The organism is Streptomyces guryensis, from assembly GCF_021261325.1.
Lineage (GTDB): Bacteria > Actinomycetota > Actinomycetes > Streptomycetales > Streptomycetaceae > Streptomyces > Streptomyces guryensis.
In genome coordinates this window covers 1-57,671 of the sequence record NZ_JAJSBI010000009.1, presented here as the reverse complement: position 1 = coordinate 57,671, position 57,671 = coordinate 1, and the positions used below count along the sequence as shown (strand labels likewise).

Here is a 57,671-nt window from a genome sequence, read left to right as displayed (position 1 = left end):
GATCGGCCCGGTCTTCGGCGCGTTCATGTTCGGCATGGTCCAGCAGGGCATCGTCTACGCCGGCTGGAACCCCGACTGGTTCAAGGCCTTCCTCGGCGTGATGCTCCTCGGCGCCACCCTCATCAATCTGTGGGTCAGCCGCGCGGCGACCCGGAGGTGACGACACCCATGACACCCACCAACGGAACCGGCACACACGGCGCTGTCCTCCAGGACACCGAGCCCGAGGACGGTAGCGCCGTCGTCGAACTGCGTAATGCCGGCAAGGCATACGGCAACATCCGCGCCCTGCACGGCGTGAACCTGACGGTCCGTCCCGGCCAGGTCACCTGCGTGCTGGGCGACAACGGCGCCGGCAAGTCCACCCTGATAAAGATCATCTCCGGGCTGCACCAGCACACCGAGGGCGAGTTCCTCGTCGACAACACTCCCGTGCGCTTCACCACCCCGCGTGACGCGCTGGACAAGGGCATCGCCACCGTCTACCAGGACCTCGCGACCGTCCCGCTCATGCCCGTGTGGCGCAACTTCTTCCTCGGCTCCGAGATGACGCGCGGTCCGTGGCCGCTCCGCCGCCTGGACATCGAGAAGATGAAGAAGACCGCTGACCACGAGCTGCGCGAGATGGGCATCGTCCTCGACGACCTGGAGCAACCCATCGGCACCCTGTCCGGCGGCCAGCGCCAGTGCGTCGCGATCGCCCGCGCCGTCTACTTCGGCGCCCGCGTGCTCATCCTGGACGAGCCCACCGCCGCGCTCGGCGTCAAGCAGTCGGGTGTGGTGCTCAAGTACATCGCCGCAGCGCGTGACCGCGGCCTGGGCGTCATCTTCATCACCCACAACCCGCACCACGCCTACATGGTCGGCGACCACTTCAGCGTCCTGCGCCTGGGCACCATGGAACTGTCCGCCTCCCGTGAGCAGGTCAGCCTCGAGGAGCTCACCAACCACATGGCCGGCGGCACCGAACTCGCCGCGCTCAAACACGAGTTGGCCCAGGTCCGCGGCGTCGACGTCGAGGAACTCCCCGAAGAGGAAGACCTCACCGCACCCGTGGCCACCGCTCCCGAGGGCTCCGCCTGACCACCGCCCACGATCCCCCTTTCCTACTGACCCGAAGGCATTCCGCCATGAAGATCGCCCTCGACCCGTACATGATCCGCAACGTTCCGTTGCTCGAACTCCCCGCCGTGGTGGCCGAGTTGGGCTACGAGTGGATCGAGCTGTCCCCCCGGGAGGACTTCATCCCGTTCTTCCGCCACCCGCGCGTCGACGACGCGACGGTCCGGAAGTTCCGTAAGGCACTGGACTCGGCGGGTGTCGGGATCTCCTCGCTGCTGCCGCTGTTCCGCTGGTCCGGGCCGGACGAGGACGCCCGACAGGCCGCCGTACGGTACTGGAAGCGCTCGATCCAGATCGCCGCGGACCTCGGCGTGGACAGCATGATCTCCGAGTTCAACGGCCGGCCGGAGGACTCCGACCGCAGCGAGGCGCAGTTCTGGAAGTCGCTGGACGAGCTGCTGCCGGTGTTCGAGCGGGAGGGCATCAAGCTCGCGCTGGAACCGCACCCGGACGACTTCATCGAGAACGGCTACGACGCGATCAATCTGATCCGGGGCATCAACAACCCCAACATCACCTTCCTCTACTGCGCCCCGCACACCTTCCACATCGGCAATGACGCCCCCGGCATCATCAAGTACGCGGGCGACCTGCTCACCCATGTCCACCTGGCCGACGCCCTCGACCACACCGCCTCGTCCGGCAACCGCTACATCCTCAACCCGCCCGGCACCGCGGCCCGTATCCACCAGCACCTGGACATCGGCCAGGGCGAGGTGGACTTCGACGAGCTCTTCCGCGAACTGCGCTCGAACGGCTTCGACGGGACCCTGACCGCCTGCGTCTTCGCCTGGGAGGAGCGGGCCAAGGAGTCGTCCCTCTTCATGCGAGAGAAGATCGCCGAGTACCTGGCGCGCTGGCCCTGACGGCACGCGGTCTCTCGTCGGCAACCACTCGAGACACCTCATCGCAACAATCCATTGACATGACATTTGAGTGGAAGGCATCGTTCTCCGCGAGGCGCTTTTAAAGCGCTTTAACCCCACCCCACCCCACCCCACCCCACCCCACCCCACTCCACACCCCCCGGAATCTCCGGAGCGAAGGGAAACCAGCGTTATGCCGTTCGAAGTGTTGACCATCGGCCGTGTGGGAGTGGACGTGTATCCGCTCCAGACGGGGGTGGGGCTGGCGGAGGTCACCTCGTTCGGCAAGTACCTGGGCGGCAGCCCCACGAACGTCGCCGTCGCCGCCGCCCGTTACGGCCGCTCCGCCGCCGTGATCACCAAGACGGGCCTCGATCCGTTCGGCGAATTCGTCCGTACCGCCCTGGAGGGCTACGGCGTCGACGTCCGCTTCGTCGGTACGTCGGACATCGCGCCGACCCCGGTGACGTTCTGCGAGATCTTCCCGCCGGACGACTTCCCGCTGTACTTCTACCGCCTGCCGAAGGCACCCGACCTGGACATCGCCGCCGACGAACTGGACCTGGACGCGGTCCGGGACGCGGCGGTCTTCTGGATCACCGGCACGGGCCTGAGCGAGGAGCCCAGCCGCTCGGCCACCCTCGCCGCCGTCGCCCACCGCGCCAAGGCGGGCACGACGATCTTCGACCTCGACTGGCGGCCGATGTTCTGGGCCGACCCAGCCCAGGCGCGCTCGTACTACGCCGAGGTCCTGCGTCACACCACCGTCGCCGTGGGCAACCTCGACGAGTGCGAGGTTGCGACCGGCGAACGTGAGCCCTACGCCGCCGCCAAGGCGCTGCTCGCCGCGGGCGTGGAGCTGGCCGTGGTGAAACAGGGCCCCAAGGGTGTCCTGGCGATGGACCGCGACGGCTCGGTCGCCGAGATTCCGCCGGTGCCTGTGGACGTCGTCAATGGGCTGGGCGCCGGTGACGCCTTCGGCGGGGCGCTGTGCCACGGCCTGCTGTCCGGCTGGGACACCCGCCGCACGGTGTCCTTCGCCAACGCCGCCGGCGCCCTAGTCGCGGGCCGACTGGCCTGCTCCGACGCAATGCCCACTCAGGCCGAGGTCGAAGAGAAGCTCCGCTCCGCGGCCCCTGCCGCCCTCGACGCTGCCCAGCGAAAGGTATGACGACGTGCTGACCGATCACGTGAGCCGGATCGTGGACGCCCGGGTCAACGACCCCGGCGCCATCGCGGCAGCGGCCGCGCGCCGCAGCAAGGCCACCTCGCTCATCGGCGAGCACGGCAAGGCTATGATCATCGCCGCCGACCACCCGGCGCGCGGCGCCAACGGCGTCGGCGCCGACCCCAACGCCATGGCCGACCGCGCCCGGCTCCTGGACCGGCTGTGCATCGCCCTGGACCGGCCCGGCGTGACCGGTGTGCTGGCCACCGCCGACATCCTCGAAGACCTGCTGCTGCTCGGCGTCCTGGACGGCAAGAGCGTCTTCGGCTCCATGAACCGGGCCGGCCTCGCGGGGTCGGTCTTCGAGATCGACGACCGGTTCACCGGATACGACGCCGAAACCATCGCCGCGATGGGCTTCGACGGCGGGAAGATGCTCACCCGCATCGCCCTGGGCGACGCTGCCACGCCGTCCGTCCTGGAGAACACCGCCCGGGCCGTGGACGAGCTCAACGACCGTCACCTGATCGCCATGGTCGAGCCGTTCATGTCGACCTGGCAGGACGGGAAGATCCGCAACGACCTGTCGACGGATGCCGTCACCAAGTCGATCACCATTGCCTCCGGGCTGGGCCGCCGCACCGCCTACACCTGGCTGAAGCTGCCGGTCGTCGAGGACATGGAGCGCGTCCTGGCCTCCTCCACCCTGCCCGCGCTGCTGCTGGGCGGCGAGGTCAAGGACGCCGACACGGCCTTCGCCTCCTGGGGCAAGGCCCTCAAGCAGCCCACCGCACGCGGCCTGGTCGTCGGCCGCTCCCTGCTCTACCCCGCAGGCGGCGACGTCGCCGGTGCCGTGGACCGGGCGGTGAGCCTGCTGTGACGTCCAAGTATCACCTTCCCAAGGGGACTTCGGCCGACGGCCCCTACGACCTCCTGGTCACGCCCGAGTCGGCGGGCTGGGGATACTCCGGGCTCAGGATCCTGACCCTGCAGCCCGGTGAGGCACACGCCCTGTCCACCGCCGACTCCGAGTTCCTGGTCCTGCCGCTGACGGGCTCCTGCACCGTCACCACGGACGGCACTGCCTTCGAACTCACCGGCCGGACAGGCGTGTTCGCCTCAGCCACCGACTTCGCCTACCTCCCCCGCGAGTCGGAGGCCCTGATCAGCAGCGCGACCGGCGGACGGTTCGCGCTGCCCTCCGCCCGTACCGAGCAGGGAGGTCACTCGGCTCGGTACGGGCGCAAGGAGGACGTCCCGGTGGAGCTCCGTGGCGCCGGCGCATGTTCTCGGCAGGTCAACAACTACTGCCTGCCCGGCACCTTCGACGCAGAGCAACTGCTCGTGTGCGAGGTACTGACACCCGGCGGCAACTGGTCGTCGTACCCGCCGCACAAGCACGACGAAGCCCGCCCCGGCCAGGAGTCGGAGCTGGAGGAGATCTACTACTTCGAGGTCTCCGGCGACGGCAACGGCTTCGGCTACCAGCGGGTCTACGGCACTCCCGAGCGCCCGATCGACGTCCTCGCCGAGATCCGCTCCGGCGACACGGTGCTGATCCCGCACGGCTGGCACGGCCCGTCCATCGCCGCGCCCGGCTACGACCTGTACTACCTCAACGTCATGGCCGGTCCCGGCCAGGACCGCGCCTGGCTCATCTGCGACGACCCCGCCCACGGCTGGGTCCGCACCACCTGGGACACGCAAGACACCGATGACCGGCTGCCGTTCGGCGCCGAGGAGAACCACTCATGACCGAGACGATCCGGCTGACCACCGCCCAGGCCCTGGTGCGCTTCCTGGCCGCCCAGTACAGCGAGCGCGACGGCCACGAGCACCGGCTCATCCCCGGGGTGTGGGGCATCTTCGGCCACGGCAACGTCGCCGGCATCGGTCAGGCGCTGCTCCAGGCGGCAGTGACACGCGAGGCCGACCTGCCCTACTACCTGGCGCGTAACGAACAGGGCATGGTCCACGCATCGGTGGCGTACGCGAAAATGCGAGACCGGCTTGCGACCTTCGCCTGCACCGCGTCCACCGGCCCCGGCTCCACCAACATGATCACCGGCGCCGCGCTGGCCACCACCAACCGGCTCCCGGTCCTCCTTCTGCCCAGCGACATGTTCGCCACCCGCGCCGCCGACCCGGTGCTGCAGCAACTGGAGGACACCCGGGGCGGGGACGTCACCGTCAACGACGCCTTCCGGGCCGTGTCGAAGTACTTCGACCGCATCTCCCGTCCCGAGCAGCTGATCCCGGCCGCGCTGGCCGCGATGCGGGTGCTGACCGACCCGGTGGAGACCGGGGCCGTCACCCTCGCGTTGCCGCAGGACGTGCAGGCCGAGGCGTACGACTGGCCGGTGTCGTTCTTCCGCAGGCGGGTGTGGCACGTGGGCCGCCCGGTGCCGGAACAGGCCGCCGTCGAGCGGGCCGCCCACCTGCTGCGCGGCGCGAAGAAGCCCCTGATCGTCGCCGGAGGCGGCGCCGTCTACTCGGGTGCGGAGACCGAGCTGCGGGCGTTCGCGGAGGCCACCGGCATCCCGGTGGCGGACACGCACGCCGGCAAGGGCGCCGTGTCCTGGGACCACTCCTGCGCCGTGGGTGGCATCGGCTCCACCGGCTCCTATGCGGCCAACGAGCTGGCGCGCGAGGCGGATGTGGTGCTCGGCATCGGCACCCGCTACTCCGACTTCACCACCGCCAGCCACACCGTCTTCGGCAATCCGGACGTCACCTTCGTCAACCTCAACGTGGCCCGCCTGGACGCCGTCAAGCACTCCGCGGAGCCGCTGGTGGCCGACGCGCGGCTGGGCATCCAGGCCCTCGCGGGGGCATTGACGGACTGGGAGGTCGAGCCCGGGTACCGCTCGCACACCCGCCAACTGATCGCCCGTACGCGGGAGATCGAGGAGGAGTGCTTCGCCCCGGACCGCAACACCGGTGACCTGCCCGCGCAGACACAGATCCTCGGCGCCCTCAACGACGTCCTCGACGATCGCGCCGTCGTCATCAACGCGGCCGGTTCCATGCCCGGCGACCTGCAGCAACTGTGGCGGGCCCGCGACCCCAAGGCCTACCACGTCGAATACGCCTACTCCTGCATGGGCTACGAGGTCGCCGCCGGTGTCGGCGCCAAGATGGCCGACCCGACGCGGGAGGTCGTCGTCCTCGTCGGCGACGGGTCCTACCTGATGATGGCTCAGGAGATCGTCACCATGGTCTCCGAGGGCCTGAAGGTCATCATCGTCCTGGTCCAGAACCACGGCTTCGCCTCCATCGGCGCCCTCTCCGAATCACTCGGCTCGCAGCGCTTCGGCACCAAGTACCGCTACCGCGACGGCGATTCCGGGCAGCTGGACGGCGACGTCCTCCCGGTTGATCTCGCCGCGAACGCCTCTTCGCTGGGTGCGGACGTCCTGCACGCCGCATCGGTGGAGGAGTTCCGCTCGGCGATGGAGAAGGCGAAGGCGGCGTCCCGGACCACGGTCGTGCACGTCGAGACCGACCTGTACGGGCCCAACCCGCCCGGCCACGGCTGGTGGGACGTCCCCGTCAGCCAGGCCTCCGCCCTCGACACGACCCAGGCCGCCTACGACACGTACGCCGCCCACAAGCAGTCCCAGCGCCACTACCTGTAAGACCCCGTCCCCGCAAAGGAAACGTCACCGTGACAACCATCGAGCACTGGATCAACGGCTCCCTCACCCAGGGGGCCGCCACCGCCACCCAGCCGGTGTTCAACCCGGCTACCGGCGCCGAGCAGGCCCAGGTCGTCCTCGGCGGCGGCGCGGACGTGGACGCCGCGGTCCAGGCCGCGTCCGCCGCGTTCGAGACGTGGTCGGAATCCTCACTCACCCAGCGCACCCAGGTCATGTTCAACTTCCGCCAGCTGCTCATGGAGCACGAGGAGGAGCTCGGCCGGATCATCTCCGCCGAACACGGCAAGACCGTCGACGACGCCCGCGGCGAAATCACCCGCGGCCGCGAGGTCGTGGAGTTCGCCTGCGGTCTCGGTGACGTCCTCAAGGGCAGCTTCTCCGACCAGGTCTCGCGTGGCGTGGACGTACACGACTTCCGCCAGCCCCTCGGCGTCGTCGCGGGCATCACGCCGTTCAACTTCCCGGCGATGGTGCCGCTATGGATGCACCCGATCGCCATCGCGACCGGCAACACCTTCATCCTCAAGCCGTCCGAACGCGACCCGTCGGCCGCGAACTTCGTCGCCGACCTGTACCAGAAGGCCGGTCTGCCCGACGGTGTGTTCAACGTCGTCCACGGCGGCAAGCCGGCCGTCGACGCCATCCTCACCCACCCCGGCATCCAGGCGGTCTCCTTCGTCGGCTCCACCCCGATCGCCAAGTACGTCCACGAGCAGGCCACCGCCCACGGCAAGCGGGTCCAGGCCCTGGGCGGCGCCAAGAACCACGCCGTCGTCCTGCCCGACGCCGACCTCGAGTTCGCCGCCAACCACATCACCGCCGGCGCCTACGGCTCTGCCGGCGAACGCTGCATGGCCGTCTCGGTCGCCGTCGCCGTCGGCGACGCCGCCGACGGGCTCGTCGAGATCCTCGAACGCAAGGCCCGCGAAGTGAAGGTCGGCCCCGGCGACCAGCCCGGCACCGAGATGGGCCCCCTGATCACCAAGGCAGCCCAGGAGCGCGTGGAGAACGCCGTGGGTACGGCCGCCGCCCAGGGCGCCACCGTCGTCGTCGACGGCCGCGACCTGAAGATCGAGGGCCACGAGGAGGGCTTCTTCACCGGCCCCTCCCTCCTGGACCACGTCACCACCGAGATGCAGGCGTACAAGGAAGAGCTGTTCGGCCCGGTCCTCGCCATCGTCCGCACCGACACTCTCGATGAGGCCATCGACCTCATCAACGCCAACCCCTACGGCAACGGCACCGCCCTGTTCACCGCCTCCGGCGAAGCCGCCCGCCGCTTCCAGCGCAACATCCACATCGGCATGATCGGCATCAACGTCCCCGTCCCGGTCCCGATGTCGTACTACTCCTTCGGCGGCTGGAAGGACTCCCTCATCGGCGACTCTCCCATCCACGGCCCCGAAGGCATCCGCTTCTACACCCGCCCCAAGGTCGTCACCACCCGCTGGCCCCAGCAGAGCCAGCAGGTCAGCGCCGGCTTCAACTTCCCGACCTCCAACTGACATCCCCCCACCCCCACCAACCGCTAGGAGGTGGCCATGGACGTCAGGGACGACGCCCTCCAGGCCTCCACACCGAGCACTGTCGCCACAGGCCTTTCCTCCCCGCACGTCTACCGGCGGCTACGAACCATCACGGTCATCGCGACGTTCGGTGGACTGCTCTTCGGCTATGACACCGGCGTCATCTCCGGTGCGCTGCCCTTCATGTCACTCTCGCCCGAGGAGGGCGGGCTGGGTCTGACCCCGCTGACCGAGGGGATCGTCGCGTCGTCGCTCGTGCTCGGTGCGGCGTTCGGGGCCCTGTTCGGTGGCCGGCTCTGTGACCGCTTCGGGCGCAAGCGGACCATCCTCGGGCTCGCCGTGCTGTTCTTCGTCGGGGCACTGGGCACCGCTATGGCGCCGGAGCTTGCGGTGATGGTGCTCTTCCGTGTGCTGCTGGGTCTCGCCGTGGGCGGTGCGTCCGCGACGGTGCCGGTCTTCATCGCCGAACTGGCTCCGGCCGACCGCCGCGGGCGGCTGGTGACACAGAACGAACTGATGATCGTGGCAGGCCAGTTGCTGGCGTACACCTCGAACGCGGTCATCGCCAAGACCGTGGGCGAGGGTGGCGTGTGGCGATGGATGCTCGCGATCGCCACGGTCCCCGCCGTGCTGCTGTGGGTCGGGATGCTCTTCGTGCCTGAGTCGCCGCGCTGGCTGGCCTCCCGTGGCCGGTTCGACGACGCCCTCGGCACCCTGGGCCGGATTCGCGACCCACAGGACGTCGACGCCGAGTTCGCCGAGATCAAGCAGCGTGTCACCGCCGACGCCGCCCAGCCGCGGGCAGGCTGGCTGGACTTGGGCACACCGTGGGTCCGGCGCATCGTGATGTTCGGGTTCGGGCTGGCGTCCCTGACTCAGCTCACCGGCGTCAACTCGATCATGTACTTCGCGCCGACGATCCTGCTGGACACCGGGCTGGGCAGGCAGGCGGCGCTGACCGCCACCATTGCAAACGGCGTCGTGGCCGTGCTCGCCGTGTCGACGGGCATGTGGCTGCTGGGGCGGTACGGCCGACGCCCGATGCTGCTGACCGGTCAGGTCGGCGTCACCGTCTCCCTGTTGCTGATCGCGCTCTGCTTCCTGGTCCTGCCCGAATCGACGGCCCGCAGTTACCTGGTGCTCGCCTCGATGCTGACCTTCCTGCTGTTCATGCAGGGATGCATCGCGACCGTGTTCTGGCTGATGCTCTCGGAGATCTTCCCGCTCCGGCTGCGCGGCTTCGCCATGGGCACAGCCGTCTTCGGCACCTGGATGGCCAACTTCGTGGTCACGCTGGTGTTCCCGCCGCTGATCAACGCGGTCGGCGGGATCACGTTCCTGCTGTTCGCCGTGGTCAACGCCGCCACATTCCTCTACTACCTCCGCACCGTCCCCGAGACCCGCGGCCGTTCGATGGAAGACATCGAGTCCCATTTCCGACGGCAGTTCGCCGCCTGATCACTCGCTTATTTGAAAGGCACCCGCCATGACCACCTCTGCCAAACCACTGTCCGTCGCGGTGATCGGAGCCGGTATGGCCGGCCGCAGCCACGCGGCCGGATACCGCAACGTCAACACGGTCTTCGGGGCCGGCCTGCCGCCGGTCCGGCTGGCCGCGATCGCCGACGCCAACACCGCGCTCGGCGAGGACGCCGCGCGTCGCTACGGCTTCGAGAAGGCGCTCCCGAGCTGGGAGGCCGTGGTCGAGGACCCGACGATCGACGCCGTCAGCATCGTCGCCGGCAATGCGCTGCACCGCCCGATCGCCGAGGCGCTGGTCGCGGCGGGCAAGCATGTGCTGTGCGAGAAGCCGCTGGCCGGGTCGATGGAAGACGCCCGCGCGATGGCCGAGCTGGAGCGCACCGCCGAGGTCGTGACCGCGGTCGGCTACACCTTCCGTCGTGCCCCCGGCATCGCCGCGATCCGCGAGCATGTGCGGGCCGGTGAGCTGGGTGACCTGACGCTGTTCAGCGGCCGCTACTGGTGTGACTACGCGACCGACCCGAACGGTCCGCTCAGCTGGCGGTTCAAGGGCGGCCCGGGTTCGGGTGCGCTCGGGGACGTCGGCTCGCACGTCATCGACGCCGCCGAGTACGTGGCCGGTCCGATCGCCTCGGTCTCGGGTGCCTCGCTGTCGACGCAGATCACCAAGCGGCCGCTGCCGCTGGGCGCGGTCGTCGGGCACAACGCGGCTCCCGTTTCAGAGGAGTTCGGCGAGGTCGAGAACGAGGACACCGCGACCTTCACGGCCCGCTTCGAGTCCGGTCTCGTCGGCACCTTCTCGGTGACGCGCACCGGCTTCGGCCTGCCCAACGGGCTCTTCTTCGACGTCCTGGGCGTGGGCGGGCGGGCCGCGTTCGACCAGCACCGGCCCGCCGAGTACCTCTTCGACGACGCGCAGCCCGACGCCCGTACGCGCGGTGCCCGGCAGATCATCGCCGGTCCGAACCTGCCGTACTTCGCGGGCGGTGTCCCGATGGAGGCGCCGGGTGTGGGCGCCAGCAACGCCGACAACTTCACCTACCAGGCCCGGGCCTTCCTGGACCAGGTCGCTGGGGTCGCCGAGCCGCTGCCGGCCTGCGCCACCTTCGCCGACGCGCTGCGCACGATGGAGATCATCCAGGCCGTCGTCGAGTCCTCCCACAACGACGGTGCCGCCGTCGCCGTTCCGCCCGTCGCCTGATTCTCACGTATCGAAGGAGATACCCGATGGCCCTCAAGCTCGGCGCCTACACCGCCTGTCTGCACGACCGCACCCTCACCGAGGCCCTCGACATCCTCAAGGAGAACGGTCTGACCTCGGTCGAGGTCAACACCGGCGGCTTCATACCCTCCCCGCACTGCCCGGTCGACCTGCTGCTGTCCTCGGCCAAGGCGCGCGAGGAGTACCTGGCGACGTTCGCCGACCGCGGGATGGAGCTGACCGGCCTCAACTGCAACGGCAACCCGCTCAACCCGCTCCCCGGCGTCGGCCCCAAGCACGCGGACGACCTGCGCCGCACGATCCGCCTCGCGGGCCTGCTGGGCGTCAGGCACGTGGTCACCATGTCCGGTACGCCGGGCTCGGACCCGGACGCCAAGTACCCCTCCTGGGTGGTGAATCCGTGGGACGGCGTCTACATGGACGTCCTGGACTACCAGTGGGGCGTGGCCGTCGAGTTCTGGAAGGAGATCGACGCGCTCGCCCGGGAGAACGACGTCCGGGTCGCGATCGAGATGCACCCGCACAACCTCGTCTTCTCCCCCGTCACCCTCAAGCGGCTCGTCGACACGGGCGGCCTGACGAACGTCGGCGCCGAGATGGACCCTTCCCATCTGATGTGGCAGGGCATGGACGTCATCGCCTCCATCAAGTGGCTCGGGCCGCTGGTCTTCCACGCCGCCGCGAAGGACGCGACGCTCTGCCCGGGCGCCGACATCCGCGGCGTACTGGACACGTCGTTCACCCGCGTGCCGGCCGACGCCGACGGCAAGGTCCCCACCGGCTACGGCTTCTGGTGCAACGCCTGGCCGGAAAACCCGGCCTGGAAGTTCGTCGCCGTAGGCCTCGGCAACGACGTCCCCTTCTGGACCGAGTTCCTGCGCGCCCTCGCCGAGATCGACCCCGACATCGCGGTGAACATCGAGCACGAGGACGCCGCCTACTCCCAGACCGAGGGGCTCGCCCTGGCCGCCAAGAACCTCCACAGCGCCGCCGCAGCCCTGTAACCCACATCCTGCGCGGGCCCGTTCTCGTGAGCTGCGAGAACGGGCCCGCGCCCAGCCGGAGTATCGGGGCGCGGCGAGGGAGCCGAGACGGGCGGCAAGGCCAAGCAAGATGGCCGCCTTCGCCCCGAAGCAAGACCCAGCACACCACAAGGGACGGCTACTTTGAATTCGTCGTAGACAACGGCCATGGCTGGAGGCCATCTCTCGGTCGACTCCCGGCGGTTCCATAACAACAACAGCAATCGCATCTGTCGGTGTGAGGTCTCAGGAGATGCTTGACCGTTTGTGCTCTGGACATGATTGACACCTTCGGCTGAACGTCCGCCATCCCTCGACCAACGAAGCTGCAGGGCTGCTTCCGTCGGTGACGTGGATGTTCAGCAGCTGGCCGAGTACCGCTACCGGGCTGTCCGCGAGGTGCTCGGTGGGTCCCCGATCGGTGAGGTCGCGGCCCGGTACGGCACTTCGCGTCAGACGTTGCACAGCTGGCGGCGGCGGTTCGAGCAGGAGGGCATGCCCGGTCTGCTGGATCGCTCCCGGCGCCCGCGGAACAGTCCCACGCGTCTTTCTGCGGAGGTTGAAGCCGAGATCTGCGAACTGCGTCGCCTGCACCCCCGCTGGGGTGCCCGCCGGATCTCCCACGAACTGGCTGCCCGCGGGCTGGAGTCGGCGCCTTCGCGGGCCACGGTCCACCGGGTGCTTTCCCGCAACGGCCTGGTCCGCACCCAGGAACAGCAGCATCCGCGCAAGTACCGCCGGTGGCAGCGTGAGGCGCCCATGCACCTGTGGCAGATGGACCTGGTCGGCGGGGTGCCGCTGGCCGACGGGCGGGAGTGCAAGATGGTCACCGGCATCGACGACCACTCCCGGTTCGTCGTGATCGCCTCCGTCGTGGCCGTGCCCAGTGCCCGCGCGGTGTGCTCGGCCTTCACCGCCGCGATGCGCCGTTACGGGGTGCCCTTCGAGGTCCTGACCGACAACGGCAAGCAGTTCACCGGCCGTCATACCCGCCCCCAGCCGGTGGAGGTGCTCTTCGAGCGCATCTGCCGGGAGAACGGCATCACCCAGAGACTGACCAAGCCACGTTCACCCACCACCACGGGCAAGATCGAACGTTTTCACCGCACCCTGCGCGAGGAGTTCCTCGACCACGTGGCGCCGTTCGAGTCGCTGGCCGCGGCCCAGGAAGCGATCGACGGCTGGGTGCACGCCTACAACCACCAGCGCCCGCACCAGGCCCTGAGCATGGCCACCCCGGTCAGTCTCTTCCGTCCCCATGCTGCCGTCCACGGCGGTGATCTGCATCCCGAACAGACCGTCGCCGAGCCGGAGTTGGCCATTGACGTAGTCGAGCCGCCCATCCTTCCCCCGCAGGGCACCGCGATCGAGTTCGGCGTGCGGGTGCCTCCCAGCGGCGAGATCACCCTGGTGACGGGCAGGCAGCGGGTCGGCATCCACCAGGCACTGGCCGGCCGGACACTGACGGTCTGGGCGAACCACCGCAGCGTCCACTTCCTCCTCGACGGGCATCTCGTCACCACGGTCCCGTCCCGGCTGCGACCGGAGGACCTCGCCTAGCTGACCATGCGCTACGGAGCCCGTCCGGCTGGTCCCGAGCCCGCACCCCCGGCTCTACCCAGGGCCCGCAGCGGCACGGCCATCCTCGCCGCCGGCGAACCCGTCGAGGTCGACCGCAAGGTCCATCGCCACGGGATCGTCTGCCTGGCCGGCGGCCGCTATCAGGTCGGATTCGCCCTCGCAGGTCGCACGATCACTCTCCGTCTCGACGGACACCTCATGCACGTCATCGCCGACAACGCCCTAATGGGAACGTGGCCTTGCCCTGTTCCGGCCAACCGTCTGGGGCAGATCGACGGGGCACGGACGGCGGCGTCCCCGCTGCCGCCTCCGCCTCTGCCGGCCGGGGCAATCCGGGCCCAGCGAAAGGTGCATGCCAGCGGCCGCTTCATGATCAACGGCCAGTTCATCAAGCTCGGCCCGCGGCATGCGGGAAAGATCGTCACCGTCGTCATCGAGGACACCCACTACCGGATCCTGCATGGGGAGGACGAACTCGCTGTCAGGCCCCGCAAGAACCTCGGGCCGATCACCAGGCTCTACGTCAAAGGCATGGGCACCCAGAAGGACCGTCAAGGATCTCCTGACGACAAACCGTCAAGGAAGTCCTGAGACCTCACACCGACACGCATCGCCGTCCTGACCAGCCCAGCCTTCCTCAACAAGTCCGACGTCGACACCGGGATCCGACCTTGCGGCCAATGGCACCGCTGACGCCAATGAAAGCTGCTCGGCCGGTGAGGTCGATCAGTTGAGTCTCTCGTCCGCGGGACGCGGGCGCGGCAGGGCTGCGTGCTTCACTCAGCCAGCCCTGCCGGACCAGCCCATCTCGTCCCGTTGTCCTGCCCCGAACTCGTTCGATTCCTCTGGGCGTTCGTCCTCACACCACCAGTCCGGGACGCGAGACACATCCTGCACCGGATGGCCTGGCGCCGCCGCAATCAAGCCATCGCAGGAGCCTGCCACCAGCGCCGACACGCTCTTCAGGACCAGCCACGACCAGAACTCCAGCTGCCGTGACTGATCACGACTCAAAACGCTCCCTAGGCGAGCCGCTCGATCAGCATGGCCATGCCCTGCCCGCCGCCGACGCACATCGTCTCCAGGCCGATCTGTTTGTCATGGGCCTGAAGGTTGTTGATGAGCGATCCGGTGATCCGCGCTCCGGTCATCCCATAGGGGTGGCCCAACGCGATGGCCCCGCCCGAGACGTTGAGTTTGTCCTCGTCGATCTGCAGCGCCTGTGCAGAGCCGAGCACCTGCACGGCGAATGCTTCGTTGATCTCGACGAGATCGACGTCGCTCATGGTCAGGCCCGCGTGGTCGAGTGCCTGACGGGTGGCCTCGATGGGGCCGAGGCCCATGATCTCCGGCGAGAGAGCGGTCACGCCGGTGGAGATGATGCGGGCCAGCGGCTGCAGGCCGAGTTCACACGCCCTGACATCGGACATGATGACGAGGGCCGCCGCTCCGTCGTTGAGCGGGCACGAGTTGCCGGCGGTGACGGAGCCCTTCTCACGGAAGACCGGCTTGAGCGCGGAAACCGCATCGAGCGTCGTCCCGGGCCGCGGGCAGTCGTCCTCGGCCACGATCGACCCGTCGGGCAGGGTGATCGGAGTGATCTCCTTGCGGAAGTGGCCGCGCGCGATGGCCTCCTCGGCTCGGTGCTGCGAACGAACCGCCCACCGGTCCTGCTCTTCGCGACCGATGCCCGTGAGGGAGGCGACGTTCTCCGCGGTTTCACCCATGCTGATGTACACGTCGGGCACCAGTCCCGACTCGCGAGGGTCGGTCCAGGCCTCGTGGCTCGCCTGCCTGGCGGCCGAGCGTGCCTGAGCGACGCCGAACGCGGGGTTCTGCGTGTCCGGCCAGGAGTCCGAGTTGCCGTTGAGATACCGGGACACGGCCTCTGTGCCCGCCGAGATGTAGGCCGAGCCTTCGCCTGCCTTGATCGCGTGGAAGGCCATCCGCGTCGTCTGCAGCGACGATGAGCAGTAGCGGGTCACCGTGGTGCCCGGCAGGTTGTCGTAGCCCAGTTGGACCGCGACGTTGCGCGCCAGGTTGAAGCCTTGTTCGCCACCGGGCAGACCGCAGCCGAGGATCAGGTCTCCGATCTCGTCGGGGTCGAGTCCCGGGACCTTGGCGAGCGCCGCAGCGATCACCTGGGTGGCGAGATCGTCGCTGCGCATCTCCTTCAGCGACCCCTTGAACGCCCGACCGATCGGCGAGCGGGCGTAGGACACAATCACGGCTTCGGGCATCTGAGTGCTCTTCTCGGAGATCTGGCGGTGGGTTCTGTCCGGAGGAGCGGCTCTCAAGCTCCGGCAGAACAGGGATGACGTCAGCAAGGTAGCCACCCGAAACAGGTGCCCCATAGGACGATCGCGCCTCGCCGTGGTACGTCCGCGCAAGACGGCACCTGCCCGTTTCGTCTTGGTTCGGGTACCTCGGTGAGCGGCACTGCGGAGCGAGCACGCCACCGATCCGCGCCTGCCTGCGGGCATGGCCGCCCGTCACCCGCTCAACCGGACCCGCCAACACGGTTGATGTGCGGGGAGTTGATGGGGGAACCGCCGGCGTACTCCACTGCACGCGATGGAGGACCCCGTGGCGTACGTCATGTCCACCTACCTCGCAGACGGGGTTGACGGAATCGACCCGCCTAAGAAAACTAAGCACTCGCATAGTTACTATGCACTCGCTTACTTCCTGCTCCTGCTTCTTACTTCCTCTTTCCGGCGAGCGACGAGGAGCTCCTGTGCGCCGTACTGTCTTCGATGCCGACCACGAGGCCTTCCGGACCTCCGTCCGGGCGTTCGTGGAGCGTGAGCTGCGGCCGCGCCAGGAGGAGTTCATCCAGCAGCGGGCGATCGACCGCGCCGCGTGGAAGGCCGCTGGGCAGCAAGGACTGCTCGGGCTGCTGGTACCGGAGCAGTACGGCGGCAGCGAGGCGGGCGACTATCGCTTCACCGCGGTCATCCACGAGGAATTCGCCAGGCTGTCGGTGGCATTCGCCTCCTCGTTCACCATCCACTGCGAGGTCGTCGCCCCCTACCTGGTCGAGCTGACCACCGAGGAGCAGCGTGAGCGCTGGCTGCCGCGGTTCTGCGCGGGCGAGCTGGTCACCGCGATCGGTATGACGGAGCCCTCGGCAGGTTCCGATCTCGCGGCCCTGCGGACCACGGCCGTGCGCGACGGCGAGAACTGGACCCTCAACGGCTCCAAGACCTTCATCACCAACGGCTTCGGCGCCGACCTCGTGGTCGTCGCCGCTCGCACCAGCCCGGAGAAGGGCGCCAAGGGCATCACGCTGTTCGCCGTGGAGACGGACATGCCCGGTTTCGAGCGCGGGCGCAAGCTGGACAAGGTCGGCCAGCACGAAGCCGACACCGCCGAGCTGTTCTTCCACGACGTGCGCGTCCCGGCCGCCAACGTCATCGGCGAAGTCGACCGCGGCTTCATCCACATGATGGAGCGGCTCCCGCAGGAGCGGATCGGTGCCGCCGTGCTCAACCTGGCCCACGCCGCGCAGATCCTGGACGAGACGCTGGAGTATGTGAAGGAGCGGAAGGCCTTCGGCCAGTCCGTCGGCGCCTTCCAGTACAACAAGTTCCGGCTGGCCGAGATGGTCACCCAGATCGAGGTGACCCAGGCCTTCGTCGACCAGTGCGTCGCCGCCCACGTCACGGGCCGGCTCTCGGCGGTGGACGCGGCCAAGGCCAAGTGGTGGACCGCCCAGGTACAGAACGAGGTCCTCGACGCCTGCGTCCAACTGCACGGCGGGTACGGCTACATGAACGAGTACCGGGTCGCCCGAGCCTGGCAGGACGCCCGCGTCACCAAGATCTGGGCCGGCTCGAACGAAATCATGAAGGAACTCATCGGCCGCGACCTCGGCCTGTAAGGCCCTTGGGCCCCTCGTCTTCCGGATTGGAGCGCCCGATGGGCAACCTCAGCTTCGACTTCACCGGCCACACCGTGATCATCACCGGCGCGGCCCGCGGCATCGGCCTCGAACTCGGTCGCCACCTGCGCACTTCAGGCGCGGACGTGGTCCTGGTCGACCGAGACGAGGACGAACTCCGCGTGGCGGCGGAGGAGCTGGACACTCTGTGGGTGGCTGCGGACGTCACCTCCAGCTCCGACGCGGAGCGTGTCGTCGCCACCGCGCTGGCAGAGACCGGCCGCGTCGACGTCCTGGTCAACAACGCCGGGATCCTGCGCGACGGCGTCCTGTGGAAGCTCACCGACGACGACTGGGACGCCGTACTGGCCGTTCACGCGGGCGGCGCCTTCCGGTTCACCCGGGCGTGCGTCCCCCACTTCCGCGCGCAGAGGTACGGCCGGGTCGTCAACGTCACCTCCTACTCCGGTCTGCACGGCAACATCGGCCAGGCCAACTACGCCACCGCCAAAGCCGGGATCATCGGCTTCACCCGCACCGCCGCCAAAGAGCTCGCCCGCTTCGGCGTCACCGTGAACGCCATCTCCCCCAACGCGGAGACCCGCATGGTCTCTTCCGTCCCCGCCGAGAAGCGCGCCGAGCTGACTGCGGGCATCCCGATGGGCCGCTTCGGCGACCCGAGTGAGATGTGCGCGGCTGTCGCCTTCCTCGCCTCTGAGGAGGCCGGCTACATCACCGGTGCCGTGCTGCCCGTCGACGGCGGCCTGTCCATCTGACCTCTCTGGAGCCCCTGTGAACATCCTCGACCGTTTCCGTCTCGACGACCGCGTCGCCATCGTCACCGGCGCTTCCTCCGGTCTCGGCGTCGCCTTCGCCCAGGCCCTCGCCGAAGCCGGGGCCGACGTCGTCCTGGCCGCCCGACGCACCGACCGACTCGCCGAAACCGCCCGCCTCGTCGAGGCCACGGGCCGCCGCGCCCTGTGCGTCAAGGCCGACGTCGCCTCGCCCGACGACTGTGATGCGGTCGCGGCGGCCGCCGCGGACTTCGGCCACGTCGGTGTCCTGGTCAACAACGCCGGTGTGGCCGGTGCGGTCCCGGCCAGCCGGGAGACACCGGAGCACTTCCGGCGCATCATCGACATCAACCTCATGGGTGCCTACTGGATGGCCCGGGCGGCAGCCCGAGTGATGACCGGCGGCGGCTCCATCGTGAACATCGCCAGCGTCCTCGGCCTGGTCAACACCGGCCTGCCGCAGGCCGGCTACTCCTCCTCCAAGGCGGGCCTGCTCGGTCTCACCCGCGACCTGGCCGCCCAGTGGAGCCACCGCAAGAACATCCGTGTCAACGCCCTCGCCCCCGGCTACTTCGCCTCCGAAATGACCGCCCGTCAGGACGCCGACACCATCGACGACATCGTCCGCCGCATCCCGCTTCCCCGCACCGGCGAACCCGAGGAACTCGCCGCCGCCGTGGTCTTCCTCGCCTCCGACGCCTCCAGCTACGTCACCGGCACCACCCTCACCGTCGACGGCGGTCTCACCATCAGCTGAGCGGACCGACAGACGTGATCCGCAAGAATGGGCGCGTGACAACCAGCGCAACCGACGACCTGTGGGGCGAAGCCGGCCCCGGCTCCCGGCGCATCCTCGAGGCGGCGCTCACGGCCTTCGCCGCCCGCGGCTACCACGGCGCCTCCACCCGCGACATCGCCGCCGCCGCCGGGATGAGCCCGTCGGCCGTCTACGCACACCACCGCACGAAAGAAGACCTCCTCTACGCGATCAGCCTCGCCGGCCACCGCAGCGCACTGGCCGCGGTGGAACGCGCCCTGGCGGAGGAGGTGACGGCGGTCGGCCGGCTACGGGCGCTGGTTCACGACTACACCGCCTGGCACGCCCGCCACCACCAGCTGGCCCGCGTCGTCCAGTACGAGCTCGGCGCACTCGCGCCGGACCACCGTGACGAGATCCTCCGGCTCCGCCGCCGCACCGAGGAAGTGGTGCTCGACGAGATCGCGGCCGGCATCGCGTCCGGGGCGTTCCGCACCGAGGACCCCGGCGGTGTCGCGCTGGCGGTACTCTCCCTCGGCGTCGACGTCAGCCGCTGGTACGCCCCCGGCGGCCACCACACTCCCGTCAGCCTCGGCCGCCGCTACGCGACACTGGTGCTGGCCATGCTGGGCACCGACCACCGCTCCGCGACCGCAGGCTGACGAACGATGTTGGCTCTCTCCGAGCACGGCCATGTCTTGCCCGGTCAGCCACGGGCGCCCCGGTTTCCCGGCGAAGTCGAGCACCCGGATGCCGAGTTGGGGATGGTCGGCCTGCCGGACCTCCCTGGGCGCCTCTGCCTCGCTCCGGCAGTTCGCACGCACGCCTCCCGGCAGCGCTCGGCGCTCCGGTGCGCCGTCAGTCCGATCATGCGTCGACGGTGGCCGAAGTTCTGCCGGGGGTCTCACCGGCTCGCATGCGCTCGGTCTGGGTGAGCCGGGCTCCTGACCGCCTCCGCGCCGTCCCGTCGTGGGCGTCGCGATGGCCGAGGTGCGCTGCCAGGATGCAGGCAGGGTCGTCGGTCGCGCAGGCCGTGGTGGCTTGCGGCGGTCGGACGTGGCGCGGGACAGGGAACCGTTCTCCAGATACTCGCCCAGTCGGGTGGCGCGAGGGAATCTCGTCCCTCAAGCCACCCGACCTTCGAAGAGGGCGAGCCCTCAATGACCAGGAACTGCCGGCGGTCAGTGGGATGACAGGGCTGCGGCGTGAGCGGCCCGCAACGAGGGCTTGTCTATCTTGCCGACAGCGTTCTTGGGGATGGCGTCGACCACGAGGAACGACGTCGGCCGCTTGTAACCGCTGAGGTGTTGCGCAGTCAGCGCCTCCAGAGCCGCGGGGTGGACAGTCATACCAGGTCGCGGCTGGACGTAGGCGACTACCACCTCTCCCCACTTGTCGTCAGGCACACCGATGACGGCGGCCTCGAGGACAGACGGGTCAGCAGTGAGGACGTCCTCGATCTCCTTGGGGTAGATGTTCTCGCCACCACGGATGATCATGTCTTTCGATCGCCCGACCAGGGTCAGGTAGCCGTCCGCGTCCAGGTGGCCCACGTCGCCCGTGTACAGCCAGCCGTCCACGATCGTCTTCGCCGTGTCTTCCGGCCGGCCGAGATAACCGCGCATGACGTTGGGGCCACGCACGATGACCTCACCGTCCATGCCGGTCGCCAGCTCGTTGCCCAGCTCGTCGACGATCCGGAGCTCCTGCCCCGGGACGGCGACGCCCACGGTGCCCGCGCGGCGCGGACCCGCGACGGGGTTGACGGTGGAGAAGCAGGTTCCTTCGGACAGCCCGTACCCCTCGATGATGGGGAAGCCGTACCGGGCCTCGAATCGGATCGGCAACTCGGCGGAGGCGGGTGCCGCACCGCACGTGCCGTATCGCAGCGAGGACGTGTCGGGTCGAACGTCGGCCGGCAGCGCCTCGAGGATGTTGTAGACCGTGGGCACGGCACTGAAGTAGGTGGGTCGCTCCCGCTCGACGAGATCGAAGAAGGTCTTGGGGTCGAACCGGTCGGTGATGAAGACACTGCCGCCTGCGACCAGCGGCATGAGCACGCTGATCACGATGGCGTTGACGTGGAAGAGCGGCAGGATCAGCAAGCAGCGGTCGGTCGGCCCGGTCTCGACCACCTGGCACCCCATCGCCGCCATCGCGTCGATGTTGGAGTGGTCAAGCATCACGCCCTTCGGTACGCCCGTCGTTCCGCTGGTGTAGATCAGGAGTGCCGGCGCGGTCGAGTCCGGCTGCGGCGTCGGACCCGGCCCCACCGCCTCCCTGTACAGGTCGTCGACGGCCAGAGTGATGACGCCCGCAGCGGTCGTGCCGTCCTCGACGACCAGCACGCGTGCGCCCGAGTCGTGGAGCTGCCGTGCGACCTCGCCCTCGGTCAGGCTCGGATTGACCGGGGTGACGGTCGCCCCGAGCCGCCAGGCACCGAACAGCAGAAACACGAACTCGACGCGGTTCCTCAGCTTGAGCGCCACGACACCGCCGGTACCGATCCCAAGGTCCTCAAGGTGACGGGCGGCAGCCCGGACACGGGTCAGGAACTGGGCGTTGTTGAGCGACTGACGCCCGTCGGCGACCGCGGGCCCGTCCGGAGTGGATGCGGCGCGAAGGTCGGGCAGAGAGGCGAAATTCATGGTGAGGTCACCTATCGTGGTGTGGCGCGTTTCAACGCGAAGGCAACAGTGCGGACTTCGGGTGACAGGCTCGGTCACTCAGCGGCGTCGCGCTTCGCGATCGCCTCGCCGGCGGAGAACTGGAGCGTCCAGACGTTGCCGTGGTGCGGGTACTTGTCCACCATGGTGGCCACCAGCTCTTCGGCGTCCTTCGCGACCTCGGAGGCGGCCGCGAAGTCCTGGATGTAGGCGCGGGTCTGGGCGATCATGGTCTCGACCGCGTAGTCGTCGCCGTCGGGCCTGCGGTGTCCGGACACGATCATGCGCGGGCGGAGGCTCTCCACGGTGTCGACGGTCTCGAGCCAGTCCTGCCACTCGTCGGGCGTCGACAGGCCGAGCATGGGGTGGATCTCGTTGTAGATGGAGTCACCGGCCACGACGACGTCGATCTCGGGGATGTGCACGATGCTCGTGGGATGGATGTCGGCCTGCTTCACCTCGATGATGTACAGGGGAGATCCGTCGACGTACAGCGTGTTGCCTTCGAGTGGCTCCGGAAGCGGCCCCGCCATGATGCAGGAGTCGCCGAACAGCATGCCCCACTGCTCGATCTGAAGTGGCATGGTCTGCTTCATGGACTCGACCACGTGGGGCAGCGCCACGGCCTTCGCCTCCGGGAACCGCTCCAGGAGCGGTCCGAAGCCCAGGTAGTGATCGGCGTGATCATGGGTGATGTAGATCGTCGTGAGCTTCTTGCCGGTGCGCTCGATCAGGTCACCGAGGTCGCGGACGTCGTCCTTGAGGTAGAGCGCGTCGATCAGGACCACCTCGGTGGCGCCGCTCACGAGCGTGGCCGTGGTGGGCGAGAAGGTGCCGTTCGGTACGCCGGGAAACTCCTCGGCCGGGACATTCGGCCAGCGACCGACGAAGACCGTGGCCCGAATGGGTGCGGCCGGCGAGGAGTAGGTGTCAGTGGTCACGAGGTACCTCCGGTTGCGGTGTTGTCGGCCGACGCGGCCTTGCGCACGTCGGCGGCGAAGTCACGTTATGAACGCACGCTCGGCGACTCATGGAACGAGTGCGCCGAGCGCTGGTATGCGAGCGCCACGTCGCTCTGAAGCACCACCGCGGCAGCGCAGAGTGCCGGAGTGATCGCGACGGTCGGCGCGACGCGCCGTTCGGCAGGTCGATATGGGCAATGCTGTCCCCGGCTCCCAGGTCTCCCTCCGGGATCCGGAGATGGATGAGGTCCCGGGGCCCGCACGGTGGACAGGACCCCCACGGTGCCTCGGGACCTCGGTCAGGGGGTCAGCCGGCCAGCTGCTCGTAGGGGACGGGCCGGTTCTCCCTGGCCCAGAGCTTCTCGATGTCGGACTCCGGCGGAGGCGGAACGAGGCCCTGGACGCGCCAGAGGTCCATGGGGGTCTCGTCGATGTGGACCTCCCAGTCGTAGCCGCGGTCCTTCACGAACGGCGCCAGCTTCTCCTCGATGACCTCCATGCACAGGAACCGCATCTCGGGGTCGTCCATCTGCCGGGCGATGTGGTCCGTGCGGATCCGTATGAAGTTGTTGTTCGCCTTGCCACCGACGTACATGGTGTCCGCCGGCATGTCCTTGAACAGGACGACGACGTAGAACTTCGGCAGGTCATAGGCGTAGTCCGTGTAGAGCGAGGTGATCCTCTGGGACAGCTGTTCCTTGTCCTGCGGGGTGAAGGCGCTCTCGGGGGTGAAGATCTCCCAGTACGGCATTGCGGCTCCTTGATGGATGGATCGGTGACGGGAGGTGCGGCTCGTGACGCTGCTCAGGAGGGGGCTCAGCCCCGGAGGTGCTTGACGAAGTGGTCCCGTGCGGCTGCGGAGAGCTCGTCGAAGCCGGGGCCGCTGTAGAAGTCGAAGTGGCCGCCCTGCTTGACGATGATCTGCTTCGGCTCCCGGGCCTCTTCGTAGGCGTCGAGGGCCAACTCGAACGGTGCCACCCTGTCGTTGTCAGCCACGATCATGAGCAGCGGGGTCGGCGCGATGCGGCTGATGAAGGTACCCGGGGCGTACTCGGTCACCATTTCCATGCTTCGAGCCGTCAGTTCGTTCTTCCAGTTGGGCGCCCGGTCCGCCGACGTCTTGCTGAACCACTCGTAGGCGTCGGCCGCGGGCATCACGGCCTGCGCCGTAGGGTCGGCCGCGACGACCGGGAGCATGGCGGGCTCTCCGCCGGTGAACCGGTTGAGTCGGTCGCCCTCCTGGATCGCACGGAAGACCGGGATGAAGTCCGGCCGGATCGCCCGGCTCAGGGTGCGCGGGCCGGTGATGAACGGCACCTGGGAGACGACGGCCTTCACCCTCTTGTCGATCGCCGCGACCATGAGGACGTGTCCACCGGAGAAGCTGGAGCCCCAGATACCGATCTTCGACGCGTCCACCTCGGGGCGGGTGGTGGCGTAGGTGATCGCGTTCCGGAAATCCCGGTACTGCAGGACCGGGTCGACCTCCTGGCGGGGAGTTCCCTCACTGTCGCCGAAGTTCCGGTGATCGTAGGCGAGCACGTTGAGGCCGGCTTCTGAGAAGACCACGGCATAGTCGTCGAGGTGCATCTCCTTGACGCATGACAGCCCGTGCGCCAGGACCACGACCGGTGCCGGCGTGATGGTGTTCCTGGCCGGATAGAACCAGCCCCGGAGGGTGACGCCGCCCTCGCCCTGGAACTCGATGTCTTCTCGATTCATGGGATCTTCCGATTCGCTTGCGATGGTCCGTCGGTCGTGTGGAGGTTCACTCGGAGTGATCCGACACTCGCGAGTAGTGGTGCCGGGCCCAGAATCCACGAATGCATGTGAGGGCTCATAGAAGGATCGCGCCGCGGGCTGGTACGGGTGTGCCACGGCCTACGAGGAGACGGTCAGGCGCATCCGTGGGCTTCCCGGTAGTCGCCGGGCGACAGCGAGAACTCTCGACGGAACTCCCGTCCGAAGTGGCTGGCATCGCAGAAGCCCCACCGGTGCGCGATCGCGGCGATGCAGAGGTTCGTGTTCACCAGGTCGCCTCTGGCCGCCGCCAGGCGGTGCATGCGGATGACCGTCCCGACGGTGTCCCCGGTCGACGCGAAGGCCCGGTGGACCGTCCTCGGAGAAACGCTGTGGGCGGCGGCGAGGTCGGCGACCCTGACCGGTCCACCGGCGAGATGGTCGATGATCCAGTCTTCCAGCCGCCGTCGGAACAACTGCAGGAACTCGTCGTCGCCGATGTGGGGTCGACCCGCACGGATCATGCCGGCGATCAGGACGAGGAGGGCGTTGCGCGCTCCCTCGACCTCCGCCGCGGACATCCGCCCGATGTGACGGTCCAGGCTCATGAGGAAGCCGTGGAGGAGGTTGGCCAAAGGGCTCTGAGCCGTGTCCAGGAGCAGGCAACCGGGTGCACCGCCCCCCGCGTCGAACGAGGACAGCGCGCTCATGGGCACCCGGACCGTTCGTTTGGCCAGGTGATCCGGGATGACGAACCGCCCGGTGGTGCGGGTGCTCATGATGAGAACCGTTCCTGGTCGCAGAACGACGGTCTCGTCAGCGGTCTCGATGATCTGCCGGCCGGCGCTGGCAGCGAGGAGCAGCAGCGCGTCGTCGTCCTGACGCACTGCGTTTCTGCCTCGGGTCCCTTCGACCTGCGCGCACACCCAGTCGGTGATGAGAAGGTCTCCGAGGTCCAGTCCCTCAGCAGATCCGAGGCGCTTGGCCGGCCCTGTGAGCCGCAGGTCCATGGAGGCCAGGCGGTCGCGGACGGCGAGCCTCCAGCGGACGTCCAACTCTTCGGGTGTCAGCAGGTCGGCGGGGCTTAGCATGGGTGGGGCGACAGTCACTTCGGCTCCAGCTCGGTAGAAGCTGTCCTCTCGGTCGTGACGTGTAGTTTGCTTCGTTGAAACATTCCGGTACTTGCCCTGAGGCGACAAGGATTTGTCCTTGCGTGACACCGATCTTCCTGTCCGGTGCTCTGCCCTGCGGGGGCTCTCCGCGCTCGTCACCGAGATCGGCGGCTCGGGCCCGGAACTCCTCGCGGCATACGGCTTCGACGAGGCGAGGATCGCCGAGGGCAATTCGTTCGCCAGTCTCCGACTGGTCGAGCGCGTTCTCGAGGAAACGGCCCGCCGATTCGCGATTCCGGACCTCGGGTTGAGGATGGCGGCGCAGCAGGATCTGCATGTGCTGGGACCGCTGGCGATCGCCATGGAGAACTCACGCACGATCGGCGAGGCCGTCGAGTGCGCGAGCCGGTACCTGTTCGTCTACAGCCCGGCCCTCTCACTCGAGGAAGCCGACGATCCGCTGGGAAGCCCCGGTGTGGTCGGCCTCCGCTACACGACCACGGGCATCAACGCCTCACCACAGGCGATCGACTACGGCATCGGGATCGTCCACCGAGTTCTGACGCTGCTCCACGGCGCCGCACCCTACGGACTGCGTTCGGTCCTGCTGCCACACCCTCGCCTGGCACAGGAAAGCTCCTACCGGGCGTACTTCGGGGCCGAGGTCAGATTCGACTGTCCGAGCGCGGCCCTGCGTGTCCCGAGCCACCTGTTCTCGACACCGGTCAGGGGCGGCGACGACCTGCTTCACGACATCGCGATGGACCATCTCGAAACGCACTTCGGCCACCAGCACGTGCCGATGTCGGACCTGGTCGCAGCGATTCTCAGCGAACAGCTCGGATCCAGCGGTCCGGACCTGTCGAAAGTCGCGCGCCTGCTGAGTCTCCACCCGCGTTCAGTGCAGCGGTCCCTGTCCAAGGAGGGCACGACCTTCTCCGGCGTCGTCGATCGTGTACGCCGGAGTCAGGCCCTGCACTTGATCACGACGACCGACCTGTCCTTCTCGCAGATCGCGGCCAGCCTGGGGATGCAGGAACAGTCCAGCCTCACTCGTGCGGTACGTCGGTGGTTCGACACGTCACCTTCCAGACTGCGACGCGAAGGACTGGTACCGAAAGCTCAGTCCGCCCTCATCGACTGAGCGTGCTCCGCAAGCCCCGAGCCGGCCCCGGGTGATCTCGTCTCTCTACGGTCTCAAGGGCGCCGTCACAGACCTGAGCTCGGAGCTGCCTCTGCCCGGGAGGGCCTGTTCGGCCCAGATGACCTTGCCCTCACCGCTGTGCCGTGCGCCCCAGCGCTCGGCGAGCTGGGCGACCAGGAGCAGGCCACGGCCGCCTTCGTCGAAGACCCGGGCATGGCGCAGGTGCGGGGCGGTGCTGCTGGCGTCGGAGACCTCGCACGTCAGAGTGGACTGGAGGATCATCCGCAGCTGTATGGGGGCTTTGCCGTAGCGGATGGCGTTGGTCACCAGTTCGCTGACCATGAGCTCCGTGGTGAAGGACAGTTCTTCCAGGCCCCAGGCTGCCAGTTGGTCGGATGCGTAGGTGCGGGCGCCGGCCACGAACGCCGGGTCGGAGGGGAGATCCAATGTGGCGACCTGCCTGGCGTCGAGCGCTCGGGTTCGCGCCACGAGAAGAGCGATGTCATCGGTGGGGCTGTCGGGCAGCAGCGCGGACAGCAGGTCCTCGCAGGTCGCCTCCAACGAAACGGGTGCTCGGGCAAGGACGTTGTGCAGCAGCGTGATTGCGGTGTCCACGTCGCGAGCGCGGCTTTGGATGAGGCCGTCGGTGTACAGGACCAGGAGACTGCCTTCCGGCAGTTGGAATTGGGCTGTTTCAAAGGGGAGGCCGCCCAGGCCCAGAGGCGGGCCGATGGACAGTTCCGGGAAGCCGACCGCCCGGAGGGCTGGGCTGTGGCCGCCGGAGTCCAGGGGGGTGACGACGGCCGGTGGAACGTGTCCGGCGCTGGCCAGGGAGCACAGGCGGGAGACCGGGTCGTAGACCGCGTACAGGCAGGTCGCGCTCATCTCCGCACCCCGCTCCTGCTCACGCTGAATACGGATGACCACGTCATCGAGGTGGGTGAGCAGTTCGTCGGGCATCAGGTCGATGTCCGCGAGCGTGCGGACGGCCGTCCGCAGGCGGCCCATGGTGGCAGAGGCGTGGAGGCCGCGGCCGACAACGTCACCCACCACGAGTGCGACGCGGGCACCGGACAGCGGGATCACGTCGTACCAGTCGCCGCCCACGCCTGCCCGGGATCCGCAGGGCAGGTAGCGGCAGGCGGTCTCTACGGCGGACTGTTCGGGCACCTGATGCTGGAGCAGGCTGCGCTGGAGCGTGAGCGCCGTGGAACGCTCGTGGGTGTAGCGCCGGGCGTTGTCGATGTACACGGCTGCTCTGGACGCGATCTCGTGGGCCAGGCGCAGATCCTCGTCGTCGAACGGGACTGCGGTTCGGTGGCGGATGAACTGCACGAGGCCCAGGGGGGTTCCGCGGGCCCACAGCGGGACCAGGAGCACTGAGTGGATGCCGAAGATCCGCAGGGCACGTCTGCGGTCCGGGGAAGCCGCCAACCATGGCGGAACGTCCGAACCCGCAATGTCGTGCCGCAGGGGCTGTCCAGTGGCGAGTGAGCGAGCAGGCTCCGACCCCTCGGGATATGTGTGCCTTTCCCCGGTGTCGACTGCTGAGTCCGGGCAGCCATCCAAGACGGATTGCTGGGCGACCCGACGGACTGCCGACGCAACGTGGGCCGGCACCACGCCCCCCACCTGGAGCGCGGAGTCCCCCTCCTGGAGCGCGGAGTCGAGTAGGTCGACGGTGACCAGGTCAGCGAAGCGGTCGGTACCGACGTCTGCCAGTTCCTGGGCGGTGCAGGCGGTGTCCAGGGTGGTTCCGATCCGCGTGTTGGCCTCGTTGATCACGCTCAGCCGCCGCTGCAGCCAGCGGTCGCGTTCCTGCTGGTACGCCGCGACGGCCTGCTCCGCGGTGCGATCGACGTACTCGAAACCCATCGCGCTCAGTGCGACCGTTGCCGCGTTGATCAGCTCCGGGGCGTCGGTGAGACGGCTTGTCTCCTCGTAGAGCAGATGAACAAGACGAGCCTGGACCAGCCGATAGATGCGTAGGAGGTCACTGATCGGCACCCTGTGCTTGGCGAGTAGGCGAGCGAGCTCAATGGCGGCAGGCGGCGTCTTCACATCGGTCTCTGTGCCCTGCTCGAGAAAATCCAGAAGGGTGGTGACGTGTTCCGACGCAGCCACTGGCAGCACAGCGGCTATGTCCCGGTATGCCCACACCTTCGGAAGCTCCGAGCGCAAGCACTGCAGCGACGCATCGACCAATTGATCCGCTCGGGGCTCGAGCCCTCGAGCGAGATCGCTGATGAAGGCATGGGCGTCGGTACCCACATCCACAATGTACGGGCAAAACGGGTGGGCGGGCATCCGCCTGCCTGCCTCGAACATGCAGCCGGTCCGTGGGCTGGTAGTGCCACGGAGTGTGGAAGGTGGTGGCCGCGCCGCGTTCTCGTGGCATCACCAGAAGCTCGGCCCGGAGGGACGCGCCTCGGCGCAGCAGGCGCGCTGGGGCCAAGGGCCTGGGTGACGGTGCCGGCACCGGACCACCAGCGGATTCCGGGCGCGCTGGAGGAGTGGCGAACAGGGGACCGGCGAAGGCTCAGAAGATCGCGGTGGAGCTGGGCCTGGGGACGACGCCGGCGCAGGTCGAGGAGGTGCGCTCGAAGGCCAGGCACCTGGCAGAACGCGGGGGACTCAGGCAGGAGACGTCGGAGATGTTCAGCACCGACCGGCGGCCCGTGGTCGCGCCGGACGCCGGCCCATCCGTGGCTGACCCGGACCCCGCCCCACACCTGGGGCGGGGTCCTGGTCGTCGATGACTCCGGCGACCGCAAGGCCAGCCGGGGTCGCGGGTCTGCTTTCGCCGCTGTCGCGCAGGATGACGAGCGGGACGAGATCGGGCAGTGACACCAGGGCGTGGGTGGCGCACCGGCCTTCGTGGGGAGTGAGCTGGAGGGCGCCGGGGGCGAGACCGGCGTCCCGCATGGCCAGCGCGACCACGTGCGCCATCAGGGCTTCGGAGGAGCGCAGGGCAACGGAGCCGGTGCGCAACACGCCGGCGTTGCGGGACTTGAGGACCTGGGAGGCGATGTCCAGCGTCACGACGAGGACCTCTCGGCGACCAGGGCCGCCGGGATGGGCCGTGCGCTCCTGGACGCTGACGGAGTCCGAACTCCACCGCCTGCCCGTTCTGCCTCGTCATGCTCACCGACTCGGTCAACGGCAAGGTCGCCGCCCGTCGCGCCCTGGGAAGGCATACGCGAGGCCACCGCCTTCGGCCCCACCGCGCCGAAGCATCCCTACGGCTCGGCCTTGGACGCGCTGCTGCCCGACCCCGACATTCCGAGCGACGGCTGCCTCAACTTCAACGTCTGGACCCCCGCGCCCGAGGGCGACCTGCTGCCCGTCATGGTGTGGATCCACGGCGGCTCGCTGTGCCACTGCTCCTCCGCCGTGCCGGTCCACGACGGCCGGGCCTTCGCCCATGACGGCGTCGTACTGGTCTCCCTCAACTACGGTCTGGGCATCGAGGGATACGGCGTCTTCCCCGACGCGCCCGCGAATCTAGGCCTGCGCAACCATCTGGCCGCGCTCGCTGGGTCCGGGAGAACATCCTGGCCTTCGGCGGCTACCCGGCGCATGTCACGGTGTTCGGCGAGTCGGCCGACGCCATCAGCATCGCCGGTCTGCTCGCCAGCCCGCACTCCAAGGGCCTCTTCCGGCGGGCCGCGCTCCAGAGCGGACCGCCCATGGCGCTGCCCCAGGCAGAGGCACGGAAGACCACCCTCGCCATCGCCCGCCGTCTCGGTGTCCCACCCACCGCGGAGGCATTCACCGGAGTCAAACGTTCTGCACTCCTCGCCGCCCAGGCCGCCGGCAACAGCTCCGGCAACCCACTCCTCGGCGGCGGGGGCGGGTTCCACCTGGCCGGGACGGGGACGTGCTGCCCCGGGACCCCGCCACCGCGCTCGCGGACGGCGCCGCCGACGGAATCGATCTGCTGCTGGGCAGCACCACCTGCGCACATGCCTGTGGACCGGCCGCCAGGGAACGGTCCCCTGCGCACGGATCATCGACGTGGGGTCCGGTCCCGGCGCGATCACGGTGCAGCTGATCGAGATCGCTGCTTCAGACGGCTCGGTCTGTGGCCGTCGACCGGGACTGGCCCTATTGGCTGGTATGGGCAGCGGGAGACTACGGCTGGTCCGTCAGGCGCAGGTATGGCCTCACCGTTCGATATCCGGGAAACCGAATGGCTGCCTCTTCCTCACTTACAGCAGCGGTGATGACGACCTCCTGGCCCTGCTGCCAGTCCGCAGGCGTGGCCAGTTGGTGCTGAGCCGTGAGCTGCAGAGAGTCCAGTACTCGAAGAATCTCTGCGAAGTTCCGCCCCGTGCTGGCCGGATATGTCATGGTCAGCTTGATCTTCTTGTCGGGCCCGATGACGAAGACGGTGCGCACCGTCGCTGTGTCGGATGCGTTCGGGTGGATCATCCCATAGAGGTCTGCAACAGACCGATCACTGTCGGCGATCATAGGGAAGTTGACCTGGGCGCCCTGCGTCTCGGCGATGTCCTTCGCCCAGGTGCGGTGGTTCTTGGCGGAGTCGACCGACACCGCAGCGATCTTCGTGTCACGCCTGGCAAATTCGGGTTCAAGTCGGGCGGCCGCACCGAGCTCCGTGGTGCAGACCGGAGTGAAGTCGGCGGGATGGGAGAACAATATTCCCCAACTCTCGCCGAGCCATTCATGAAAACGCAGTTCACCGGTGGCGGACTCTGCCGTGAAATCCGGGGCGAGGTCACCTATTTGGAGGGTCATTTCGGCGTTCTCCTTCAACCAGAGTGGGGTGTGGGAAAGGTAATGCGCGGCGAAGTGCCGCTGAAGCACCCGCAGATCGAAACCAACGTGACGGCGAACAGCACTGATCCCCAAGCCTCGGTGGCGACGCGGACCGTGCCGAGCCGGCCCTCTCGCTCCTGCAAGGGCGGAAGGCTGCGGATCGCGCCGAGGGTCCTGTTGCGCGATTCACGGGACTTATCGCTGCCCTGTACAGAGGCTTACCTGTCCGTGCCGAAGGGCAGGCCGCTGTTCGTCAGCCGCGGAGATCCCGCCGACGGCCCAGGCCTGCAGCAGGGCTTGTGCGCGGCGTAGGCGCGGGTGGGACCCTGGGCAGCCATGCGGGCGAAAGCGGTCCCCTCGGCCAGCAGGCACGCGGCGGCGGTATCGGCGTCACCGCCATCTAAAGGATCCCGCTGCACACAGTGGCGGAAACCCCGCCGTCATCCGTTGTGATGTGCCCGGTCATGCTTCGAGCACTACTGCGAGTCCCTGGCCGACGCCGATGCAGATGGCGGCGACGCCGATACCGCCGCCGCGTGCGGCAAGTGCGTGTGCGAGGTGTCCGACGATGCGTCCTCCGGAGGCGCCGAGGGGGTGGCCGATGGCGATGGCGCCGCCGTCGACGTTCACCTTCTGGGGATCGAGTTCGGGCCAGAGCCGCATGCAGGCGATGCTCTGGGCGGCGTATGCCTCGTTGAGTTCGACGAGGTCGACGTCCGACCAGGTTCTGCCGGCGCGGGCGAGGGCGCGGTTGGCTGCCTCCACAGGGGCGATCCCGAAGACGTCCGGGTCGTTGCCGGCCACTCCTCGTCCGGTGATGCGGGCCAGGGGTTGTGCTCCGGGCAGTGCGTTCTCGGCTCCGAGCAGCACTGCGGAGGCACCGTCGTTGAGGGGAGAGGAGTTGCCCGCTGTGACGCTTCCGTTCGCGAGGAATGCCGGCTTGAGCTTCGCCAGGGCAACCATGCTCGTGTCGTCGCGGATGCCCTCGTCGCGGTCCAGGTCGACGCCGGGGACATCGATGATTTCCGCCGCGTAGGCCCCTTCGGCGAATGCGCGTGCCGCGTTCTGATGGCTGCGCAGGGCGAAGGCGTCCTGCTCCTCGCGTGAGATGGCGAAGCGTTCCGCGAGGATCTCGGCTGTCTGCCCCAGGGGGATGGTCCACTGCTCGGGCATGCGGGGGTTCACGAGCCGCCATCCCAGGGTTGTGGAGATCATGGTCGCGTTGCCTGCCGGGTAGGCTCGGTCCGGCTTGGGCACGACCCACGGTGCGCGGCTCATCGACTCGACGCCGCCGGCGAGCACGAGCGTTGCGTCACCTGCTTCGATGGCGCGGCTGCCCTGGATGACTGTCTCGACTCCGGAGCCGCACAGGCGGTTGACGGTCACGCCGGGCGTGCTGGTGGGGAACCCTGCCAGCAGGGCACCCATTCGGGCCACATTGCGATTGTCCTCGCCGGCGCCGTTGGCGTTGCCGAACACGATGTCGTCGATCCGCTCCGGGTCCAGGTCCGGCTGCCGCTCGACGATGGCGCTCATGACATGTGCGGCGAGGTCGTCCGGGCGTACGCCCGCCATTGCTTTGCCGTACTTTCCGAAAGGGGTTCGTAGAGCGTCGTATACGAAGCTAGCGGTCATGACCTCGTCCGTTTTCGTTCATGGTCGTCGAGTCGCGGAATTGTGCTGGCGTCTTGTCAGGGACGGTCGGCAAGGGGGACAACTCGTCCATCCCTGAGGTGCAGGCCGGTGGCCGAGGCGAGCGCGTCGATCGTGGCGGTGCCGAACAACTCGCGCACCGCAAAGCCAGCGGGGATGATGTCGAATACCGCCTGGTTGGTGTAAACGCGGGTGACGCAGCCCACGCCGGTGAGGGGGTAGGTGCACTGTGTGACGAGTTTTGGTGTGCCGTCCCGGGTGAGCAGATCAGTCATCACCCACACCGACTTGGCACCGATCGCCAGGTCCATCGCCCCGCCGACCGCGGGTATGGCGTCGGCGGCGCCGGTGTGCCAGTTGGCCAGGTCGCCTTGCTCGGATATCTGGAACGCCCCGAGCACGCAGATGTCCAGGTGCCCTCCGCGCATCATGGCGAACGAGTCGGCGTGGTGGAAATAGGAGGCTCCGGGCCGCTCGGTCACCGGCTGCTTCCCCGCGTTGATGAGATCTGGATCGATGTGCCCCGGCACTGGTGCGGGCCCCATCGCCAGCATGCCGTTCTCGGTGTGCAGGACGACTTCCACATCTTCGGGGATGGCATCGGCCACGAGCGTCGGCGCGCCGATCCCCAGGTTCACGACGGAGCCCTCGGGAATGTCGAGCGCGATGCGGGCGGCGAGTTCGCGGCGGGAAAGGCCGGAGCTGAGAACGGTCATCGGTTTTCGTCCCGTGATTCGATGGCGCTCGGGTTCGGGTTGCCCTCCGCGTCCGCGGCGCCGACGAAGGCACCCTCACGCAGCCATGTCCGCTCTCCGACACCGACCACCCGATCGACGAAGATCCCCGCCGTGACAACGGTCTCGGGATCGATCGCGCCCAACTCCACGACGCGGTCCACCTGTACGACGGTGCTCTGCGCGGCGGCAGCCATGATCGGCCCGAAGTTCCGCGCGGTCTTGCGGTACACCACGTTGCCCCAGCGGTCGGCCAGATGGCCGCTCACCAGCGCATAGTCGGCGTGCAGAGGGTGTTCCAGCACGTGGTCGCGCCCGTCGATGACCCGGTGCTCCTTGCCGGCGGCCAGCGGGGTGCCGAAGCCCGTGGGAGTGAAGAACGCGCCGATTCCCGCGCCTGCGGCTCGGATGCGTTCCGCCAGTGTCCCCTGCGGGGCGAGTTCGAGCTCGATCCTCCCCGCCCGGTAGAGGCGGTCGAAGACGTAGGAGTCGCTCTGACGCGGGAACGAGCAGATGATCTTGCGGACGCGGCCCGCGGCGAGCAGAGCGGCCAGGCCCGTGTTTCCGTTGCCTGCGTTGTTGTTGATGACCACGAGTTCGCGGGCGCCCTGCTCGAGAAGGGCGTCGATCAACTCCACGGGCTGACCGGCTCTGCCGAAACCACCGATCATGATCGTTGCCCCGTCCTCGATGCCCGCCACGGCCTCGGCGACACTCGGACAGACCTTCGAGATCAAGTGACATCACCCTTTCGCGAAGCGGCCTCAATGCCGCCCTGCTGGCGGTAACAGTACATCGGGAGAGGCGATTCGTACATAGTCAAAATACTAATGGCTATTACAAGTCGGTCGGCCATCCGGCGGGCGGCACCGGGGCTTGCCTCATGCGCCCGGAGGAAGTGTCCACAGGAGGAGTCCGGCCGCCAGACCGCGAGCTGCGAAGAGCCGCCAGACGCCGTGGAAGGATTCGACAGCCGTGACCGCCCTGGGTTGCCGAGGACAGCGCCGAGCTGGCGGAGGCTGCGTTGATCGCCGAGCCGAGCGCGAACGGCGCAGGCAGTGACTGGGCGGCGGCTCCGGACTGGGCGGGCAGGGTGGACCCGCACCGAGCCCGGCCGGCAGCGCGGTGGGCATGGGTACGAGGGCGGTCGCCGCCCATGGAACCCTGGGTGCCGATGGCAACCTGCCGCCGGCCGACGGGAATTCCGGCAGGAGCGGGGCTGGTGACGTGGGTGAGACCAGGGCGGCGAAGGTCGCCTGCAGAGCCCGCCCCGCGATCAGCGACGCCCGCGTTCGACGCGAGGACGCACGGGGCACAAGCTGGAGACGGCCTGCGTGACGAAGCGGCGGCCGACGAGCATCCCGCGAACTCCGCCGGGCAGATCACACCGTACGGCGAGGTTGCCCAGCGTGCCGCGGTGGGAGGCGTCAGCCACGCTTCGGGTCGGTTGCCTCGGTCGCTGCCGGACGGGCGGTGGCGGGGCGTCGCCGTCCCGCCGGGCTGACTCGGTCTTTGTGACTGAGCATCTTCGGCAGCGCCCGCACCGCACACGACGGCGTCCGCTTGCGGATGCCGTCGCATCACCGCACCGAGGAGAGCCCGCGTTCCTTCAGACGGGCCCGATAGGCCCGTACGTTCTGGGTGTTCCCGCAGGTGGTGACGTCGTGCCAGAGACGCGAGCAGTTCTTGGAGCGGTCGTAGAACGCGCCGCGACAGCGAGGGTTCGCACACACCTTCAGTCGCCGAATCGTGTCGGCATAGGTGGCGGCGGCCAGTTGGATCATGACGTACGAGCGGAGAAGTTCGACGCCCTTGCCGCGAGCGTGCAGCCGCGCGCCTCCGGCGTCCAGAGTGACGGCTGCCGTCGTCTCGATCGACGGTGCGGCGACGGCGGCGGAAGGTTCGTCGGTATGCCCGGTGGCCAGCGCGGCACGGAGGTCGTCGCGCAGCGATTGGAGGCGACCGAGGCCCCGTGCATCAAGGGGGCATGGAGCGGAAGGAGCGCTGGAGTCGATACTGCTCAGCGTTGCGAGGGAGGACCGGAGCCACTGCTCCGCCGTATCGACGGACTCCAGGAGGTCAGGCTGGCGTGGCTTGCCCAGGCTCGCTGTGTTCAAGAGGTCCTGTACGAATCCCAGCCCGCCTGGGGCGTTGTGTTCGACTTCCTCATAGCGAGCCGAGGCCGGCCATTGGACCGCCGCACTCATCGTGTCCTCCTGGTGCCGTCAGGGTTCTTGCATAGCCTCTGTAAGAGCCTATCGCTTTCACCTGTGACCCATGGCCAGACCGCATGAGCGGGGCCGCCTACAGGACGGCCCCGCGAGAGGACCTATTCCCCGGTGAAGTCGACAGTGGGTCGGGGCCGTCCTGCCTTGTAGGCCGCCACGGCCGACGTGAGAGCGACAGCCACATCCTTGGACTCGAACAGGGGGATGGCGATGTCGAACATCGAGTCGTCGGCGGCCTTCACGCCCCCGGCTTCCCACATCCGCAGCAGCGCCTTGTGCGCGGCGTGCGCCCGGGTGGGCCCTGCGGCCACCTTGCGGGCGAACGCCCGAGCGGCCTCGAGGACTTCGGCATCGGGCAGGACGTGGTTGACGACTCCGGCCTGCGCCATCGTGGCAGCGGGAACCTGTTCCGAGGTCAGTGCCCATTCGTAGGCCCTGGCGCGGCCGGCCCGAGCGGCCGCTCGGTAGATGCCGCCAAGCAGGGTGACGATGCCCAGCGTCTGCTCGGGGTGCCCGAACCGCGCGCCCTCGCCGGCGAAGATCACGTCGGAGCGCAGGGCGAGTTCGAAGCCCCCGCCGAAGCACAGGCCGTTCACCGCTGCGATCACTGGCACGGGAATCTGCTCGAAGCGGTTGAAGGCGAACATGTACCGCTCGAACAGCATCCGCAGTTGCCGCACGTCGAGGTCGGGCCACGTGACGATGTCCCCGCCGAAGCAGAAGTCAGGCCCTTCGGCCCGCAGCAGGATCGCCCGCGCCCCCGATGACTCCGCCTTCTCGACCGCGGCGAGCAGCTCCTCGGCCATCTGTTCGTCGATACGGTTCTGCGGCGGGTTGTCCAGGACGATCTCGGCGACGTGGTCGTTGATGTCGAACCCAAGATGGCTCATCGGTCTTCCATTTCTTTCCTGCGGACACGGTTGCTGAAGGTGGCCGCACGGGACAGACGGGGATACGGGGCTATGCGCCCGGAGCGGGCTGCGGGTCGCCCGCATAGAAGTGATAGGGCGGGACGATGCCGGCCAGCCGGTCGCGGACCGTGGCGGAGAATCGCAGGACTGCTCCGAGCGGACGATGGTGGATCGCCGCCCGGACGACATCGCCCTCCGCGTTCTTCTCCAGAAGAGTGACGCCGGAGATCTCCACTCCGCCGAACGCCGTGGCCTTCCACTGCAGGTAGGTCGTGGTTGCGTCGGAGGCCTCGGCGGTGAACTCCAGCGACTCGTAGATGGTGCTCGCAGCCGCGAGAGCGGAGGCGACAAGCGCCCGACCGGCGATCGGCCGGGCAAGAATGCTGGCCTCCAGCACGACGTCCTCGGCGAAGCCCTGGGCGAAGGTGTTTTCGGAATGCTCCGAGAAGCCGCTGCGCCAGCCCGAAGCCGCGTCGCCGGCATTCAGGTTCTGGAGGAAGCCGAGGACTTCGCGGGCCAGGGCGTGGGGGTGCTCCACGTGCAGCCAGTGCCCACCGCCGGGAACCGTCGCCTGACGCGCAGCAGGGAAACGAGGCGCGATGGCGCCGGTGACAACTTCCTCGGTGACGAAGCCGTCGCTGTCGCCGCGGACGATGAGGACGGGGCCCAGGTACGCGCTCCGTTCCGGTGCCTCCTCGACACCGTTGTTCCAGATGTCGACGTGCCGTGCGACCACGGCCGGGGCAACCAGCAGGCCCCTGCGGCCCAGCGCGTCCAGTGCCTCCTTGTCGAGCGCCGGCGAGAGCTGGGTGCGAACGGCAGCCTGGGCCTCCGCGTTCCCGCCGAGTGCCCGGAACGGCACGACGGCTTCCTCGGGCAGACGGGTGCCCCCGAGCGGGACCGGCGTGAGCAGAACCAGTCCCGCGACGCGCCCGGGCCGGGCGGCGGCCGCGAGTTCGGCAACCTGGGAGCCCATGCTCTGGCCCACCACGACGACGGGTCCCTTGATGTCGTCGACGACGGATGCGACCTCGTCGGCGAAGAGGGCCAGGCTCAGCTTTTCCATGTCCTCGGCGGAGGACGCACGGGTCCCGGAACCCGGAAGATCGATACGGGCCGTCGCCACGGCACCCTTCAGGGCTTCGACGAAGCCGTCCCAGACGCTGGCATCGTCCAGGAAGCCGTGGACGAGCAGCAGTGTCGGCGCCTGCGGGAGCGCCTCGCCACCGCCGGTACCGGCTGGGTCGGTGCGAACAAGGTCTCTGGTCATTTCGGTTCCGTCCTCGTTGATCCGGAAGGCGACCATTCCGCCGTGTCGATGGGTGAGAAGTCCGTCGGACGTTCATCGAGCCGCGCGCTGCGCGACACGCGCAGACGCTCGACGAGCTCCTCGGGAAGGGGGGTGGTGAAGATGTTGTTGACGAGCGAGTACTCGGCGGCCAGACGCCCAACGGCCCCCAGCGCACCGATGTCGATGCGCCCGCCGGGCAGGTAGAGGTCGTCGCGCACGTGGAAGCGCTCCACGCGCCCCCAGACCACGTGGTCCGGCATCGGGGGCATGGGGATGATCCGATCGACCACGCACTCCATGGAAATGGGGGCGTCGGCGATCCGGGGCGCCGCTACGACCTCGCACGTGCCCTTCCCCAGGCCGAGTGCCTCGAATTCGTCGACCTCCGGGTCGAACTCGAAGGCGGAGCGGTGCACCTCGTCGGCATGGCCGATCGACGCCATGTTCACCACGAACTCACCGGTGTCCCGGATGTTGACGAACGTGTCCTTCAGGGTGACCTCGTCGGAGCGGGGCTGAAGGGAGATCGACACGATCGGGGGAAGGCGGCCGACGACGGTGAAGAAGGACACCGGGGCCACGTTGCCGACGCCCGCGGTCGACCGGGTGCTGACCCAGGCGATCGCGCGCGGCAGAACGCTGCCGATGAGAAGTTTGTAGCTCGACCTGGCGTCGAGCGATGCCGTATCGATGATCATTTGCACTCTCCGTTGAACGCCTCATCCGAAGGGCTGCCGGTCTCGGCCTGCTCTCGGCGCCCGCGACGATGGCCGGCTCGACTCCCGGTCGGTACCGGGTGCGGACAGCCCCGGGGAAGTGCGGGGCGAGAGGGACAATCTCTGATTGTGTACAGGAGCGTAGCGCTTACACTTGTGACAACGCCAGGTGTGCGACACCTGAAATGCCCGGCGGGGCCCCAGGGTGGGGAGGCTGCTTCAACGCATCCGAAACGACAGAGCCATACCGTTGTCACCTGTGTACCAGGCTGTTAGGGTCCGCCGCTATGAGAGCAACAACGCTTCCAGGTCTCACCGGGGAACCGGCACTGGAGATGCTCCACGCCGCGCCACTGAGACCCGCGGCACCCGGAACGCCCCAGTTGCTGTTCGTGCACGGTCTGGGCTACGCCGCCTGGGTCTGGGAGGACTGGATGGCCGCGGCGGCCGCGGCCGGACACGACAGCTGGGCGGTCTCCCTGCGCGGCCACGGCGGCAGCGGCGGCACCGCCGCCCGCTCCGCGCTGAGCGACTACGAGGCCGACGTCGTCCGCGCCGCACGCTCGCTCCCGGGGCCCGTCGTGCTGATCGGGCACTCCATGGGCGCGCTCGTCGTCCAACGCGCGACCGCGGCGGCGAACGCCGCTGCCATGATCCTGGTCGCTCCGCTGCCCCCACGCCCCGCGGTGCACACGATTCTGGCGGTACTGCGCCGGCAGCCGTGGGAAGTGCCGCGCTACATAGCCTGCAAGCCGATCAAGCTCGGCCCCCACATCCTCTACGCCCACCCGGACGACCCGGCGACGGCCGAGGCGAGCAAGCGCCTGACCCCCGACTCCCCGATCGTCCAGTACCAGTTCCTCTTCCACCGGCCGACACGCGTGCCGCCGCTGCCGGTCCTGGTACTCGCCGCCGCGAAGGACCGGCTCGTGCCCCTCGTCTCCGTACGGGCCACCGCGCGGCGCTACGGGGCGCGACTCCGGAAAATCGCCGGCGTCGGACACACCATGATGCTCGACCCGGAATGGTCCGAGGGCTGGAAGCAGATCGAGTCCTGGCTCGCCGACGGCCCCCCGACGGCAGCCCACCCCACCGGCCCGCCACCCACCCGGCGCGGCAGGAGTGTTAGTACGGAAAAGAGGAACCATGGTTGACAGGCGAGACGTGGCCTTCACCGCCGACGGTGGAGTGACCCTGCGCGGCTGGTACTTCGTACCCGAAGGCGAAGGCCCGCATCCGGCCATCTCCATGGCTCACGGCTACGCGGGGGTCAAGGAGCACGCCCTGGAGGGCTTCGCCCGGCGGTTCGCCGAGGCGGGCTTCGCCGTACTCCTCCACGACCACCGCACGTTCGGCGCCAGCGACGGCGAGCCACGTCAGGACGTCAATCCGTGGGTGCAGGCCGAGGACTGGCGTCGGGCGATCTCCTTCCTGGAAGCGCAGCCCGAGGTCGATCCGGACCGGCTCGGCGTCTGGGGAAGCAGTTTCGCCGGCGGGCACGCCATCGTGCTCGGTGCCACGGACCGGCGCCTGAAGGCCGTCGTCGCGCAGGTCCCGAACATCAGCGGCTACCGGCAGGGCCTTCGGCGGGTGCCTCCGCATCTCGTTCCCGCCCTTGAGGAGGGGTTCGCGGAGGAGGAGCGCAGAGCCGCCCGCGGAGAACCACTCGACTACCAGCAGATCGTCAGCGCCGATCCCGCGGTCCGCGCGTCCTACTACTCCCCGGACGCGGTCGACTTCTATCTCCAGGAGCTGCCCGAGGGAGTCTGGGAGAACAAGGTGACCGTGCGCTCCACCCGCATGGCGCGCATGTACGAGCCCGGGTCGTTCATCCGCAGGGTGTCCCCCACGCCTCTGCTGATGATTGTTGCCAAGGACGATTACCTGACGGTGACCGACGTCGCTCTCGAGGCCTACGAGGACGCCCTCGAACCCAAGAAGCTGATCCTCATCCCCGGCGGCCACTTCGACCCGTACCGCGCCCAGTTCGAGCCCGCCGGCTCGGAAGCACTCGACTGGTTCCGGAAGTCTCTGCAGGCATAGAAACGAGTGCACCCCACACGGCCGCCTCGACCGCGGGGCACGGGCCCCATGACGACCAAACGACAGGAGTCGGCCATGGCCGGTAAGAAGGACCTACGATACGCAGTCCACATCTCACCCTCGATCCCCACAGAGATCAGTGATCTGCCGCCCGGCGTGGAGCGGCGGATGTGGTCGCCCATCTCCTCGACGCTCGTCTACGGCGAGCGGGACGCGGTACTCGTCGACCCGGTCATGACGGTCCAGCAAGCCGTCGCGCTCGCCGAATGGGTGGAAGCGTACGACCGGAATCTGACGACGGTCTACGTCACCCACGGGCACGGAGACCACTGGTTCGGGCTGGCGACCCTCCTCGAACGCTTCCCGAACGCCCGAGCGGTCGCAACGCCGGCGGTCGTCGAGCACATGGCGAAGCAGATGGAGCCGAGCTTCGTCGAGAGCTTCTGGAACGCGAGGTTCCCGGGCCAGATCCCGGACCGCCTCGTGGCAGCCGACCCGATGGAGGACCGGGTACTCGAACTCGAGGGCCGGGAGTTGACGGTCGTGCCGCTCGGTCACACCGACACCGACGACACGACCGCACTGCACGTCCCGTCCATCGGGCTCGTGGTCGCCGGGGATGCCGCCTACAACGACGTGCACCTCTATCTCGCCGAGTCACCGAGCGAGGGCCGCAAGGCGTGGAAGGAGGCGCTCGGCGTGATCGCCGGCCTCGGAGCCGACCATGTCGTGGCGGGGCACAAGCGTCCCGGCCGGCCTGACTCCCCCGGCATCCTCGCCGAGACCCGCGCCTACATCGATGACTTCGAGGACTGCGTCGCGCGCACCGCCTCCACGGAGGAGCTCTACCGAGCGATGTTGGAGATCCACCCGGACCGGGTCAACCCGGGCGCCTTGTGGGGCTCGGCCCGGTCGGTGAAGGGCTGAACTGTCAGTGGGTCAGCTGACCGGGAGGGCGTCGAACACCGCGTGGTGCACGCTGACGTGGGCCGATGCCGTGAGACGGCCGATCACCGCCTGGTAGCGGTCCAGGACATAGGCCTGCCGGACCTCCTCGCGTGCCGCGGCGAAGGACTGGTGCGGGAAGTCGCCGCGGTGGGCGGTGAAGTAGGACCGAAGGGCGCTGTCGGACGTGGTGATGGCCCGCGTGTCGGTGAGCCTGTCCCGGAGGGCGGCGGCGAGGTTGCTCAGGACATAGGTGAAGTAGTTCGATTCGGTGTACTGCACCGGGCCGTAGATGACCTGGTGGGCGGCGACGGCCTTTCGGCGGCGGGCGTTCTCCGTCTGCCAGTTGTGCAGGAAGGCGTCGTACCCGGAATCCGCCACGAGGCCCTGGCGATGGGCCAGGGTCAACTCGACGGTGATCCTGGTGACGTCGGCGAGTGCCCGCTCGCGGAGGTATGCGGCGGGTGTCCGGCCGTCGTGCGGAGTGGTCCAGAAGTGAGGGCCGTCCACGGCCCCGAACTTCTGCCTGAAGTGGGTGAAGGTCGCCGCTCTCTCCTGGGCGAGGTAGAGGGCGAACTCTCGTACCGGAATCTCTTGGCCGTCGATCGTGGCCACCACCGCTGTGACAGGTGGGGCCGGTGGCCGGCTGTTCCGCATGTCAGGGAGCAGGACCGCCGCGGTGACGGCTGCCGCGGCCAGCACCGCGGCGACGGCGAGCAGCCAGAGCGGCACCGTGGGGCGTGCCGCGGCGGACGTACGCGCCGAGGCGGCTGTGCGGCCCCGGCCGCCACGGTTGCCGCGCGGACGGTCTTGCGCCGGTGTCCGGGGCCGGTGCGTAGAGGTGCTCATCGTCGGCTCCTTTCTCGTGGGTACGTCCGAAGGGGCGACGGGTGCCCGGCCCGGGTCGCGTGCTGCTCTGACCGGGTGGGCACCCGTCGCCTGGCGCCGCTGGTTCAGCCGGCGGCGAGGCTTTGGATCTCAGCGGTGCTGAGCACCCGGTTGTAGAAGTGGACGTCGTCGATCTGGCCGTTGGTGAAGTCCACCGGCCCCTGGTTGTAGGTGCCTGCGCCGATGAGGGTCGCGCCGTTCGTTTTCCAGGGGGAGGTGAAAGACGTGCTGCCCTGGAGGGTGCCGTTGACATACAGCGAGATCGTCTGTGCGCTGCTGTCGTACACGCCGAGGACGTGGTACCAGGTGCCCGTCGTTGCCGCGGAGCCGGCCGTCACTGATGTGGCCGTGGACGCGTTCGCGTCGGAGGCCCGGGTGACGAAGGTGAACTTGCCTCCTGACAGTTGCAGGTAGAAGGGGCTGACCTTGCCGCCGACGAGGCTGGCGAAGGTCTGGTTGTTGCCGCTGACGGAGTTGAGCTTCACCCAGGCGCCAACTGTGTAGCTCTGGCCCGTGTCGATCACGGACGACGGGATCACCGCCATGGTGACGGCGGTGCCGTCGAAGCTGAGCGAGTCGCTGCCGATCTTGCCGCTGCCCGCCCAGGTGGCGTTGCCCTCGGTGTAGCCGTCGTCGGTGTTGCCTAGCACGTTGGTGACTGTGTGGCCGCTGCCCTCGTCGAGCTGGTAGTAGCCCGCGGCGCCGGTCCCGAGGGCGTACGCCTCACGGGCGGTCATCGCTCTGGGGATCATCCGTACGTCGTCGATGGCGCCGTTGGCGAAGTCGACGTTCGCGCCGTTCCACTTGGCCCGGCCGATCGTGGTGTGACCGGTGGCCTTCCACGGTGAGGAGAACGCCGTGGTGCCCTGGAGTTGGCCGTTGACGTACAGCGCGATGGTGTGGGCGCTGTTGTCGTAGACACCGGTCAGGTGGTACCAGGTGCCGACGGCGGGACTGCCGCCGGTGACCTGCTTGAACGTCGCGCCGGTCGAGTCGGAGCTGCGGACGGTGAAGGCGAACGTGCCGCCCGACAGCTGGAGATAGAAGGGGCTGATGGTGGTGCCGTCGATGCTCGCGTAGGTCTGGTTGCCGGTGAGGCTGTTCGGCTTCACCCAGGCGGAGACCGTGTAGCTGCCGCTGGTGTCGACGGCGGGGGTGGGCACGTCCACCCAGGAGTTGCTCGCGCCGGTCAGGCTGACCGCGCCCGAGCCGACCTTGCCGGTCGTCCAGGAGGCACCGGCCTGCAGTGTGCCGTTGTTGGCGCCGCCGGTGAGGTCGGCGGTGGCGGTACCTGAGCCCTCCTCGAGCGGCCAGTACGCGCCCGCGTGGGCCGTGGGGCCGGAGACGGCCGGGCCGTTGTACGCGCCGATGTTGGGCGCGGCGGTGGCGGAGACGGAGTTGCCGAAGTAGTCCTGGCCGCCGTTGCCGGAGACGACCGCGCCCGCGCCGAGGGCGGGCGAGCCACTGCGCAGTTTGTAGACCGCCGCGGAGGACCGGCCCGTTCCGCCGGCGCCCGGGTTCACGAACAGCGGGTCTGCGGTGATCTTCGCCGAGTCGGCCGGTTCACTGGCGGGGTGGTTGCCGTAGAACAGGTTGTGGGTCCACGTCGTTCTGGTGGTGGAGTAGCCGCCCGTTCCCAGCTTGTAGACGATGTTGTTCGAGAAGGCGACCGTGCTGTTCGGGGTGCCGCCTGTCACTCCCCCGTTGTCACCCTCACCCATGTAGATCGTGTTGTTGTACACCTGGGCGGTGGTGCTGCTGTCGACGCCGCCCATTCCCGGGAAGACCGCGTTGGACGCCCCGTCGTTCTGGCTGATGTTGTAGCGGATCACCGAGGTCTTGGCGCCGAAGCCGCTGCGGCAGCACCACTCGGTGAAGCCGAACGGGTTGTCGTGGCTCCAGTTGTACTGGATGACGGTGCCGGTGTTGTTGTTGTCGATGTCGAAGGCCTGGCCGTCGACGAAGTTGCGGTACTGGCGGGAGACCTCGTTGTTCTGGAACACCGCGTTGGTGGTCCACCCGTTCCACAGGCCGGCGCCCGAATAGCGGTAGCCGTTGTCGGTGGCGACGTTGTTCTGGATGACCGGTGAGGCGCAGAAGACGCAGACGATGTCGTTGCCGCCCATGTCGGTGAGCGTGTTGCCGTCGATGACGACGCTGGTGGTGTTGATGTTGTGGTTCAGGCCCACGAGTGAGCCGATGTAGATGCCGCCGGCGTCGTCGTGCGTCAGCGTGTTGTTGCTGATCTGGACGTCGTCCCAGCCGCTGGTGGTGTTGTTGTCGGTGACGTCGAAGGCGATGCCGGAGGACTGGCTCGGCTGGACGGGGTTCTGGACGTTCGCCCAGTAGCCCTTCACGTCGTGGATGTTGTTGTTCAGGATGTGGATTCCGGCGAGGATGCCGGTGGTGTCGTTCTCCAGCTGGATGCCGCTGCGCAGCGCGGCGCTGGCGGCCGGGTTGGTGATCTCCAGGTTCTGGATGGTCCAGTACTGCTGGTCCTTCAGGTAGATGGTGGCCGCGGCACCCCCTCCGTTGAGGATGGGAGCGGCACCGGATCCGTAGCTGGAGACCACGATCTGGTTCCCCGAGGCGCCGGATCCCTGGGGCTGGAGTTCACCGGTCCAGGAACCGCCGGACTGGAACAGGATCTGGTTGCCGGCCGTGAACGTCGTCGAGTTGACGTTCGTGAGCGTCTTCCAGGGGGTGCTGGTGCTGCATCCGTCGTTGCTGTCGCTGCCGGACGACGACGAGATGTAGTACGTGGTGCAGGTCGCCGCGTGGGCGGCCGTGCTGGGGACGAGCACCAGTCCCAGCGTGGCCGCCGCGCTGCCCAGGGCCGCCATGAGGCGGCGTGGCCATCTTCGCATTGCGTTCCTCTTCGAACGGAGCGGATGAGTGAGGTGAAGCAGACCGGTGCGCACGCCGTGCCCGGCGATACGGGGAGAGGGGCGCGCCGAACGCACCGGTCGATCAGGGAGGCGGCGGCCAACTCGCCGGAGGCAGGGCGCGGTTGCCGCTCTCAGCCCTTGACGGCGCCGCTGAGCAGGCCGGACATGATGTGCCGCTGGACCGCGACGAAGAAGACCACCATGGGGACCAGGGCCATGACGCTGAGGGTCAGGAAGGCCGGCCAGTCGACCTGGAACTGCCCGACCGAGGTGTAGACCTCCAGCACGATCGTGCTCTTGCCGGGGTCGCTGAGGTACACGTTGGGGGTGAAGAAGTCGTTCCAGATCCACATCGTCTGGAACACCGCGACGGTGGCCAGGATGGGCCGGATCAGCGGCAGTACGATCCGCCAGAAGACCTGCCACGGACCGCAGCCGTCCAGCCGGGCCGCCTCGATGACCTCGAACGGCAGGGTGGCCATGTAGCCCTGGATGACGAACCAGCAGAAGATCGATCCGGCGCTGTAAACAAGCACGAGGCCGTTCAGGCTGTTGACCAGGCCCAGTTTGACGAAGATCTGGTAGACGGGGATGAGCGTGGACTGGGTGGGCACGACGAACGCGAGCAGAAGGAGCTTGCCGAAACGCCGGTTGAACCTGGTGGGGCGGATCGTCAGGGCGTAGGCCGCCATGGCGCCGATCAGCACCATCAGGGCGACCGAGAACACCGTGACGTAGAGGGTGTTCGCGAAGGCCGCCGCGACGGGGACCTGGTTCAGGACCCGCCGGTAGGTGGAGAAGTCCGGCGAGGTCGGCAGCGCCAGCGGTGAACCGGTGGTCTGCTGCTGTGACTTGAGGGTGTTGACGAGGACGTAGTAGAAGGGCAGCGCCATCACCGCGGAGACGGGCAGCATGTAGGCGCTGGTGAGCCAGCCCCGTGTGCGCAGCCGGGAGAGGATCGCCGTCACCGGAACCTCCTTTCCAACCTGCGGGTCACGGAGAGTTGCAGGGACAGCACGGTGGCGACCGCGATCAGGAAGATCACGCCCAGCGCCGCGCCGAGTCCGTAGTCGCCCTCGGCGATGCCGCGTTGCACGAGTACCTGGGTGATGGTGTAGGTGTCGTAGCCGGGCCCGCCGCCGGTGAGGGTGAACGGCAGGTCGTACACCCTGAGGCCGTTGATGAGCAGCAGGAACTGGCTGACCGTCATGGCCGGTGCGAGCAGCGGCAGGGTGATGCGGAAGAACTGCTGCCGCGGGGTGGCCCCGTCGATGGTGGCGGCCTCGTAGTAGTCGCGAGGGACGGACTGCAGGTAGGCGAGGTAGAGGACGGCGTGCCAGCCGGTCTGCGCCCAGACCCCGACCACGATCACCGAGACCTTGGCCAGGGTGTTGTCCGACAGCCATGGCACCGGGCCGACTCCGAAGAGGCTGCCCAGGACGGAGTTGATCACCCCGGAGGACAGTGGCGACAGGACGAACGTCCAGACCAGGCCGAGGATCGCCATGCTGGGCACGGCGGGGAAGAAGAACGCCGCACGGACCAGGCTCCGGCCGGGGAAGCGGCGGTTGAGGATCACCGCGAGCGGGATGGCCAGGACGGTCACGATCAGGGTGGTCGCCACCGCGTACAGCAGGGTGAAGCCCAGGCCGGTCAGCACCGAGGGGTCGGTGAAGATCTGCCGGTAGTTCCGCAGCCCGACCAGGTGCCGGGTCGGTGAGGAGCCGCTGTAGTCGGTGAAGCTGTAGTACACCGACTCGGCGAGCGGCACCAGGAACAGCACCACCAGCACGACGGCGATCGGTACCAGGAACGCCTGCGTGGTCAGCTGGTCGCGCAGCCGGCGGCGGCGGCCCGGGCGGGCCCCGCCGGGTGCGGTGCCGGCGCGTGCCCGGGTGGGGAGGTCGGAGGTCTGAATGGCCATGAGGGCTGTCGCTTCCCGCTTACTTCGCGTCGAGCTGCTTGAGCTTCTTGTCCAGCGCGGCGGGGATGTCCTGGGGCTTGACCGACCCCTGGACCATCTGCTGCATCTGGGTGTTGAACTCCTGGATGAGCTCGTTGGAGTGGCGCGGCCAGGCGACGACCGGAAGGTAGATCTTGCCGGAGCGGGCGCCGAGGGCCTGGTTGGTGATGCCTTCCGCGAAGCTCGGCGTGTAGTTGCTGGTGGTGGTGATCGCACCGCTGGACTTGCCGTACGCCTTCACGGCGTCGGGGCTCGCCAGGAACTCGAGGAACTTCAGGGCTGCCGCCGGGTTCTTGGCCTTGGGGTTGATCGCGTAGCCCGGGCTGGCGGCACCGGTCCAGTAGCTGTTGCCCTGGGTCATGCCGGGGATGGCCTCGGTCTGGAAGGACAGGTGGGGGGCGCTCTTCTGGACCGTGGGCACGTTCCAGGTACCGGCGCCGAACATGGCCACCCGTCCGTTGGCGAACTCGCTGACCACCTGGTCGCTGGTCAGACCCAGCACCGCCTTGGGCGTCAGCTTCTCCGTGTACAGCTTGCTGTAGGCGACCAGCGGTTCGGTCCAGGTGTCGGCGAAGGTGGCCTTGCCCGCGAAGATGTCGGCGTCCGGGAAGTTGCCCTGACTGTCGAAGTACCCGCCGAGCAGGCCCCACAGCGCCATGAAGTTGCCGTCGTGTGCGGCGTCGTAGTACGGGGTGATCCCCTTGTCCTTCAACTTGCGGCACAGCTTCAGGAACCCGTCCCAGCTGTCCGGCAGTTTGTCCGCCCCGGCCTTGGCGAGCAGCTCCTTGTTGTACATGATCCCGCCGGCCCAGGAGGAGATCGACAGTCCGTACACCTTGCCGTCGACCGTCATGAAGTCCTTGTTGGCGGAGTTCATCGGCTCCAGGAACTTCTGGCCGGTCAGGTTCTTCACGAAGCCGCCGCCGACCAGCTGCTTGTCCTCGGCCGTGAGGATGAAGACGTCGGCGCCGGTGTGGGCCTGGAGGCGGGTCTGCAGGGTGGAGACGTACTGCGGCACGGGAGGGGCGTAGGAGAAGGAGACGGAGGTGCCGGTCTGCTTGGTGAACAGGTCCAGCACCGGCTTCATGACGGTCTGCGTGTCCCAGGAGAAGAAGGAGACCGAGCCCTTGCCGCCGGCGCCGCTCGCCGCGGTGCTGGTGGAGCAGGCGGAGGTGCCCAGCGCGGTGCCGCCGAGGACGGCGGCCATGAGGCTGCCCTGCACGAAGCGTCGTCTGCTGAGCTGGGGGGTGCCGTTGTCGTTGTGGTTGCTGGGCATGGTGGTTCCTCTCGGGGAGAGCGCGCGTGACGGTGTGGTGTGCGCGGGTGTGGCGGTACGGGTGCAGGGCCAGGCGGGGGTGCCGGGGACGGGGTCCGTAGGCGTCAGGGCCGGGGCAGGGCGTGGAAGGGAACGGTGTCGCGGTCGAGCAGCAGTTGGTCGCCGTCGGTGGTGAGCCGGGCCAGCTGCACCACGGAGCGACGCTGCGCCGGTCCGTCACTGTCCGGGGACTGGGGGTCCCGGTCCGGATGGGTGAAGTAGAAGATCCAGGCCGCTTCGGGTCCCGCGACGACGTCGGCGTGGTGTCCTACGCCCTGGTCGTCCTCGCGGGTGCCGGAGCCGTCGAGGATGCGGCCCGCCGGGGTCCAGTCGTCGAGGTCGGCGGAGCGGAACACGTCCTGGCCGTCCCAGGCGTCCACGACCATCCAGTACCGGCCGTCGAGCGCGAAGACGTTGGGTCCCTCGTGCGGCCGGTGTTCCAGGACCGGGCCCCGTACCCGCCAGTCGTACAGGTCGGGTGAGTCCGCGGCCCAGGTGTGCGAGCCGTGGGCCTCGTCCTTGTACCACATGCGCCAGCCCGAGCCGTCGGGCAGCGGGTGTACGCAGGCGTCGATGACTTGGCGTGAGCTGAGCGGCACCGGTCCGGCGTGGACCCAGTGCCACAGGTCGCCGCTGGTGTAGTGCAGGATCTGCCGGTCGTGGCCCTCCCAGCGGTCCGGTACACCGCGGATGTAGCTGACGTACATGTGGAACACCCCGTCGGGTGCCCGCACGATCTCCGGGGCCCAGAAGGTGTTGGTGCCGGGCTCGAACGGGAGGCTGTCCAGCACACCGCGGTAGAGCCAGTCGCGGCCGTCCGGGCTGGTCGCGACGCCGATCGCGGTGCCGTGCACCCAGGCGACGCCGGGCGCGGCCACGTCGGAGCGGCGCTGTGTGTAGAACATCCACCACTGCCGGCCGTCGTACTGCACGACGGGATCGGTCGGACCCGCGTGGACGGGGTCCTCGTACAGGGGTGCCGGGGCGGGGACAAGGGAGGCCATGACGACCTTCTTCTGCCGGCGACCGCCGGCTTCGTCGGGAAGCGTGCGCCGACACACCGCGTTAACCGGGTGTTACGGCTGGGAGGCGGGATCAGGATGGCCGCCAGGTACATCGTCGTCAACCCTCTCCCGTCGGCCTTTTGCCGGACCGACATCGAACGGCACTTCCAAGCAGTCCAGCCCTGATCAGCATCTGCGCAGTTCAAGACCATTGCCTTCGTCGCATTCTCCAATCTTGAGCCGGGCCGCAGCGAGGCCTGCCTCACGCAAAGGGACGTCTCACTCTTTGACAACGATGAATCTCCGGTGCGAAGCTCGCACCATGCCGCCCCCGCAGACGAGGAGACAAGCCCCAGTGCCCCAGAGCGCCCACCGCGATCACCGAGCCGCGGGTAAGGCACAGCCGCCTCTCGGTGCGGGACCCGAACGGCCCGCCGGCTATCTCTTCGCCCACTTCACCGGCGAGCACCGCGCCGACGGCGAGCAAATCCGCTTCTCGCTCTGCGACAGCCCCCGCATGGACCGCTGGACGGAACTCACCGGCATTGCCCCGCTCGCCCCCGCGGGCGGCGGTGCGCGGGATCCGTTCCTGGTGCGGGCCGCGGACGGCAGCGGATTCCATCTGCTCGCCACCGACCTGCGCATCCACGGCGGAGCGGGCTGGGAACAGGCGATCGCGCACGGCAGCCGCGACCTGCTGGTGTGGAGTTCGGCCGACCTTCGCGGGTGGGACGGGCCGCACCGGGTCGCGGTCATGCCGGAGCAGGCCGGGTGTGTCTGGGCGCCCGAGGCCGTCTACGACCCCGGCCGGGAGGAGTACCTGGTGTTCTGGGCCTCCACCGTCTACCCGGACGACGACCCGCTGCACGAGAGCCCTTCGTACCAGCGCATGTACTGCGCGACCACCAAGGACTTCCGCACGTTCGGGGACCCGCGGGTGTGGGTCGACACGGGGTACCCCGTCATCGACTCGACCGTCGTGGAGCACGACGGATGGTTCTACCGGTTCACCAAGGACGAGCGCCTGCCGGGCACACCGGACGCCCCCGACGCCAAGTTCGTCTTCGTGGAGCGCTCCCGGGACCTGACCGCCCCCCACTACGAGCCGGTGGCGCGGGGCGTGGGCCGCGGCACCGAAGAACTGCCAGGGCTGGCGCACGCCGAGGGGCCGATCGTGCTTCCGGCGCCCGACGGGCGGGGCTGGCTGCTCCTGCTGGACGAGTTCCTCGGCCGCGGCTACGTGCCCTTCCGGGCCGACCGCCTGGACAGCCCCGTATGGCTTCCGGCGGCCGACCCGGAGGTCTGCGCGCTGCCTCGGGGACTCCGCCACGGATCGGTGCTGCCGCTCACCGAGGCCGAGTGTGCCGGGCTGCGCCGCCCGGCCCCGGCCGGAGCCTAGAGTTCGGGCATGTCCACGATGAATGACGTGGCCCAGCGGGCCGGTGTGTCGCTGAAAACGGTCTCCCGTGTGGTCAACGGCGAGCCCAACGTCAGCGAGCAGACCCGGCGGAAGGTCGACGCCGCCATAGCGGAGCTGGACTTCCGGCCCAACTCGGTGGCCCGCAACCTGCGCACCGGCCGGATCGACCTGATCGGCCTCGCCCTGCCGTACCTGTCCCAGCCGTACTTCTCCTCGCTCGCCGAGGAGATCATGCGGGAGGCGGAGCGCCACGGGCTCACCGTGCTGATCGAGCTCACCGAAGGAGACGCCGAGGCCGAACTCGCGCTGGTCCGCGAACACGGGCCGCACCTGGGCGGGTTGCTGATGTACCCGGTGGGCCTGTCGGACGCGCAGGCCCTCACCGTGGCACGGACCGTGCCGACGGTGTTCATCTCCGAACGCGCCTACGACGCACACGTCGACCGGGTCGCCATGGCCAACCGGGAAGGCGTCCGGGCCCTCGTCGGACACATGGTGTCCCTGGGATACACCCGGATCGCGGCCCTCGGTGCAGACCACACGGGCCGGCCCGAGCGGGCCGCCGCCCACCTGCGGCTGGACGGCTACCGGGACGGGCTGCGCGACGCCGGCCTGCCCTACCTCCCCGAACTCGTCCTCGAAGTGGGCACCCCGCACTGGAACCGCCAGGAAGGGTCCGCGGGAATGCGCCGGCTGATCGAAGGGGGCATCCCGTTCGACGCCGTGGTCGCCTTCGCGGACGCGCTGGCGCTGGGCGCCCTGCACGCCGTGCAGGAGGCAGGGCTGAGGGTCCCGGCGGAGGTGGCGGTGGCGGGGTTCGACGACACGGACGACGCGCGGTACGCCCACCCGTCGCTCACCTCCGTCGCCCCCGGCAGGGCCCAGATCGCCCGCGAAGCGCTGGCCCTGCTGAACGACCGCATGAACGGTACGGTCGACCAGGAGCCAGGACGGCTGGTCGTCGCCGACTTCCAACTGACCGTCCGTGAATCGACGTTGGGGGGGATGGCCGCATGGGGCGGGGCGTGACCATGCGTACCGTGGCCGAAAGGGCGGGCGTGTCGACGAAGACGGTCTCCAACGTCATCAACGGCACCGGCTCCTTCAGCCCGGAAACGGAGCACCGCGTCCGCGCGGCCGTCGAGGAACTCGGATACCAGATCAACCCCTTCGCCCGCGGCCTGCGCTCCCAGCGCACCGGCACCATCGCGCTGGTCCTCCCGAACGTCTACCAGCCGTTCAACGCCGAGCTGGCCGAACAGGTCATCCGGGCCCCGGAGACCCAGGGACTGAAAGTGGTGGTCGAGACCACCCGCGGAGACGCCGACCGTGAACGAGCCGTCCTGTCCACGTCGCACAAGGAACTCGTGGACGGAGTCATCTACGTGCCGCAGGCCCTCACCCCCGAGGACTACCTGCCCCTGCCCCTCACCCAGCCCACGGTCATCCTCGGCGAACGCCCTGCCCAAGCGGCCGGGCTGAGCCTGGACTACGTCGAGATCGCGGACGAGCAGGGCGCACACGCGGCCGTCGCCCACCTGCTCGCCCAGGGCCGGCGCCGTATCGCCGCCCTGTGCGAACAGGCCGAGCCGCGAGCCGGCGGCCGACGTCTGCGCGGCTACCGCCGAGCGCTCGAGGACGCCGGGGTCGCCTACGACGACTCGCTGGTCATCGGCATGGACAACGCCGACCTGTGGTCCTCCGGCGCCGGCGCGGTGGCTCGTCTCCTGCGCACCCGCGTCCACTTCGACGCCCTGTTCTGCTACAACGACGTGGTCGCCATCGGCGCCCTGTCGGTCCTGGCACGAAACGGCGTCGCCGTCCCGGACGACGTGGCCCTGGCCGGATTCGACGACATCGAAGCGGCCCGCTTCGCCTCACCGCCGCTGACCACCGTCGACCCGCGACGCGAGTCGATCGCCCGCAAGGCCGTGTCGCTCCTGCGTTCCCGCATGGACGCGGAGGACTTCCGGGCACTGCCCGGCCGCTGCGACAGCGCCGGGTTCGTCCTGCGCGTCCGTAGATCCTCCTCGGCCACCTCGGACACGCCTGTCGACTCGTCGGCATGACAGGCGTCATCTCCCTCCCCCGCGCCGGCGTGCGGGGCACGGCCGCCGCAACCAGCGCGATCGGGCCGGCCTGACACCCTCACGCCGGTTGCGGCGCCATTGCTCCCTGAACGCTCGCTCACCCGCAGGTCCTTTGGCGATATCCGACCTCGGGGTCAGGAGTTCGAGCGGGCGGCCTTGAGTCGCTCGTGGAGGGTGCGGTTGTCGGTGGCGAGCCGGCGGACGCGCTGTTTGAGGGTGGTGTTCTCGTTGGTGATCTGCTGGACGGCGCCCTCGGTCCACAGGGCTTGCAAGTCGCTTACGTGACCGTGGAGTTCGCCGATCTGAACCAACCAGCCCACCGCCCACCACCAACTCGCGGCCCCGCCCTGGCGGGACATCGCCGTCGCGCACACCGCCTCCACCACCGGGTACGCCAGAAGAGAGTCCCGCTCCGCCAAAGACCTGCGGAATCGCGGACGGATTCGGCGGGATCGCCTTCCCCGCCGGGACGTTCCGGTCCGTTGCTCGCGGGCCGGGTGCGGTGCAGTGGAGACGTGAGATCCCCCCGGCCTGACCCACTCCGCGTGAGATCCACCGCCGGGCGACCGCCGATCCCGTCGGCGTCGGCGTCGGCGGCAAATGGGCAGGGAACCCCGACGAGCCTGCGCGACACCGCGCCTGACGCCTATTGCAGGGAAGCGCTTCGACGCAAGGTCTTTCGGCCTCGATGCAGTTTCCATGCGGATCAGACCATTCTCTCCGTCGCCAGGCTGCGCTAGGCTCCCGCATCGTGTCGAAGCGCTTCGACGTTGAGTTGACGCCGCCGACATGAGGGCAGGCCTTTCGACTCAATGGAGAGCTCTATGCCGAGTTCAGCCGGTTTCACTCGCCGCCAGGCCATGACGACCTCCGCGGCCCTCGCCGCCGCGGCGTTGTCCACCCCATCGGCCGCCCAGGCCGCCGCCCGATCCGCCGCCCGGTCCGCTGGTTCCGCCGCGTCGGCGTCCGCGCTGGACGTGGTCGCGGACATGCAGCCGGGCTGGAATCTGGGCAACACCTTCGAGGCCATCGGCGCCGACGAGACGGCGTGGGGCAACCCGCGGGTGACCCGGGCGTTCTTCCGCAGGCTGAAGGCGCAGGGCTTCAGGAGCATCCGGATCCCGGTGACCTGGGGCCAGCACGAGGGCCCGGCTCCGGCCTACACCCTCGACCCGGTGTTCCTGGCCAGGATCAAGGAGGTGGTCGACTGGGCCTTGGCCGATGGTTTCCACGTTCTGATCAACATGCACGGCGACGCGTGGCAGTGGGTGCTGAACATGCCGGCCCGGCATGACGCGGTCCTGGCCCAGTACACGGCCACCTGGCAGCAGATCGCGGCCACCTTCCGGGACGAGTCGCGCCGACTGCTTTTCGAGAGCGTCAACGAGCCCTTCTTCAACGGCAGTTCAGGCGACGAGCAGAACGCCGTTCTGATGAACGAGCTCAACACGACCTTCCACTCCGTCGTGCGCGCGACCGGCGGAGGCAATGCCGACCGGCTGCTTGTCATGCCGACCTTGGGGGACACCCCGGATCAGGCCAAGATCGACGGCCTGGTCGCCACCTTCGCCGCGCTCGACGACCCGAATCTCGTGGCCTCGGTCCACTACTACAGTTTCTGGCCCTTCAGCGTGAACCTCGCCGGCTACACGACCTTCAACGCGGCCACCCAGCAGGACCTGACCGACACGTTCGACCTGGTCCACAAGGCCTTCGTGGCCAACGGGATCCCGGCCGTCGTCGGTGAGTACGGGCTGCTCGGCTGGGACTCCGGCCCCGGCACGGTCGAAGAGGGAGAGACGCTCAAGTACCTCGAGTATCTCGGCCACTACGCGCGATACCGGGGCTTGACCACGATGCTGTGGGACAACGGCAGTCGCTTCAACCGCCGCACCCTGCAATGGAACGACCCGAGCCTCTATGCGCAGATCCGTTCGAGCTGGACCGGGCGCTCCGGCACCGCCTCCACCGATCAGCTCTTCGTGCCCAGGGGCAGGACCCCGGCGGACGCGACGATCACGCTGAATCTCAACGGCACACGGCTCACGAGGATCGATGTCGTCGGCGCCCGCCACCTGGTCCGAGGCGTGGACTACACCGTCAGCGGCAGCACGCTGACGATCGCGGCGGCGACGCTCGGCCGGCTGACCGCGTCGCAGGAGCACGGCACGAATGCCGTCCTGTCCCTCCGGTTCTCGGACGGAACTCCCTGGGCCGTCAACGTCATCACCTATGACAAGCCGGTGCTGACGAGCGCGACGGGTACGACGGCCTCGCTGGTAATACCCACCGCGTTCAACGGCGACAAGCTGGCGACCATGGAAGCCGTCTACGCCGACGGCAGCCCCGCCGGTCCGCAGTCCTGGACGACGTACAAGCAGTTCAACGTGGCCTTCACGCCGGACTACACCGCGGGCACGATCACCTTGCCGACCGCGTTCTTCAGCGATGTCACCGACGGCGCCGCCGTGACCCTCACCTTCTACTTCTGGAGCGGGACGCGACTGACGTACACACTGACCGGGTCCGGCACCGCGGTCACCGGCACCTCCGCCTGAATTTCTGTCAGGGTGTCCGACCGGCATGTCAGCGGCATTTCCCGGAGACTGCCCCGTATCCGTCTGCTGACGACTGTCGTCGGGCCGGGCGGTCCTCGTGAGCGGCCCGGGACGCCGTCAGGGTGAGGCCCGCCACGACGTGGTGCAGGCGATCGCGCGCAGGCTCCTCGAGGAACGACTCGACGAACTGACCTCTCGCGCCCTCGAACAGCTGGAAGCCGAGGAGGCCGCATACGCGTCGGCGGGCCGGGATCCGGTCCAGAAACGGGAGGGGATGCGACGGACCCTCGAACTCGCCCTGACCCGGCTGGCCGGCGGTCCGGTGCCCCGGACGGTCTCGCGCGCTACCGAGGACGTGGGACGCGAGCGAGCGGAGCAGGCGTTTCCCCTGACCGCTCTGATGCACTCCTTCCAGCTGGACCTCAGGACCTTGTGGGAGGCCGTGCTGGCCGCGGGGCGGGCACGTGGCATCAGCGCCGATCCCGACTTCCTCGACGGGTTGATTCGCGTCTGGGAGGCGACGGAAGCCAACAGCGTCGAGGTCGTCGACGCCTATCGCCGCACGGAGCGCGACCTGGCCGGCCGTCGCACGGAGGTGCGCAACCGCGCCTTCAGTCGCCTCGTCCTGGAAGGCGAGCACGATCCCTCCACAGTGGCCGAGGCCTCGACGTTGCTGGGCTTCTCCGAGCACGTCGCCCTGACCGTCGTCGTGGTCGAATCCGTTCCCACTGGGGACCCGGCTCTGTCCAAGGTCGACGATGCGCTGCGCCGGGCCGGCCTGCTGCGCCACTTCGGATGGATGGGCGACGAGCTCCTCGGCATCATCGGTCACGGACGGTGCGATCAAGGGGCCATGCCTTCCCACGCTCGGGCCGTTCGCCCCGTGGCGCTGCGGCGTCGCGGAAGTCCCCGGTCTGGCGCTGACGGCACGGGGCATCCGGTTCGCACGTGCCGCGATCCGCACAGGCCCGAATGCGACCCGGATTCGCCCCGGGCAGTTTGTTCAGTGGGAAAACATGGCCTCTGAACTGCGAAATAAAGAGCGGCAGACGAGTCGGGCTGTACGCCGGGTAGTAGCCGACGCGCAGGGCGGTGTGGGCGTACAAGGCGCCGCAGGTGCTCATGGCCGCGGCCTCACGGACGGGCCAGCAGGCAACCACCCAGGGGGCAGGTGCACGCATAGGGCAAGGCCCCAGGACCAGCAAGCTCCGTGATTGCCGTAGCCAAGCCCCACCGCCCAAGCCCTCGCCCAAGATCCGGACCACATACGGGCCAGCGCCTGCCAACCTTTCTCCAACCCTCTCATTTACGCTGGTCAAGGCCGTACGGATGCTGTACCACCAGCAGACCAAGAATGTTCTGGTCTCAGTGCGTTGTGGCAAACCGGATCTTGTTCGAGTGGTAGCGGTGATCATCTGGACGAAGGTTCGGGTGTGGTCGCGGGCATGAGAGAACGGGCCCCTTGGTAGTGACGCGGTTACGACACCAGCACGACCAAGGAAGCCCGTTGCCTCATCAGTTGAGCAGCATCTCTGC

47 protein-coding genes and 3 pseudogenes (1 of these 50 running past the window's edge) are annotated in these 57,671 nt (G+C 68.6%); 27 read left to right on the top strand and 23 right to left on the bottom strand.

The window, feature by feature from the left end; all coding sequences use genetic code 11:
• From LJ657_RS19385 to LJ657_RS49345, 13 genes and pseudogenes are all read left to right on the top strand, one after another.
• Window positions 1–160, top strand: partial view of an ABC transporter permease gene (locus tag LJ657_RS19385; protein WP_232649904.1) — the end only. Its footprint begins 920 nt before the window's first position; the window shows 160 of its 1,080 coding nt (coding positions 921–1,080); the start codon falls outside the window, past its left edge; it ends in the stop codon at window positions 158–160.
• Window positions 161–168: 8 nt separating this feature from the next.
• Window positions 169–1,083 (top strand): ATP-binding cassette domain-containing protein, encoded by a 915-nt coding sequence (locus LJ657_RS19380; protein ID WP_232649903.1) that lies wholly within the window; start codon window positions 169–171, stop codon window positions 1,081–1,083.
• A 47-nt stretch (window positions 1,084–1,130) separates the two neighbouring features.
• Window positions 1,131–1,988 (top strand): sugar phosphate isomerase/epimerase family protein, encoded by an 858-nt coding sequence (locus LJ657_RS19375; protein WP_232649902.1) that lies wholly within the window; start codon window positions 1,131–1,133, stop codon window positions 1,986–1,988.
• A 193-nt stretch (window positions 1,989–2,181) separates the two neighbouring features.
• Window positions 2,182–3,159, top strand: a complete 978-nt coding sequence (gene iolC, locus LJ657_RS19370) for a 5-dehydro-2-deoxygluconokinase (protein ID WP_232649901.1) — start codon at window positions 2,182–2,184, stop codon at window positions 3,157–3,159.
• A 4-nt stretch (window positions 3,160–3,163) separates the two neighbouring features.
• Complete coding sequence (locus LJ657_RS19365; RefSeq protein WP_232649900.1) at window positions 3,164–4,036, top strand: Cgl0159 family (beta/alpha)8-fold protein; 873 nt, start codon at window positions 3,164–3,166, stop codon at window positions 4,034–4,036.
• A complete protein-coding gene (gene iolB, locus LJ657_RS19360) occupies window positions 4,033–4,911 on the top strand; it encodes a 5-deoxy-glucuronate isomerase (RefSeq protein WP_232649899.1) in 879 nt (292 codons plus the stop codon). Before LJ657_RS19365 ends, iolB begins: the two co-directional genes overlap by 4 nt.
• On the top strand, window positions 4,908–6,794 hold the full coding sequence (iolD, locus tag LJ657_RS19355; protein WP_232649898.1) for a 3D-(3,5/4)-trihydroxycyclohexane-1,2-dione acylhydrolase (decyclizing): 1,887 nt from the start codon (window positions 4,908–4,910) through the stop codon (window positions 6,792–6,794). Before iolB ends, iolD begins: the two co-directional genes overlap by 4 nt.
• Before the next feature lie 29 nt (window positions 6,795–6,823).
• Entirely contained in the window at window positions 6,824–8,320 is a 1,497-nt protein-coding gene (locus tag LJ657_RS19350; protein ID WP_232649897.1) for a CoA-acylating methylmalonate-semialdehyde dehydrogenase, read from the top strand.
• 36 nt (window positions 8,321–8,356) lie between these two features.
• Window positions 8,357–9,799, top strand: coding sequence for a sugar porter family MFS transporter (locus tag LJ657_RS19345; RefSeq protein WP_232649896.1), 1,443 nt, complete (start codon window positions 8,357–8,359; stop codon window positions 9,797–9,799).
• Window positions 9,800–9,827: 28 nt separating this feature from the next.
• Window positions 9,828–11,024, top strand: coding sequence for a Gfo/Idh/MocA family protein (locus LJ657_RS19340; RefSeq protein WP_232649895.1), 1,197 nt, complete (start codon window positions 9,828–9,830; stop codon window positions 11,022–11,024).
• A 26-nt stretch (window positions 11,025–11,050) separates the two neighbouring features.
• Window positions 11,051–12,049: a sugar phosphate isomerase/epimerase family protein gene (locus tag LJ657_RS19335; protein WP_232649894.1), complete on the top strand. Its 999-nt coding sequence runs from the start codon at window positions 11,051–11,053 to the stop codon at window positions 12,047–12,049.
• A 369-nt stretch (window positions 12,050–12,418) separates the two neighbouring features.
• A pseudogene (locus LJ657_RS19330) lies at window positions 12,419–14,239 on the top strand (IS481 family transposase).
• A 198-nt stretch (window positions 14,240–14,437) separates the two neighbouring features.
• Window positions 14,438–14,647 (top strand): annotated as a pseudogene (locus LJ657_RS49345) (IS701 family transposase); the annotation flags it as partial.
• Between the two features lie 23 nt (window positions 14,648–14,670).
• Here LJ657_RS49345 and LJ657_RS19320 read toward each other — a convergent pair.
• The gene (locus LJ657_RS19320) at window positions 14,671–15,888 is read right to left on the bottom strand and encodes an acetyl-CoA C-acetyltransferase (protein WP_232649891.1); all 1,218 of its coding nucleotides are present in this window, start codon (window positions 15,886–15,888) and stop codon (window positions 14,671–14,673) included.
• Window positions 15,889–16,385: 497 nt separating this feature from the next.
• Between LJ657_RS19320 and LJ657_RS19315 the strand changes: the two genes are divergently transcribed.
• Genes LJ657_RS19315 through LJ657_RS19300 form a run of 4 tightly spaced genes read left to right on the top strand, consistent with a single transcriptional unit; the run spans window position 16,386 to window position 19,744 of the window.
• Entirely contained in the window at window positions 16,386–17,531 is a 1,146-nt protein-coding gene (locus LJ657_RS19315) for an acyl-CoA dehydrogenase family protein (protein WP_232649890.1), read from the top strand.
• A 38-nt stretch (window positions 17,532–17,569) separates the two neighbouring features.
• The gene (locus tag LJ657_RS19310; protein WP_232649889.1) at window positions 17,570–18,307 is read left to right on the top strand and encodes an SDR family oxidoreductase; all 738 of its coding nucleotides are present in this window, start codon (window positions 17,570–17,572) and stop codon (window positions 18,305–18,307) included.
• A gap of 16 nt (window positions 18,308–18,323) precedes the next feature.
• A complete protein-coding gene (locus LJ657_RS19305) occupies window positions 18,324–19,082 on the top strand; it encodes an SDR family NAD(P)-dependent oxidoreductase (protein WP_232649888.1) in 759 nt (252 codons plus the stop codon).
• Between the two features lie 35 nt (window positions 19,083–19,117).
• Complete coding sequence (locus tag LJ657_RS19300) at window positions 19,118–19,744, top strand: TetR-type transcription factor C-terminal domain-containing protein (RefSeq protein ID WP_232649887.1); 627 nt, start codon at window positions 19,118–19,120, stop codon at window positions 19,742–19,744.
• A 519-nt stretch (window positions 19,745–20,263) separates the two neighbouring features.
• Here the strand turns inward: LJ657_RS19300 and LJ657_RS19295 are convergent.
• The 5 genes from LJ657_RS19295 to LJ657_RS19275 form a co-directional block, all read right to left on the bottom strand.
• The gene (locus LJ657_RS19295) at window positions 20,264–21,730 is read right to left on the bottom strand and encodes a class I adenylate-forming enzyme family protein (protein ID WP_232649886.1); all 1,467 of its coding nucleotides are present in this window, start codon (window positions 21,728–21,730) and stop codon (window positions 20,264–20,266) included.
• Between the two features lie 74 nt (window positions 21,731–21,804).
• On the bottom strand, window positions 21,805–22,689 hold the full coding sequence (locus LJ657_RS19290; RefSeq protein WP_232649885.1) for an MBL fold metallo-hydrolase: 885 nt from the start codon (window positions 22,687–22,689) through the stop codon (window positions 21,805–21,807).
• Window positions 22,690–23,017: 328 nt separating this feature from the next.
• Window positions 23,018–23,461 (bottom strand): tautomerase family protein, encoded by a 444-nt coding sequence (locus LJ657_RS19285; RefSeq protein ID WP_232649884.1) that lies wholly within the window; start codon window positions 23,459–23,461, stop codon window positions 23,018–23,020.
• Between the two features lie 65 nt (window positions 23,462–23,526).
• Window positions 23,527–24,432: an alpha/beta hydrolase gene (locus LJ657_RS19280; protein ID WP_232649883.1), complete on the bottom strand. Its 906-nt coding sequence runs from the start codon at window positions 24,430–24,432 to the stop codon at window positions 23,527–23,529.
• A 173-nt stretch (window positions 24,433–24,605) separates the two neighbouring features.
• Window positions 24,606–25,541 carry an AraC family transcriptional regulator gene (locus LJ657_RS19275; RefSeq protein WP_232649882.1) on the bottom strand — a complete coding sequence of 312 codons (936 nt, stop codon included), beginning with the start codon at window positions 25,539–25,541 and terminating at the stop codon, window positions 24,606–24,608.
• Between the two features lie 118 nt (window positions 25,542–25,659).
• Between LJ657_RS19275 and LJ657_RS19270 the strand changes: the two genes are divergently transcribed.
• On the top strand, window positions 25,660–26,706 hold the full coding sequence (locus LJ657_RS19270; protein ID WP_232649881.1) for an AraC family transcriptional regulator: 1,047 nt from the start codon (window positions 25,660–25,662) through the stop codon (window positions 26,704–26,706).
• Window positions 26,707–26,751: 45 nt separating this feature from the next.
• Here LJ657_RS19270 and LJ657_RS19265 read toward each other — a convergent pair whose 3' ends face one another.
• Window positions 26,752–29,013 carry an ATP-binding SpoIIE family protein phosphatase gene (locus LJ657_RS19265; RefSeq protein ID WP_232650178.1) on the bottom strand — a complete coding sequence of 754 codons (2,262 nt, stop codon included), beginning with the start codon at window positions 29,011–29,013 and terminating at the stop codon, window positions 26,752–26,754.
• Window positions 29,014–29,364: 351 nt separating this feature from the next.
• Complete coding sequence (locus LJ657_RS19260) at window positions 29,365–29,748, bottom strand: hypothetical protein (RefSeq protein WP_232649880.1); 384 nt, start codon at window positions 29,746–29,748, stop codon at window positions 29,365–29,367.
• A gap of 33 nt (window positions 29,749–29,781) precedes the next feature.
• Between LJ657_RS19260 and LJ657_RS19255 the strand changes: the two are divergent.
• Window positions 29,782–30,664, top strand: a pseudogene (locus tag LJ657_RS19255) (carboxylesterase family protein); the annotation flags it as partial.
• Window positions 30,665–30,840: 176 nt separating this feature from the next.
• Here the strand turns inward: LJ657_RS19255 and LJ657_RS19250 are convergent.
• From LJ657_RS19250 to LJ657_RS19215, 8 genes are all read right to left on the bottom strand, one after another.
• A complete protein-coding gene (locus tag LJ657_RS19250; protein WP_232649879.1) occupies window positions 30,841–31,467 on the bottom strand; it encodes a peroxiredoxin in 627 nt (208 codons plus the stop codon).
• A 483-nt stretch (window positions 31,468–31,950) separates the two neighbouring features.
• Window positions 31,951–33,123, bottom strand: a complete 1,173-nt coding sequence (locus tag LJ657_RS19245; RefSeq protein WP_232649878.1) for a thiolase family protein — start codon at window positions 33,121–33,123, stop codon at window positions 31,951–31,953.
• A gap of 56 nt (window positions 33,124–33,179) precedes the next feature.
• Window positions 33,180–33,857 (bottom strand): 3-oxoacid CoA-transferase subunit B, encoded by a 678-nt coding sequence (locus LJ657_RS19240; protein ID WP_232649877.1) that lies wholly within the window; start codon window positions 33,855–33,857, stop codon window positions 33,180–33,182.
• A complete protein-coding gene (locus tag LJ657_RS19235; protein ID WP_232649876.1) occupies window positions 33,854–34,612 on the bottom strand; it encodes a 3-oxoacid CoA-transferase subunit A in 759 nt (252 codons plus the stop codon). The genes LJ657_RS19240 and LJ657_RS19235 overlap by 4 nt, the downstream gene beginning before the upstream one ends.
• Before the next feature lie 843 nt (window positions 34,613–35,455).
• A complete protein-coding gene (locus LJ657_RS19230; RefSeq protein ID WP_232649875.1) occupies window positions 35,456–36,082 on the bottom strand; it encodes a CGNR zinc finger domain-containing protein in 627 nt (208 codons plus the stop codon).
• 122 nt (window positions 36,083–36,204) lie between these two features.
• Window positions 36,205–36,993, bottom strand: coding sequence for an enoyl-CoA hydratase/isomerase family protein (locus LJ657_RS19225; protein ID WP_232649874.1), 789 nt, complete (start codon window positions 36,991–36,993; stop codon window positions 36,205–36,207).
• Between the two features lie 70 nt (window positions 36,994–37,063).
• Entirely contained in the window at window positions 37,064–38,284 is a 1,221-nt protein-coding gene (locus LJ657_RS19220) for an alpha/beta fold hydrolase (RefSeq protein ID WP_232649873.1), read from the bottom strand.
• Window positions 38,281–39,003, bottom strand: coding sequence for a flavin reductase family protein (locus LJ657_RS19215; protein WP_232649872.1), 723 nt, complete (start codon window positions 39,001–39,003; stop codon window positions 38,281–38,283). The genes LJ657_RS19220 and LJ657_RS19215 overlap by 4 nt, the downstream gene beginning before the upstream one ends.
• A 305-nt stretch (window positions 39,004–39,308) precedes the next feature.
• Here LJ657_RS19215 and LJ657_RS19210 point away from each other — a divergent pair, with 305 nt between their 5' ends.
• From LJ657_RS19210 to LJ657_RS19200, 3 genes are all read left to right on the top strand, one after another.
• Entirely contained in the window at window positions 39,309–40,175 is an 867-nt protein-coding gene (locus LJ657_RS19210; protein WP_232649871.1) for an alpha/beta hydrolase, read from the top strand.
• Entirely contained in the window at window positions 40,168–41,064 is an 897-nt protein-coding gene (locus tag LJ657_RS19205) for an alpha/beta hydrolase (protein ID WP_232649870.1), read from the top strand. The genes LJ657_RS19210 and LJ657_RS19205 overlap by 8 nt, the downstream gene beginning before the upstream one ends.
• Window positions 41,065–41,139: 75 nt before the next feature.
• Window positions 41,140–41,991 carry an MBL fold metallo-hydrolase gene (locus LJ657_RS19200; RefSeq protein ID WP_232649869.1) on the top strand — a complete coding sequence of 284 codons (852 nt, stop codon included), beginning with the start codon at window positions 41,140–41,142 and terminating at the stop codon, window positions 41,989–41,991.
• 12 nt (window positions 41,992–42,003) lie between these two features.
• Here LJ657_RS19200 and LJ657_RS19195 read toward each other — a convergent pair whose 3' ends face one another.
• The 6 genes from LJ657_RS19195 to LJ657_RS19170 form a co-directional block, all read right to left on the bottom strand.
• A complete protein-coding gene (locus LJ657_RS19195; protein ID WP_232649868.1) occupies window positions 42,004–42,858 on the bottom strand; it encodes a hypothetical protein in 855 nt (284 codons plus the stop codon).
• A 104-nt stretch (window positions 42,859–42,962) separates the two neighbouring features.
• Window positions 42,963–45,764, bottom strand: coding sequence for a LamG-like jellyroll fold domain-containing protein (locus LJ657_RS19190; RefSeq protein ID WP_232649867.1), 2,802 nt, complete (start codon window positions 45,762–45,764; stop codon window positions 42,963–42,965).
• A gap of 152 nt (window positions 45,765–45,916) precedes the next feature.
• Entirely contained in the window at window positions 45,917–46,753 is an 837-nt protein-coding gene (locus LJ657_RS19185) for a carbohydrate ABC transporter permease (protein WP_232649866.1), read from the bottom strand.
• Window positions 46,750–47,709 carry a carbohydrate ABC transporter permease gene (locus LJ657_RS19180; protein WP_232649865.1) on the bottom strand — a complete coding sequence of 320 codons (960 nt, stop codon included), beginning with the start codon at window positions 47,707–47,709 and terminating at the stop codon, window positions 46,750–46,752. The genes LJ657_RS19185 and LJ657_RS19180 overlap by 4 nt, the downstream gene beginning before the upstream one ends.
• A gap of 19 nt (window positions 47,710–47,728) precedes the next feature.
• Window positions 47,729–49,024 carry an ABC transporter substrate-binding protein gene (locus LJ657_RS19175; protein ID WP_232649864.1) on the bottom strand — a complete coding sequence of 432 codons (1,296 nt, stop codon included), beginning with the start codon at window positions 49,022–49,024 and terminating at the stop codon, window positions 47,729–47,731.
• Between the two features lie 104 nt (window positions 49,025–49,128).
• Window positions 49,129–50,067 (bottom strand): glycoside hydrolase family protein, encoded by a 939-nt coding sequence (locus LJ657_RS19170; protein ID WP_232649863.1) that lies wholly within the window; start codon window positions 50,065–50,067, stop codon window positions 49,129–49,131.
• 355 nt (window positions 50,068–50,422) lie between these two features.
• Here LJ657_RS19170 and LJ657_RS19165 point away from each other — a divergent pair, with 355 nt between their 5' ends.
• Genes LJ657_RS19165 through LJ657_RS19155 form a run of 3 tightly spaced genes read left to right on the top strand, consistent with a single transcriptional unit; the run spans window position 50,423 to window position 53,556 of the window.
• Complete coding sequence (locus LJ657_RS19165; protein ID WP_232649862.1) at window positions 50,423–51,466, top strand: glycoside hydrolase family 43 protein; 1,044 nt, start codon at window positions 50,423–50,425, stop codon at window positions 51,464–51,466.
• 9 nt (window positions 51,467–51,475) lie between these two features.
• Window positions 51,476–52,516, top strand: a complete 1,041-nt coding sequence (locus LJ657_RS19160; protein WP_232649861.1) for a LacI family DNA-binding transcriptional regulator — start codon at window positions 51,476–51,478, stop codon at window positions 52,514–52,516.
• A 2-nt stretch (window positions 52,517–52,518) separates the two neighbouring features.
• Window positions 52,519–53,556 (top strand): LacI family DNA-binding transcriptional regulator, encoded by a 1,038-nt coding sequence (locus tag LJ657_RS19155; RefSeq protein ID WP_232650176.1) that lies wholly within the window; start codon window positions 52,519–52,521, stop codon window positions 53,554–53,556.
• Between the two features lie 155 nt (window positions 53,557–53,711).
• Here LJ657_RS19155 and LJ657_RS19150 read toward each other — a convergent pair whose 3' ends face one another.
• A complete protein-coding gene (locus LJ657_RS19150; protein WP_232649860.1) occupies window positions 53,712–53,996 on the bottom strand; it encodes a hypothetical protein in 285 nt (94 codons plus the stop codon).
• Window positions 53,997–54,401: 405 nt separating this feature from the next.
• Here LJ657_RS19150 and LJ657_RS19145 point away from each other — a divergent pair, with 405 nt between their 5' ends.
• Both LJ657_RS19145 and LJ657_RS19140 read left to right on the top strand, forming a co-directional pair.
• On the top strand, window positions 54,402–56,135 hold the full coding sequence (locus LJ657_RS19145) for a cellulase family glycosylhydrolase (RefSeq protein ID WP_232649859.1): 1,734 nt from the start codon (window positions 54,402–54,404) through the stop codon (window positions 56,133–56,135).
• Window positions 56,136–56,274: 139 nt separating this feature from the next.
• The gene (locus LJ657_RS19140; protein WP_232649858.1) at window positions 56,275–57,162 is read left to right on the top strand and encodes an RsbRD N-terminal domain-containing protein; all 888 of its coding nucleotides are present in this window, start codon (window positions 56,275–56,277) and stop codon (window positions 57,160–57,162) included.
• Window positions 57,163–57,671 lie beyond the last annotated feature (509 nt).

What these genes read in the sequence shown, in the direction of transcription:
- LJ657_RS19380 (WP_232649903.1), top strand. Translation starts at nt 169, where the DNA reads ATGACACCCACCAACGGAACCGGCACACACGGCGCTGTCCTCCAGGAC.
- LJ657_RS19375 (WP_232649902.1), top strand. Translation starts at nt 1,131, where the DNA reads ATGAAGATCGCCCTCGACCCGTACATGATCCGCAACGTTCCGTTGCTC.
- iolC (WP_232649901.1), top strand. Translation starts at nt 2,182, where the DNA reads ATGCCGTTCGAAGTGTTGACCATCGGCCGTGTGGGAGTGGACGTGTAT.
- iolD (WP_232649898.1), top strand. Translation starts at nt 4,908, where the DNA reads ATGACCGAGACGATCCGGCTGACCACCGCCCAGGCCCTGGTGCGCTTC.
- LJ657_RS19345 (WP_232649896.1), top strand. Translation starts at nt 8,357, where the DNA reads ATGGACGTCAGGGACGACGCCCTCCAGGCCTCCACACCGAGCACTGTC.
- LJ657_RS19340 (WP_232649895.1), top strand. Translation starts at nt 9,828, where the DNA reads ATGACCACCTCTGCCAAACCACTGTCCGTCGCGGTGATCGGAGCCGGT.
- LJ657_RS19335 (WP_232649894.1), top strand. Translation starts at nt 11,051, where the DNA reads ATGGCCCTCAAGCTCGGCGCCTACACCGCCTGTCTGCACGACCGCACC.
- LJ657_RS19320 (WP_232649891.1), bottom strand. Translation starts at nt 15,888, where the DNA reads ATGCCCGAAGCCGTGATTGTGTCCTACGCCCGCTCGCCGATCGGTCGG.
- LJ657_RS19310 (WP_232649889.1), top strand. Translation starts at nt 17,570, where the DNA reads ATGGGCAACCTCAGCTTCGACTTCACCGGCCACACCGTGATCATCACC.
- LJ657_RS19295 (WP_232649886.1), bottom strand. Translation starts at nt 21,730, where the DNA reads ATGAATTTCGCCTCTCTGCCCGACCTTCGCGCCGCATCCACTCCGGAC.
- LJ657_RS19285 (WP_232649884.1), bottom strand. Translation starts at nt 23,461, where the DNA reads ATGCCGTACTGGGAGATCTTCACCCCCGAGAGCGCCTTCACCCCGCAG.
- LJ657_RS19280 (WP_232649883.1), bottom strand. Translation starts at nt 24,432, where the DNA reads ATGAATCGAGAAGACATCGAGTTCCAGGGCGAGGGCGGCGTCACCCTC.
- LJ657_RS19275 (WP_232649882.1), bottom strand. Translation starts at nt 25,541, where the DNA reads ATGCTAAGCCCCGCCGACCTGCTGACACCCGAAGAGTTGGACGTCCGC.
- LJ657_RS19265 (WP_232650178.1), bottom strand. Translation starts at nt 29,013, where the DNA reads ATGCCCGCCCACCCGTTTTGCCCGTACATTGTGGATGTGGGTACCGAC.
- LJ657_RS19250 (WP_232649879.1), bottom strand. Translation starts at nt 31,467, where the DNA reads ATGACCCTCCAAATAGGTGACCTCGCCCCGGATTTCACGGCAGAGTCC.
- LJ657_RS19245 (WP_232649878.1), bottom strand. Translation starts at nt 33,123, where the DNA reads ATGACCGCTAGCTTCGTATACGACGCTCTACGAACCCCTTTCGGAAAG.
- LJ657_RS19240 (WP_232649877.1), bottom strand. Translation starts at nt 33,857, where the DNA reads ATGACCGTTCTCAGCTCCGGCCTTTCCCGCCGCGAACTCGCCGCCCGC.
- LJ657_RS19230 (WP_232649875.1), bottom strand. Translation starts at nt 36,082, where the DNA reads ATGAGTGCGGCGGTCCAATGGCCGGCCTCGGCTCGCTATGAGGAAGTC.
- LJ657_RS19225 (WP_232649874.1), bottom strand. Translation starts at nt 36,993, where the DNA reads ATGAGCCATCTTGGGTTCGACATCAACGACCACGTCGCCGAGATCGTC.
- LJ657_RS19220 (WP_232649873.1), bottom strand. Translation starts at nt 38,284, where the DNA reads ATGACCAGAGACCTTGTTCGCACCGACCCAGCCGGTACCGGCGGTGGC.
- LJ657_RS19215 (WP_232649872.1), bottom strand. Translation starts at nt 39,003, where the DNA reads ATGATCATCGATACGGCATCGCTCGACGCCAGGTCGAGCTACAAACTT.
- LJ657_RS19210 (WP_232649871.1), top strand. Translation starts at nt 39,309, where the DNA reads ATGAGAGCAACAACGCTTCCAGGTCTCACCGGGGAACCGGCACTGGAG.
- LJ657_RS19205 (WP_232649870.1), top strand. Translation starts at nt 40,168, where the DNA reads ATGGTTGACAGGCGAGACGTGGCCTTCACCGCCGACGGTGGAGTGACC.
- LJ657_RS19200 (WP_232649869.1), top strand. Translation starts at nt 41,140, where the DNA reads ATGGCCGGTAAGAAGGACCTACGATACGCAGTCCACATCTCACCCTCG.
- LJ657_RS19195 (WP_232649868.1), bottom strand. Translation starts at nt 42,858, where the DNA reads ATGAGCACCTCTACGCACCGGCCCCGGACACCGGCGCAAGACCGTCCG.
- LJ657_RS19190 (WP_232649867.1), bottom strand. Translation starts at nt 45,764, where the DNA reads ATGCGAAGATGGCCACGCCGCCTCATGGCGGCCCTGGGCAGCGCGGCG.
- LJ657_RS19180 (WP_232649865.1), bottom strand. Translation starts at nt 47,709, where the DNA reads ATGGCCATTCAGACCTCCGACCTCCCCACCCGGGCACGCGCCGGCACC.
- LJ657_RS19175 (WP_232649864.1), bottom strand. Translation starts at nt 49,024, where the DNA reads ATGCCCAGCAACCACAACGACAACGGCACCCCCCAGCTCAGCAGACGA.
- LJ657_RS19170 (WP_232649863.1), bottom strand. Translation starts at nt 50,067, where the DNA reads ATGGCCTCCCTTGTCCCCGCCCCGGCACCCCTGTACGAGGACCCCGTC.
- LJ657_RS19160 (WP_232649861.1), top strand. Translation starts at nt 51,476, where the DNA reads ATGTCCACGATGAATGACGTGGCCCAGCGGGCCGGTGTGTCGCTGAAA.
- LJ657_RS19155 (WP_232650176.1), top strand. Translation starts at nt 52,519, where the DNA reads ATGCGTACCGTGGCCGAAAGGGCGGGCGTGTCGACGAAGACGGTCTCC.
- LJ657_RS19145 (WP_232649859.1), top strand. Translation starts at nt 54,402, where the DNA reads ATGCCGAGTTCAGCCGGTTTCACTCGCCGCCAGGCCATGACGACCTCC.